The sequence below is a fragment of the Acinetobacter sp. NIPH 2100 genome, assembly GCF_000369805.1.
Taxonomy (GTDB): Bacteria; Pseudomonadota; Gammaproteobacteria; order Pseudomonadales; family Moraxellaceae; genus Acinetobacter.
This window is the reverse complement of sequence record NZ_KB850224.1, coordinates 667,924-725,594: the sequence shown is the minus strand read 5'-3', so window position 1 is coordinate 725,594 and position 57,671 is coordinate 667,924. Positions and strand designations below refer to the sequence as shown.

Below are 57,671 nucleotides of genomic sequence, written 5' to 3'. Positions count from 1 at the left end.
CGATAAACGCGTGAACGAGCACCATAGTAACCTTTAGCGCGAGCAAGAATTTTTTTGTGACGACGATGAGCCACTACACCACGTTTTACACGAGCCATTTATAATCTCCTTAGATGTATGGGCACATACGACGAACTGATGCAACGTCACTTACGTGAACCATTACACAGCCGCGCAATTGACGGATACGCTTAGCAGATTTTTTGGTCAAAATGTGGCGCTTGAACGCTTGTTTGCGCTTAAAACCGTTTGCAGTCGCTTTGAAGCGTTTAGCTGCACCACGGCGAGTTTTCATCTTAGGCATAACAACCTCTTTTGAACACCTGTTCGGAACGTTTGCACCATTGCAAAAACGACCTGCAGGTAAGGGAGCCAGTATTCTAAAGCATAGCAAGCTAAAACAAAAGTAAAATGCTCATTTTTTGACAGTAAATCATCTATTTTATATAAACGTTATTTTCTATAACCAATTCTCAAATTACGAGAAACATCCATAAAATTAACACCTATAATAAGTACAAGCTCTTAAATTCAAAAGAATATGACTATACAACATGATGCATTTGCTGCATTGCGGTATCGGGATTTCTCTATCGTTACAATCAATCAATTCTGCTTAACACTGGCAATTTTGATTCAGGAAATTATCGTTGCCTATTCACTCTATCAAATCACCCGCGACCCCCTCACCTTAGGTTTCATTGGCTTGGCAGAAGCCATCCCATTTATCACACTTTCGTTATGGGGCGGTTATTTCGCAGATAAACTGAATAAGCAGACCATCATGAAAATCTGCTTATTCTTTTCGATTCCTTTACCGTTAATTCTGTGGGCGCTGTTTCATTTACATGGCTTAGAAAAAATTGGAATTAGCACCCTTTCTTGGGGCATCTATGCCGTCATTTTTGCTTTAGGTACCATCCGAGGCTTCTATAATCCATCTGCAACCTCACTCAAACCCTTTCTGATTCCACGTGAACTTTATGCTAACGGTGCAACATGGACCACAATTGGCTGGCAAAGTGGTGTGATCATTGGCCCAATGCTCGGTGGTTTTATGTTGGCTTTTCTGGGACGTGAAACCAGCTTATTTGCGGTTACGGCTTTATTGGCCACCTGCTTTCTATTAATTACACGTTTGCAGAAACGTACTTTCCCGAAAATGGAAACGGAGAATGCACTACAAAGCCTGACCGATGGTTTCCGCTTTATCTGGAAAACTAAAATCGTTTTATGGGCGATTTCGCTCGATCTGGTCTCGGTACTCTTTGGTGGTGTGATTGCGTTATTGCCAATTTTTGCCGAAGAAATTTTAAAAGTCGGTCCTGAAGGCCTTGGCTATTTACGTGCTGCGCCATCCATTGGTGCCCTCATTACCATGATTGCGCTCACCAAATTCCCACCGATGCAACATGCTTGGCGGAATATGTTATTGGCCGTTGCTGGCTTTGGTCTCTTCACTATCCTCTTTGCTTTCTCAAACCATATGTGGCTATCTCTATTCGCACTCGCGATGACTGGTGCCTGCGATAGTATTTCCGTGGTCGTTCGCCAAACCGTATTACAGATTTTCCCGCCAGAAAATATGCGAGGTCGTGTTGCAGCGGTCAACGGTATGTTCGTTTCGTCGAGCAATGAACTCGGCGCTTTTGAGTCAGGTCTCGCTGCCAAATACCTCGGCACAATCACTGCAACTATTCTTGGCGGTTGTATGACACTTGCCGTAGTGAGTTATTGCTGGTTTAAAACCAATGACTTATTCAAAGTTGATATTACCAAGGGTTCAGATCACTAAATAAAAGGGAAAGAAAAGCATCTTTCCCTTTCTCATTAAAAGAGACCAAGATATAAAGCATACAACGTTAAATAGCGACCAGCTTTGGCGATGGTGACAATCAATAAGAATCGCCAAAAGTTCTCCTTCATCAACCCTGCAATCAATGTGATCGGATCACCAATCACGGGGGTCCAACTGAGCAACAACGAATAGAAACCATATTTATGATAAATCTGTTGTGCCTGTTCTAACCGCTGAGCTGAAACAGGAAACCACTTTTTATTTTTAAAGTGTTCAATTTTTAATCCTAGCCACCAATTCACACAGGAGCCCAATACATTACCTACCGTCGCAACAATGATCAGGTAAAAAGGATTGGAAAGCCCTTGTATCAACAGCGTCATTAATACCGCTTCAGACTGTAACGGTAATAAGGTCGCAGCACCAAAGGCCGAGAGAAATAATAAAAAATAAGACATTAATTCAAGGATTCACTCAAAACGGGACAATATACCATCCAGAGCAGACAATATCGTGTGAACCTTATGGATTCAAGGCCAATTTTGCCCAAACCGCTTTAAGCTTTTGTTGCGAAATATCAATCCGAAAAACAGCTTTAATCGTATGTTCAAAATCATCAAAGCTAGATAAAACCTGTTTATCAGATCGCCCCTTGCCGTGCGTTCGGAGTACTCGATCTTTTAAGGTAATTCGCATTTCTGCATTGGCAGTAGATAACATTAAATACTGGGTAAATAATGATTCGGGCGATGTTGAAATATACCAATTGGCAATCAAGGCATCAGCCGTTGCAATCTGCTGTTCGGGGTTAATCGCATAGATATTTACCCATTCATCATGAATACAAGCTTGCAGCATATATTTCATTTCTGTCAGCGCCGCGCTATCTAAATCACACTGTGCCACATCAACGAATCTAAAATCTTCCAATGGAGTCGACTGTGTCTCACCAATATTATTCAGAGACACAATCGTGGTTGGAGTCATGCCTCCAAAGCCAGGATCGTATAAAAATAATTGCTGCTCAATACGGACCAAGGTCACTAAGTGCGTACGAACTGGAGATGTTGTCGGTGTGCTTTGATAGTACACCCGACCAAGTACGTTATACGCCTCATACCCCAGTTCTGTTAGGACAATTCTGGTGAAGGTACTGTGTTCTAAACAGTAAGCTTCACGATTTTCAATCAATAATTTTTGGACAAGTTGATCTTGCTCTAATGAAACCTCATCCCCTAAAAAAGAGGAAAAATTACCAAAAGGAATGGTTTGCACATGAAGGCTTAACAAGCTTTTTAAATTAGCCAAGGTTGGAGAGAAATCGCCTTCAAAACCAAGCTTGGTTAAATAGCGTGTAGAAGTTTTGGATTGCATGATGCTTTATCTTTGATGAACTTAAATCATCCTATCTTGATCGCAGCAAGACAAGATGAAAAATTACACAATTATAAAATAGTCATGCTTACACGGCTAAAAGAATGGTTTTAGCACAGATTATTTCTTCGTTTTCGCGACCTTGGATCGAATAGAAAAATACATAACTGAAAAAATGAATGGAAAAACAAACGCTATCCAAAATGTAAGGTCTGACGTTACAACTCTTTGATACAAACTAAGTTGGATGTTTACATCTGTAACGGTGGCTAAGTCAATCGACACCCTATGATCAAGATAGCTACATAACACCAATGATAAACTTAAAAAGCCAGTAAAAAACCAGCTACTACAATATGAATTTTTGGTTTCCACCTGCAGCCAAGCAAAGAGTGTAGAAAATAAAATCCCTAAAATAGTAATAAAAGCAAAAACCAAGATCGCTAAATGACTCTCTGAATAGAGCTTTTGCAGCTGAGCGCAAAGGCTTGCTGTAAGCAACAACAAACCCATCGCAATTGCCCAATGCTTTAAATAGCTGTACCTTCCAATGTCCTGATTCATCCAACTTTTATGGACAAGGCTTTTTGTATCGCAGGACGAGCGGTTAAGCGTTCGATGTAATCTTTCACATAAGGATAGTCTTCAAGCTGAATGCCCTGCCATTCATAACGCAATGCCCAAGGTAAGATCGCCATATCCGCAATTGAATATTCACCTGCGACAAACTTCTGACCAATCAACTGTTTATTTAAAACACCATACAAACGCTTGGTTTCATTCACATAACGATCAATCGCATAGGGAATACGTTCAGCGGCAAACTTATTAAAATGGTGATTTTGTCCAAGCATTGGACCAAAACCACCCATTTGCCACATCAACCATTGTTCAACCTCAACTCTTTCTTGCTCATCGCTTGGATAGAACAAACCTGTTTTTCGGCCTAAGTATTGTAAGATCGCACCTGACTCAAATACTGAAATCGGTTCACCACGTGGGCCATTTTGATCAACAATCGCTGGAATTTTATTATTTGGAGAGATTTTTAAAAAATCGGGTTGGAACTGATCATTTTCCAAAATATTGATGGGGAAAATCTGATACTCAAGCCCCATTTCTTCTAAGGCGATTGTTATTTTATGGCCATTGGGTGTGCCCCAATAATATAAGTCAATCATTTATATTATCCTATTCATCGTTATCTTGACTGTTGTTGCGTTATAGCACATTTCCTACTTATTGATCAGTAGACAAGCACGAAAAGAAACAATAAAGCGGTGTTTTCAAAGACAATGTTGCAAAGATTTAAGCTTGATTATCCAAGAACTCCTTAGCTTTCTCTCCAACAAATTTACGCCCCGCATTACTGCCATTGATCCACTCTCCCACAGAGAACAAATCAAACATACCCACTTTAAATAAGGTTGGCACAGCGAGGATCAATTCCTCTTCAACCGTACCCCGAACGCCTGCGTTATATAAATTAATATTATGCAGCATGGTCACGACAGTACCCGTTTGTACGCGGCTGCCATCTTTCAGTTTAACTTGTGGAAGCACTTCACCTTCTTGTACAACTTTTTGATTGATTTCAGAGAGTTCTTGAGTACCTATTACTGTAGACATGTATTTTTCCTATTTTGAAATAGTGTCATTATCTATCTACCCTATCAGATCTGGTTTTCATCTGTTGTGACGGCGCTTAGAAATTTTTAACCCACTTAACTCTGATTTGATTATAAGTATTTAAACATAAAAAAAGCACCGCTGAGTGCGGTGCTTTTTTTATAAGAAAAATTACTTTTTCTTTTTCGGACCAATTAACATGCCCATTTGACGACCTTCCATCTTAGGCGCTTGTTCAATCACGCCAAATTCAGCAACGTCTGCTTCAATTTTTTGCAATTGAGCCAACCCAAGCTGTTGATGCGCCATCTCACGACCACGGAATCGTAAAGTGATTTTCACCTTGTTTCCTTCTTCAAGGAAACGCAAAATTGCACGCAATTTAATTTGGTAATCACCTACATCCGTTGCAGGACGTAATTTGATTTCTTTCACTTGCACTTGATGCTGTTTTTTCTTCGCATCTTTTTGCTTTTGCTTTAAGTCAAATAAGTGCTTGTTGTAGTCCATGATTTTACAAACAGGTGGTTCTGCATTCGCAACGATCTCAACCAAGTCAAGATGAGCTTCTTCAGCAGCACGCAACGCTTCAGTTAATGAAACGACACCTTTTTGTTCTCCATCTGCAGCGACGAGGCGTACTTCTTTCGCACGGATCTCTTCGTTAATTGCAGGACGGTTACTTTTAGCACCTTGTTGTTGGTTACGGTCAGGCTGTTTAATCTTTATTACTCCACGATATACCGGCCACGTTCGGCAACGGCAGATTTCACTAAGTCAATAAATGCATCTACTGACATAGTACCTAAATTTTTTCCTGAGCGAGTACGCACATTGACTGTACCTTCTTCAACTTCTCGATCACCGAGAACAAGAAGGTAAGGAATACGCTCTAGGGTACGCTCACGAATCTTAAATCCGATCTTTTCATTTCTCAAGTCAGAAATAGCACGAAGACCATTTTCTTTGAGTTTTGCGACCACTTGCTCACTTGCTTCCGCTTGTGAATCAGTAATATTCATGACACAAGCTTGGATTGGTGTAAGCCATGGTGGCATGAAGCCCGCATAGTGTTCAATTAGTATACCAATAAAACGCTCGAAACTGCCAAGAATTGCACGATGAAGCATGACTGGCTGATCACGATCATTGTCTTCAGTGACATAAGATGCATCTAAACGAATTGGTAAGTTGAAGTCACACTGGATTGTACCGCATTGCCATACACGGCCTAAGCAGTCTTTCAATGAGAATTCAATTTTCGGACCATAGAATGCGCCTTCACCTGGTTGCAGGTCCCAAGCCAAGCCAGCATCATCTAAAGCATCTGCTAAAGATTTTTCAGCCAAGTCCCAAAGTGCATCGTCACCCACACGTTTTTCTGGGCGTGTAGACAATTTCATTTGCACTTCTTCAAAGCCAAAATCTTTATACACATCTAAAGTCAGTTTAATAAAGTCGGCAACTTCTTTACCAATTTGTTCTTTGGTACAGAAGATATGTGCATCATCTTGAGTAAAGCCACGAACACGCATAATCCCGTGTAAAGAACCTGATGGTTCATTACGATGACAAGAACCAAACTCAGCGAGGCGAATTGGTAAATCACGGTAAGATTTTAAACCTTGGTTAAAGACCTGTACGTGACATGGGCAGTTCATTGGCTTGACTGCATAGTTACGACTTTCAGAATGGGTCGTAAACATGTTCTCAGCGTAGTTGGCCGCATGCCCAGACTTTTCCCAAAGCGTAAAGTCTACGATTTGTGGTGTCTTGATTTCTTGGTAACCATTGTCTTGCTGAACTTTACGCATGTACTGTTCAAGCACTTGGTAAATAGTCCAACCATTCGGATGCCAGAACACCATACCTGGTGCTTCTTCTTGCATATGGAACAAGTCTAATGCTTTACCAATTTTACGATGGTCACGCTTTTCAGCTTCTTCGATACGCTTAATATAAGCAGCTAACTGTTTTTTATCAGCCCAAGCTGTACCATAAATACGTTGTAGCTGTTCATTCTTCGCATCACCACGCCAGTAAGCACCAGAGATTTTAGTGAGTTTGAATGATTTTAAGAATTTAGTGTTGGGTACGTGCGGACCACGACACATATCCAAATAGTCTTGATGGTAGTACAAGCCCATTTGAGTTTCATTCGGCATGTCTGCAATCAAGCGTAACTTGTATTCTTCACCGCGTGCTGTGAATTCAGCGATCACATCTTCACGTGGAGTCATCTTTTTAATGACGTCATAGTCTTGGTCGATGAGCTTTTTCATGCGCTCTTCAACCGCAGCCATATCATCCAAAGTAAATGGACGTGGCATCCAGATGTCATAGTAGAAACCTTCTTCGATCACAGGACCGATCACCATTTTCGCTTCTGGGAACAATTGCTTAACGGCATGTCCTACCAAGTGCGCACATGAGTGACGAATGATTTCTAAACCTTCTTCATCTTTAGGGGTAATAATCTGAACTGTTGCATCTTCTGTGATTAAATCACAAGCATCCACCAAGCGATCATTGATACGGCCCGCAACAGTATTTTTTGCAAGACCTGGACCAATGCTCTGAGCAAGTTCCATCACAGAAATCGGATGATCAAACTGTTTCTGATCACCATTTGGTAAAGTAATGATTGGCATAATAAAATCCTTAAGGAGTGATGCCCTCTACGAAGGAGCATATCACCGCGAGATTATGTATTGAGGCAAGCCTCAAAAAATAAAAAACGGCGGATAAAAAAGTATCGAAGATTTTACACGGGTTTAGCTGTGGATGAAACCTCTGAACCAGAAAAACCCAAGATCAGTTGAGATTCATCTCCGACTAAAGCCTAAATGATTTAGACTCAATGTCGGATTAGCTTAGTAATAAATGAAAATAACAGGAAAGGAGCAAGACACATGGTAAGTGCATATGATGAGTTACCCAGAAATCCAGCAAATTTTGTTGCCTTATCGCCGTTACGCTACTTGGAACGGGCTGCTTATATTTATCCCCATCAAGCCGCAATTATTCATGGCGAACGTCACATCACATGGCAACAAACCTATCAGCGCTGCCGTCAGTTCGCTCATCAATTAACAAATTTGGGTATCCAAAAAAATGATACCGTTTCAGTATTGCTACCCAACATCCCTGCCATGATTGAAGCGCATTTTGCAGTCCCGATGGCTGGCGCAGTACTGAATACATTGAATACTCGTCTCGATGCCAAGACTATTGCCTTTATGCTGGAACATGCCGAAGCCAAAGTCTTGTTAGTCGATCCTGAGTTCCGACAAGTTGCAGAGGAAGCGCTCAAGCTTGTTCCACAAGACATTATTGTGATTGACGTCTTTGATTCTGAGTTTGACGGTGAACAAATTGCACTTGGCCAATATGAATATGAAGCATGGATCGCCCAAGGCAGTCCTGAGTTTGAATGGCGGCTTCCTCAAGATGAATGGGATGCGATTAGCCTCAGCTATACCTCAGGCACCACAGGAAATCCTAAAGGTGTGGTTTACCATCACCGTGGTGCCTACTTGAATGCAGCCAGCAATATTTTGGCTTGCGGCATGAAACCCCGCGCGGTATACCTTTGGACACTCCCCCTATTTCATTGCAATGGTTGGTGCTTTGCTTGGTCAATTGCAGCCAGTGGTGGCACCAACATTTGTTTGCGTCGTGTCGATCCTGTACTGATTTTCAAATATATCGCAGCATATAAAGTTGATTATTTCTGTGGCGCACCGATTGTGCTCTCCATGCTGATCAATACTCCAGCAGAGCAAAAATCTGCATACGAACACCACGTCGAAGTCATGGTCGCCGGTGCTGCACCACCTGTGGCAATCATCGAAGGAATGCGCAATATCGGTATTAACGTCAACCATGTCTATGGTTTGACTGAAACCTACGGCCCTTCTGCACTCTGTGCTTCTCAAGCAGGCTGGAGCGATTTATCTATCCAAGAACAAGCTCAACTCCACTCACGCCAAGGCGTGCCTTATCCATTACAAGACAGCATGCGTGTGCTCGATCCAGAAACCATGCAACCTGTACCCAATGATGGACAAACCATGGGCGAAATCATGTTCCGTGGCAATATCGTGATGAAAGGTTACTTGAAAAATGCTCAGGCCACAGAAGAGGCGTTTAAAGGCGGCTGGTTTCATACAGGTGATTTAGCCGTGAGTCATCCTGATGGTTATGCCAAGATTACCGATCGCTCCAAAGATATTATTATTTCAGGCGGGGAAAACATTTCCTCGCTTGAAGTTGAAGATGTACTTTATCGCCATCCGGCTGTACTCACCGCTGCGGTTGTGGCAAAACCTGATCAACGTTGGCAAGAAGTGCCCTGTGCTTTTATTGAACTTAAACAAGGCGCATCCGCATCGGCAGAGGAAATCATTGCACATTGCCAAAAAGAACTCGCACGCTTTAAAGTCCCCAAAGATGTGGTGATTACCGAGATTCCAAAAACCTCGACAGGGAAATTACAGAAATTTATTTTAAGAGAATGGGCAAAACAACGGGTGACGGATAGTTGAATAAATTCATAATCAAAAAAAGAAGTTTCCTTGGAAACTTCTTTTTCATTTTTAACCTTGTTCAGATAACAAAGCGACTTGTTGTACGTAATTCACAAATTTCAACTTAGATGCAGCAAGCTCTTCTTCACTGACTTGCTGCTTGATATCACGGTGAATCCGTAATACATGTTGACGCAAAGTATGGCGTTCAGATGCATTAAACACCTTACTAAACTCATTGATCACTGGATCGCCTTGGTCAATCATACGATCAACCCAACGCATTAATTGCATCTGTTTTTTAGCACCTTGTTGCGGTGTTAAATAAGATAAAATGATGGTTTCATCTTCATTTCGCAATAATTTACCGATACGTAAAAATTGACGACGGCGTGCTTCGTGCGCACTAATATTTTGTATTTCAAGCAAAGCATCAATAAGACGCTCATCAACCGGAAGTTTTTGAATCTGTTTTTTATTCAGTTGAGCCAATTGCTCACCCAAAGCCGCCATTCGTTGCACAGCTTTTTTTTGCTCAGTTCTACTCGCACGTCCATCTAATGACTCAAAATCTTCATCGGTATAACGTTGGGTACCACGTGCCACTATTACTCTGCCTCGTAAAATTTTGCTGCGAACAGCGTTTGAATTTCTTCTAGTGCCTTGTCTTCATCAGCACCATCAATCACCAATCTTAATGTGGTGCCTTTACCTGCACCCAACATCAACAATGACATAATATTTTTTGCATCGACCAACTTATCGCCCTTACCAATTTGGATAGAAGAACGGAATTTCGTCGTCACTTCAATAAGTTTACCAGATGCACGAGCGTGTAAGCCGAGTTTATTAATTACATCAATTGTTGTGTCTATCATGACCAGTGCTTCATTTCTCTATGTAAGATTTGGACAGCCCATTTTGCCTCAAGGGCTTGTTTGAGTCTATCTACGATATAAACCGACCGATGTTGCCCACCAGTACACCCCACAGAAATGGTCATGTAATGGCGATGCCCTTCTGCAAATGCAGGCAACCACTTATCCAAGAAAGTATAAATATCTTCAAACATGTCATTGGTTTGTTGACTACCTTCCAAAAAGCGGCGTACAGGTTCATCTAAACCTGAAAAACGACGTAATTCTAAATCCCAATGCGGGTTTGGTAAATGTCGTACGTCAAATACATAATCAGCATCCAGCGGAATGCCGTGTTTATAACCAAAGGACTGTAGAATCACAATTAAGTTATCTGACTGCCCGAGTTTAGACAATAGAATATGTTTTAAATCATGAACACTTTTATCGGTCGTATCAATATGTACAGTTGAACGGAATTGTATCGGGATGAGCAATTGCTTCTCTTCTTGGATACATTGCAACAGACTATTGAAACGACTGGCCAAAGGATGCGGTCGACGTGATGCACTAAAACGCGCAATCAAGTCTTGATCCTGAGTAGTCAGGTAGATCACATCGACCGAACCATGTCTTTTTAATTGCTCAAACACATGATCAAACTCTTGCATATCTGCACGGGTACTTCGAATATCGACCCCAAGTGCAAGTTGCTCCAGATTATTTTCATGATCCAGTTTTGCCACAATTTCAGGCAACAACGCCAAAGGTAAGTTATCTATACAATAATAGCCCAAGTCTTCAAGCACTTGTAATGCAGAGGATTTTCCTGAACCGGATTGACCTGTAACGATAAGAATACGCTTCATGGCGTTTTGCCCTTCATTTTTATGTTTTAAAGTCGATTTGTAAGTTATCAATCAAACGTGTTGAACCCAGCTTCGCTGCAATAAATAGCACCAAGTTTTGGTCAAATTGCTGAATCGGTTGCAGGTTGGTTTGACGAGCCTCCACATAATCCACAACAAAACCTGCTTGTGTCAATTGAGCAGAGATATTTTCTAACACTTGTGTCAGTGCCTGCCCTTCATGCAATTGAAGTTCAGCATGTTTGAGCAATTGGTAAATTGTCGGTGCAATCGCCCGTTGCTGTTCAGTCAAATAACCATTACGTGAGCTTAAAGCCAAACCATCTTCAGCACGAATAATTGGTACACCAATCACTTCAAGTGGCATATTCAAGTCTTGCACCAACTGACGAATCACAGCCAGTTGTTGATAGTCTTTTTGGCCAAAGAAAGCATAATCAGGCTGTACAATGTTGAATAACTTTGTCACCACCACCGCAACACCATCAAAGTGACCCGGACGTGATTTACCACAAAGATCATCAGTAATTTGACTGACACTGATATTGGTCAGACGCGGTTGATTGCCATACATTTGCTCAACAGAAGGCGCAAAAATAATATCGCAACCTGCATCTGCCAACAAACGGCTATCTTGCTCTAAAGTACGTGGATAGCTATCAAAGTCCTCGCCCGCACCAAATTGAATTGGGTTGACGAAAATACTGACCACCACTACATCACAGAGTTTTTTTGCCTCACGCACCAAAGTCAAATGACCTTCGTGTAGATTGCCCATGGTTGGCACAAAACCAATCAACTTTTTTGAACTGCGCGTAGGTGCAAGTGAAGCAATCAAGCCTTGTATCGTTGTTTCAGTTTTCATGAATTAAAGCTCAACCTGGAACGTATGTTCTTTCGCTGGGAAGGACTGATCTTGAACTGCAGCATGGTAAGATTTAAACGCATCTACAATCGCAGTTTCACCCGCTTGCTCTTTCATGAAGTTACGAACAAAACGCGCAACACGACCAAAAGTTAGACCTAACATGTCTTGCACAACGAGGACTTGACCATCGGTTTCATTGCCCGCACCAATCCCAATCACTGGGGTATTCGGAAATAATTCAGCAATTTCTTTACCAAGCTGAGCAGGCACACATTCAAGCAGTAAAACTGCTGCACCCGCATCAACCACGGCTTGGCAATCTGCGATCAACTGATCTGCGGCTTCACGTGTTCTGGCTTGCAGTTTATAGCCACCAAAGACATGTACCGACTGGGGGGTTAAACCTAAATGTACACACACGGGAATACCATTACGGGTCAATACCGTAACCAATTCACTTAACCATGCACCACCTTCGATCTTGACCATTTGAGCACCAACCTGCATTACGGTCTTGGCATTTTTCAAGCCATCTTCAAGCGTTGCATAGCTCATAAATGGCAGGTCAGTCATGATTAAGGCATGTGAATTACCACGGCGTACAGCAGCGGTATGGTAAGCCATATCTTCGACAGTGACAGGAAGTGTAGAGTCTCTGCCTTGAATCGCCATTCCTAGAGAGTCACCGATTAAAATCGTATCAATTTCAGCCAATTCCATCGCTTTAGCCATACTTGCATCGTAGCAAGTAAGACATGAGAACTTACGTCCTTCGGCTTTAAACTTTCTTAAGTCACTTAGACTAATCATGATGATGTCCTCTACAGGCGTTTCCAGAACGAAACAGTCTTAGGCGGTTGCCCAAGACTGGTCTGCTATTACAGTCAAGTTTGCTTGCTGTACCAGTTCTAAATCTTTTAAAGAATGACCATTTAATTGTAAATGAGCATCTAAATCTAATAAGGGAAGGATTACAAAATCGCGTTGTAAAACACCGATATGCGGCACGGTTAAACGTTCATTTTGAATCTGCTCTTGACCATAGATCAGTAGATCCAGATCAAGGGTACGCTCTCCCCAACGGCGTAAACGAACGCGACCTGCTTCCTGCTCAAATTGTTGTAATTGATCTAACAAGGCAAGTGGCTCGAGTGTCGTATCCAGTTGAACAACGGCATTTAAAAAATTGGGTTGATCTTGCGGTCCCATCGGCGGGCTTTGATAGAGCCGTGATACTTTTACACGGCCCAATGTCGCGAGCTTCGCAACAGCTTCACTGAGAATCTGTTGCGAATCGCCTAAGTTACTGCCCAGACCAATATAACTGCGAATGGTCATTGCGTCGGTCCAAAAACCACTTGGCTTAAATCACGTTGTACGCGTTTACGTTTGAGAATCGGGTGATCAGCGTTAATCTGATTCGGATTGGTTGTCGCTTTTTCAACAAAGCGTCCAACCGACTCATCCGTTCTCACACGTTCTTTACGACCACGACGATTTCTCGGCTCAGGCACATCCACCAAAGGCTCGATTTCAGTAAGTTTCGTTTCATCTACATCAACCGCTTTACGACGTGTTTTACTACGCTGACGATTGTATTGACGAATTGCAGCTTCTTTTTGATCGAGTGACATTTCTTGGTAGGCTTCCCACCAAATACCCATACCTTCAGTGCTACTATCACCTGATTTCTCACGCAATAACAAAAAGTCGAATCCAGCACGGAAACGTGCATGCCCTGCCAATGCTTCAATCTGCTGCGGTTTTGGATTCAGCAAACGTGTTTGCATCTCCCAAACTTCACGGATAAAGGTTTCAGCAAAACGCGGGATAATGGTGCGTGTTGCCTGACGCTTAAGCACATCAAGTCCTGCTTGCGCACGCGCTTCCGCAGGAACAACACCTTTGTTTAAATAAAAATCACAACGCTCTAAAAATGGCTTCCACAACAACACCGCATAGAAAAATGCAGGGTTAATGGTTTTACCAATTTGAATGCGTTGATCGGTATTTCTTGCCGCACGCTCAATAAATGCAGTGAGATCTGGTGGGATTTCAGCAAATAATTGCTTCCAGACACCAAATTCAATCAACATAGGCAGCACACGGGTAAGATGCCCCATGGTAAATAGTTTTTGTGACTCATCGTATAAACGATGTGGCGAGACATCACGCAACAGTTGCGTCATATCCGCATCAAAAACATCAAGAATGGATTGATCAATTTGGAAATTTAATTTTGCGGCAAAACGCAAAGCACGCAACATACGCACAGGATCTTCTTCAAACCGCTGTGCAGGTTCACCCAGAAAACGTAAGGTACGCGTATTGATATCATCTACTGCATGGCAGAAATCAAGTACGATGCCCTTTCGTGGCTGGTAGTACAAGGTATTGATCGAAAAATCCCGACGAGCAAAATCTTGCTCAATCGTTCCCCAATTATTATCTCGAAGAATCATACCAGAGGCACTGGTAACTGCTTTTTTCGGTGGGGCACGAAAGGTCGCAACTTCAATCAACTCGCGACCAGAATAAACATGTGCCAATTCAAAACGTCGTCCGATAATCCGGCAACGTCGACCAAAAACCTCTTTTACTTGGGCTGGTGTAGCATTAGTAACCGCGTCAAAATCCTTTGGATTAAGACCTAACATCATATCTCGAACACCACCACCTACAATATATGCCTCGTAGCCTGCTTTAGTCAGACTATCAATCACATCTAGAATTGAGGAAGGAAGTTGAGTTGTGGATAAACCACATTTTGACGCACGCAAAGTTTGCAAAAGACACTGTCTCCTACGTCAGGACGTAAATAACAATTTGTCGCTAATCATAGCTCTAACACACACAAAGGGCAATTTATTCTGTTGCAGTTTCAATAGATCTGTATGCGAAATTAACAACCACATCTCACTTTTCCACTTATAACATGAGCCTTGCTCTGTTTTTCTCAAGCAGTTTTGGTCCAATACCTTTGATGTTCATCAACTCGTCTACGCTTTTAAAAGCACCATTTTTTTGGCGATATTCCATAATCGCTTGCGCTTTTTTCTCACCAACGCCACTGAGCGTCTGTAATTGCTGTAAGTTTGCTTGGTTTAAGCTAATTTTACCGCCTTGAATATTTACAGATGATGAAAGATGTTGGGAATTTTGCTGTTGTGTAGGTCGAGATAAATAATAATTATTGTTCGACTGCTTCGCCAATTGCTGATCGCGGGCTTGCTGCTGTGTTTTCCATTGCTGATAAGATTGATCAAACTGCTGTGCATTGAGATGTGAAACACACCCCAAGCACAAAATCATCAATAAAAAAAACCTATGTTTGCTGCTTAACTGCGGCAATGTCATTCTTCCTCTCCTGCGATTTTAATTGTCTTTTCGCTTGCTCCCATAGTTCATCCATTTCTGCCAAACTCATTTCTTGCAAGTCTTTCTGTTGTGCTACCGCCTGTTGCTCAATAAAGGCGAAACGGCTTCTAAATTTATGAATTGTTGCCAGCAATGCGGCCTCACTTGACACACCAAGCTTACGGCCCACATTAATCAAAGAGAACAAACAATCCCCAAATTCTTCTTGAATTTCAGCAGTATTTTGATTTCTTAGCGCTTGCTGTAATTCCCCCAATTCCTCATCTAATTTGCCATAAGCATCTTCAACGGTTTCAAAATCAAAGCCGAGCTGTGCTGCTTTGCTCTGAATTTCATGTGCCTGTACCAGCGCAGGTGCATGTTTAATCTCATCTAGCCGTGACTGTACTTTACCTTGTTTTTCTTGTTGTTTGATTTGTTTCCACAACTCACTCACTTGTTCAGACGTTAGATTTTGATATTTTTCGGCCTCAAAAACATGAGGATGGCGACGAATTAATTTTTCACTAATGGCTTCCACCACATCTTGAAAATTAAATAATCCTTTTTCATCAAACATTTGAGATTGAAAGACCACTTGCAACAATAAGTCGCCCAGTTCATTCCGGATTTCGTCTACCTCTCCTGAGCGAATTGCAGCCTCAACTTCATATGCCTCTTCAATGGCATATCGCGTCAAACTTTCTGGGGTTTGCTGTTGATCCCATGGACATTTTTGTCTTAACTCTTGCATGATTGCCAATAACTTTTCCATGATGATCTCCAAACCCAAACAAGCAAATTGTTGCAGCGCCAAGCTGCTTATGCGTAATATACACGCACGCAAAAATTATCAATATAAAGCAAGGGAAAGCAATGCAATATAGTGTTTTTATTAGTGGGGCTGCTCAGGGGATTGGTGCTGAAATCGCACGCTTGTTTCACCAAAAAGGCTTTAAAGTTGGTATCTATGATATCAATGAAGAACAAGCTCAAGCCTTAGCTGAGCAACTCGGGAGCAATGCCAGAGCAGGTTATCTTGATGTCAGTAATCACCGTCAATGGCAGATCGCACTACAGGAGTTTAAAAGCTGGGCGGGCGAACTGAATATCTTGGTCAATAATGCAGGAATTCTATACTCTGGTGCATTCGAAAACACTCCCATTCAATCCCATCACCGTACCATTGATATTAATGTCAAAGGCGTACTCAATGGCTGTCACGCGGCTTTAGGACATCTACAACAAGCCAGCTTTGCACGTGTCATTAACCTGTCTTCGGCCTCAGCGATTTACGGTCAAGCAGACCTTGCATCTTACTCTGCCAGCAAATTTGCCGTGCGTGGTTTAACCGAAGCATTAGACGTAGAATGGCAAAAATATAATATTCGGGTCTTGGACGTGATGCCGCTCTTTGTGCAAACCAATATGGTTAAAGATATGGATGCAGGCAGCATTCAAAATATTGGTGTGGATTTAACCCCTGCCGATGTGGCGAAACAGGTACTGCATTTGGCGCAACAAAAAGACCATGCTCTGATTCCAACTCATACCCCAGTCGGCATAAAAACCAAATTGATGTATCAACTGTCCAGTATTAGCCCACAGTTTTTAAACCGACTCACCAATATCTTTTTAGCGAAACGTTAGAGATAAAAAAGCTGCATCGAGATGCAGCTTTTTTAGTTTTATGGTCTAGCTTCCTTGAACCAAACGTCTTGCACTGATAATGCCTGGCTGCTGCTCTAAACGAGCCAATAACCGTGACAATTGCGCCAAACCTTTAACTTCAATCAACAACTTCATATTGGCAATACCATCTGCCTCAGAAATCGTATTCACCTGACGAATATTGATTTGGTCAGAGAAAATCACTTGTGTGAGATCTTTCAGTAAACCACGGCGATCATACGCCTCAACCACAATCTGAACACTTTGACCACGCGTTGGCTGCATTTCCCAATCAGCTTCAACTGCACGCTCAGGTTCTTGAGTGGTCATACGCAAATAATCAGGACACGCAATCTTATGAATACTGACACCACGATTCAGCGTGATATAGCCACCAATCGATTCACCATGTACAGGCTGACAACACTGCGCAATATGCAGTTCAACATTGTCCAAACCATCAATCAAAATTCCATGTGCCGATAAAGTATGGCTGGCACGTGGATTTAGCGCAGGTTTTAAAACCAGTTCAGGCTCATCTTGATCCAAGTGCATCTGACGATTCACTTGATTCATCAAAGCATGCAAACTGATATCACCGCTCACCAGAGCAACCAAGATATCATCACCCGATTTCAGGTTGAAATGAGATGAATAATCTTTGAGATCAATACTTTTCGGGTGAATTGCTAAACGTGCCAATTCTTTGGTCAGAAGCTCACGTCCAACTTCAACATTCTTGCTGCGATCTTGCTGTCTAAACCAATGACGCAACTTGTCACGCGCACGCGCCGTTTTGATATAACCCAGCGAGTTCACCAACCAGTCACGGTTTGGTTCACGATCTTTCTTGGTTAAAATCTCAACCTGCTCACCGGTTTTTAACATATAGGTGAGCGGCACATAACGCTGGTTCACACGTGCCGCATAGCACTTGTTTCCTACCTCGGTATGCACATGATACGCAAAGTCCAGAACGGTTGAGCCACGTGGTAACTCTTTGATATCACCATCACGACTAAACACATAAATCTTTTCAAAATTTTCAAAATCTTGAATTTGATCAATGCCATTTGACTCTTCATCTTCACCATGCGGTGTAGTTTCAGTACGCTCTTGATAATGCTCAAGTACCGCACGTAATGAATGCAAACGATCATTAAAAGAATGGTCGGTATTCTTTGCACCTTCTTTATAGTTAAAGTGCGAACACACCCCAAGCTCAGCTTCATTATGCATTTCAAAAGTACGAATTTGTACTTCCAGTGATTTGTTCTCTGCAATCACCGCTGTATGCAATGAACGATAGCCATTGGCTTTTGGATTGGTCACATAGTCGTCAAACTGGTTCGGAATGTGGCGCCATAATTGATGCACAATTCCTAACGCGTGATAACAATCGGGAACACTTTTCACCAAGACGCGCACTGCACGAATATCATAGAGCTGGTCAAAGCTGAGGTTCTTGCTTTTCATTTTTCGATAAATCGAATAAATGTGCTTCACTCGCCCTGTGATTTCAGCTTGAATGTCGTATTCGCCGAGCTCAGTTTTGAGTTTATCAATCACAAACTGAATATATTGCTCACGCTCCAAACGCTTTTCATTCAATAAAGATGCAATTTCTTTATAACGTTCTGGCGCTAAATAACGAAAGGCAAGATCTTCCAATTCCCACTTTAACTGGGCAATGCCTAAACGGTGTGCCAATGGAGAATAAATGGTGAGAATTTCGCGTGCCACACGCTCCTGACGCTCTTTGCTTGCTGTCGCCAACTCACGTAAAGCATAGGTACGCTCTGCCAGTTTGATCAAAACAACACGAACATCTTCCGTCACTGAAATCAGCATTTTATAAATGCCATTTAAGTGTTCGCGCTGATTATTATTAAAATGATCTTCTAGACGTTTATTCTTTTCAATCAACTCAGACAGTTTACCCATCGCCAGTGTGCCTTGGACCAAGGCCAAAACTTGCTCGCCAAACTGTTGTTGAATATCCTCTAAGGTGATTAATCCCTCACGAACACTACGATATAACACCGCCGCTGAAAGCGTGTCTTCATCAACACGTAAATGGGCCAAAATATCCGCCATACCAATCCCTGTACTAAAGGTATTGATACGATGATTCACCGTCGCTTGTAATTCTCTTGCTAAGGTAAGCTCTGCAACTTGTTGAAGTTGTTTCAGCTCAGCCCCATCCAAAATACCACGCACTCGATCTAGCCAAGACACTAGACTACTTTGCGCTTCAGCGGCATGTTCTACAGTCGCTTCCTCAGACAACTCTTGGAGTCGTCCAGGTAACTGCTCACGTACTGTGACCATACCTTTCTCCTCTGGATATGTAACTCATTTTTTAATCGTTTATCTCTTCGATTTTTTCACGACGCTCAATTTTTTCAAACAGGGCAATCGATTCAACATGTTCAGTATGCGTAAACATGTCCATTACCGCAGCTTTCTTCAATTGATAGCCATATTGTGCCAGTACACCTGCATCCCTTGCCAGTGTTGATGGGTTACATGAAACATAAACGATTCTTTTTGCTCCAAACTTTGGTACATATTGCATGACTTCATATGCACCTGATCGTGGAGGATCAATTAATAATGCATCAAATCCTTGTTTCGCCCAAGAATGATGCGAAAAGTCTTTTGTTAAATCTTGTGAAAAGAATGCTGCCTGTGACAACTGATTGGCTTTCGCATTTTCAGTTGCTCGTTGCACCATCTCATCACTCGCCTCAACGCCGACCACCTGACCTGTCTCACCCACACAACGTGCAATGGGTAAAGAAAAATTACCTAACCCACAGAATAGGTCAAGTACTCTTTCCCCTTCCTGTAACTGAAGCAATTCACATGCCAACTGAATCATTTGTGCATTTACACCACTATTCACTTGGGTAAAGTCTAAAGGTGAAAACGCAAATTTGACTGCAAAATCATCCAAACTGTAATGCAAACGCATTGGAGCTTGTGAATCATCTACGCGATGTAAACTCTCTCCCCCTTTAGGTTGCAAATACAACTGCCATCCTTTGAGTAACGTAAATTGACGTAATTGGTTGACATCCGACACATTTAATTCATCTAAATGACGAACCAGCAGTGCAACCTCGCTGTCGCCCATCGCCAATTCTATATGACCAATATGCGCCTTGCCTGTTAGACTTTCGAGTAGTTTTTTCAATTCTGGTAAAGTTTCGGATAAACTTTGATCCAATACGTTACACTGCTGAATGGCAGTCAAATGATTGCTGTGATGCTCACGAAATCCCATCACCAAACGATCCTGTTTCGCCATATAACGTACCCCGATTCGGGCACGGCGGCGGTAATCCGTTTTGACAGAACGGATTGGGTCCAACCATTGCTCAGGTTGCAGACCCGCAAAATGCTGTAAATGGGATTTTAAAACATTCTGTTTAAGTAAAATCTGTTGGTCAGGATGAATATGTTGCAAGCTACAACCGCCACACACACCAAAATGCGGACAAATCGGATCAACACGTTCCTGCGCCGCATCACTTGCAAGCGTGATCATATCCGCTTCTTCTAGACGTGTGGTCTGATTGGTGATCTTGGCTTGTACCGTCTCACCCACCAAGGCATAACGAATAAAAACTTTCTTGCCCTGCTTTTCTTTAGGATGATCTGGATGCGTTCCATAATGCGCAATACCACGCCCCTCATGTGAAAAAGCTTCAATCTGGAAGGTATAGGTTGGATATTGAGCGGGACGTTGTTTGGCTTTGTGTTTCAAAAGATGAACCTAATTTTTTGGCGCAAAAGTATCTGCGGTGAATACAGTATATTGCGATGACTGCTGCCATACCTGTAAGAATTCTGTTTGTTGCGTTTGCGTTTGTAAATAATCAATCGTTGATTGAACCAAATGCTGATGATCAGATTGATTGAGCTGCCCTTTGAGCAACAGCCAGCGTAAATACACCAGCCAAGTATTCAGCACATCACCTTCGCAATAGCTGGTCAATTTCAACCACTGCTCCGTACGAACATATTCGGGTACATGATAGCCAGACTCGCCTCGTTTCCCGGGGAAACCGAGCAAACAGGCAATATCATCCAATTTCTGAAAATTGCGACCATTAAACATCGCCATCACATCCATCAGATCAACATGACGATGGTGATAACGGTTTTGATAGTTGTTAAAACGCTTTTGCTGATCAATTTCGCCTTGATCGAATAAACTTGACGCGGAAAGCCCATGATACATGGTACGAAATAGGATCACAGGCAAATCAAATTGCGAACCATTCCAACTGACCAAGGTCGGTTGTTTCTTATCAAAAATAGACAGAAACTTGGTCAACATTTCAGCTTCAGTGTTTTGTTGCTGACTAAATGAAAACAGGCGAAAACCTTTTTCATCGATCCACAGCCCAGAAATACAAACGATTTCATGCAATGGTAGTCGCTGAAAATCCATGCCTGACTCTTGACGACGAATTTTGGTCAACGCTTGTTCTACATCGCTTTCAGGTAAGTCAAGATGATAAAGATGTGCACCAGCTTTTATATCAGTCAGTGTTTCAATATCAAAAATTAAAATCGGAAAACGCAAATTCATATTCAAACGACCTGCCGAAGCTGCAACACAGCTCCCTTTAACCCAAGGTGAGCTGTAATTATAACAGTGTAAGACAGGGTTTTAGTCTTCATCTTGAACTGAAAATAAGCCCGTCGATAAGTAACGATCCCCACGATCACAGATAATGCAGACAATCACCGCATCAGGATTTTCTTCAGCAATTTTAATCGATGCCCATACTGCACCGCCTGAAGAGGTGCCTGCACTAATGCCTTCGGTACGTGCCAGTTTACGCATGGTTTTTTCTGCTTCAATCTGTGGAATATCGATAATACGATCCACACGACTGCGATCAAAAATCGTTGGCAAATATTCTTCAGGCCAACGGCGAATCCCAGCAATGCTGGAACCATCAGAAGGTTGCAGGCCGACAATCTGAATGTCTGGATTTTGTTCTTTTAAATATTTAGAGACGCCCATAATCGTCCCTGTCGTGCCCATTGAGCTGACAAAGTGAGTAATTTTCCCACCTGTTTGCTTCCAGATCTCAGGACCTGTCGTCAGGTAATGTGCTTCTACATTATCTGGGTTACCAAACTGATTGAGGACGAAACCTTGACCTTCTGCCTGCATTTGCAAAGCAAGATCGCGAGCACCTTCCATCCCTTGTTGCTGCGTGACTTCAATCAGTTCTGCACCATAAGCCAACATTGCATCTTTACGTTCTTGGCTCATGTTGTTCGGCATGATCAGCTTCATTTTATAACCGCGCATCGCTGCAACCATTGCCAAAGCAATACCGGTGTTCCCACTGGTCGCTTCGATCAGGGTATCACCCGGTTGAATTTGTCCACGCTTTTCTGCTTGCACAATCATGTTGTAAGCCGGGCGGTCTTTCACCGAACCCGCAGGGTTATTCCCTTCTAATTTTGCTAATACCGTGGCTTGGGTATGACACGCTAAACGCTGCAAACGCACCAAAGGGGTTTTACCGACATAGTAATCCAGTAAAAAATCATCTGCTAAAAAATCAGTTTGCGTATTCGTCATGATCGACACCGATATCAAGGTGGCGACTATTGTATGAAAAAAATAGAGATACTGCACCTTTTCACTATGCTTTTTATTGGCAAGCAGATGTCCTTGATTTTCACAAAGCGTGCTAAGATGTTGCGCAGAATGATAAATCTGACCGTACTATGTCAAATTTCAATAAGACCATATCGAAACGCTTACGCCTGAATCATGCTTATGGGCAATTGATTGCACTTATTTTAGTGCCGATTGCAATTTTGACAGGTGTTGGAATTCTTTGGGTTTTATCCGAAACCACAAGCTCCGCAAAATCACAACAACGTTCGGATGCTTCGGCCATTTTGGCACGCTACCATCAAACCGCAAATGATTTATTACGCTTGGTGCAAGAGCAACCTGATCAATATGATCGTGCCCAAAACATCATGCAAAAAATGTTTGATGAAAAAAACTTACAGCGCGCAGTGCTTATTGATACTCGTGGGCAAACCTATTTAAGCGTTGGCTATCAAAACAACCGCTTTTGGCCAAATTTTCCAGAAAATAGTAATTTCTTTGGACCCATTGCCCACAACCACAACAGCATCTATGGTTCAAAGTTGGACAGCGGCAACCCCAACTCGGTTTGGTTAATGATTGAATTAGACAATCAGCCCCTTGAGCTGGCGCGCTATAAAATCCTGCTTTCATTGGTGGTCACTGGACTCATCACCCTATTAATTCTATTGTTCTGTTTAAATGTCTTTTCACGTCGCTGGCTCGCACCGCTGTATGAAATCCGCATGCAGATGCAACGCTTAAATGCCGATACGCTAGATCAACATATTGTGGTGAATAGTACGGGTGAATTACGTTTGTTACAGCGTGATATCGCCAATGTTGTGAAACGTCTGCATTTTAGTTTCCTTGAATTAAAAGAACATACCGAACAAACTGAAGAAGATTTACGTCGCACACTCGACACCCTAGAAGTTCAGAACATTACCTATCGTCAGGCACGTGACCAAGCGATTTCATCCAATCAATCCAAGTCGGTGTTTTTGGCCAACATCAGCCATGAACTTAGAACCCCACTGAACAGTATTGATGGCTTTATTCACTTGTTGCTACGTCAGCAAAATCTGAGCAATGAACAGAATCTTTACCTGCAAACTATTCGAAAATCATCTGCACATTTATTGGCACTGATCAATGATGTACTGGATTTCTCTAAAATTGATGCAGGTAAACTCGAACTTGAGACTGCACCCTTTGACCTTGAAGAAGCCATTTTCGATGTCATGGATATGCTCTCGCCTCTGGCCGCACAAAAGCATATCAACATGGCCTTCTATTATGCAGAGAATATTCCAAAGCATGTGGTAGGAGATGCATTACGCTTTAAACAAATCCTGACCAATCTAATTTCCAATGCGATCAAATTCACACCTGATGGTGAGATCATTGTGCGTGTACGTATGGAAGATGATGAAATTGGACAATGTTTACTGCACTTTAGTGTCCAAGACAGCGGAATCGGCCTCAGCGGCACTGATCGTAAAAAGCTGTTTGAATCATTCTCGCAAGGCGATGCATCGGTTACCCGTCAATTTGGCGGTACTGGATTAGGTTTAGCGATTTCCAAACAGCTGGTGCATTTGATGCATGGCCAAATCGGTTTTGAAGACAACCAAGAGCGTGCACCGACAGAGAAAGGCTCGACCTTCTGGTTTACCGCCTCATTTAAAGTTGAAGAACAAGATGAGTTTGTTGAACATCCTCATTTCGATCATCTGCAAGTGGTGTCATATCTTGCCCACCCTGCAACGGCCAGCGTACTGCGTTCATATTTAGAGAATTACCATGTCTCCCACATCGAAACCCAATCGATTCTGGACCTCTTCAGCCGTTTAAATCATCTCAATCAACAAGAGAATACTTGGCTGATCGTCGATCATAGTGGTGATACAGAGGCCTTACTTAAAGAGATTCGTCAACGCTACCATGGCAACTTAGCTGTTTATGGTTATCAGATGAGCCTTGAACCCAACATGCTCAATGAATACCGCGCGCGCCCACTGTATCAACCGCTAAGTCGTCGTGAGTTGGTACAACTGCTCGGCAATGAGCCTGTTTTTGAACAAGAACCTGAAGACTTTAATGGTCAAGGTTTACACATCTTGGCAGTGGATGATCATCTGCCTAATTTGATTGTACTTGAAGCCTTACTCGGCGAACTCAATGTCACCACCACCAAAGCGTTAAGCGGCCAGAAAGCCATCGACATTATTCAAGAGCGAATCGAACAAAAATCGCCGCCGTTTGATTTGGTCTTTATGGATATTCAAATGCCTGTCATGTCAGGGATTGATACCACTCGTGCAATTCGCTCATTGGAGTCAACGCTTGATAATGGCATGCAGCTGCCAATTATTGCCCTTACAGCACATGCACTGGCTGATGAAAAGCAGAAGCTGCTCAAAGTCGGTATGAATGATTATGTGACCAAACCGATTCAGATGGAGCAAATCATTCAAATCCTGACCCATTGGACCAAAAATAATTTCAGTACTCAGCCTGCGAATATTGAACCTAAACGTCCAATTGAATCGATCGACCCTCAAATCCTGAACTGGCAACAAAGCGTTCAACTTGCTGCCAACAAAGAAGATCTGGCACAAGATCTATTGAATATGCTGGTGGATAGTTTTGATACAGAACTGGCGGAAATGCAGCAATTGATTGAGATGGAAGATTTTCCACAACTCGAGCATGTCCTACATCGCCTTTATGGTGCAACACGTTATGTCGGTACACCAAACTTACAACAAGTGTCGGGTGAGTTTGAACAATTTGTCTCGACTTTACGCAAAGAACGCCGCAAAGCAGATGATGTGTTTATCCGTGAAACCACACATCGTTTCAATGAGCTCAGTACTGCGATTGAACAGGTAAGGCAAGCAGCCAACTTGATTCTACATGCTCACGACTCATAACACAGCGAGTTGAGATATATAACACGAACAATGATGAAAATAAGAGCAGTCCTTTTTGTGACTGCCCTGTCATGTTTCCAGCTAAAGACTCATGCTATGCTGCCTCATCAAACACAATAAGAGTAAGACAGATGGCACTTTTACGCGTTGAAAAGAACAATGGAATCGCAACAGTCTCCCTAAATCGACCTGACAAACGCAATGCAATGAGTTTTGCATTACTGAAAGAATTGGTGGCGACTGCAAAAAAAATTGAAAAAGATCGTTCAATCCGTTGTGTCATCCTGACTGGTGAAGCCCATGTTTTCAGTGCAGGCATCGACCTCTCTGATTTAAACAATCCTAAAAATACAGCTTTTGCTGCATGGGAACTGATTAAACCAGGCCAAAGCTTGTTCCAAAAAGCCTTCCTGATTTGGCAGAACTTACCCATCCCAGTCATTGCAGCAATCGAAGGCTATTGCTTTGGTGCAGGCATGCAGTTAGCACTCGCAGCAGATATCCGTATTGCAACGCCAAGTACTCAAATGTCAATCATGGAAAGTCGCTGGGGCTTAGTCCCAGATATGGGACTCACTCGCTCGTTAAAAGGGTTGATTGGTGTTGATTTGGCCAAAGAGCTGACGTTGACCGCACGTATCTTTGATGCTGAATATGCAAAACAAATTGGTCTGGTGACCCATTTAGACAATGATCCATTAGCGAAAGCGAACATCATTGCTGAGGAAATTTTACAACGTTCACCAGATGCCATCATGGCAGCCAAACGTGTCTTAGATGCGATGGAACACCAACCAGAAAAAGCATTGCGCTTAGAAAAACTTTGGCAACTTAAGCTGCTATTAGGTAAAAACAGTAGTCTTGCGCGTAAAAAGGATAAGAATCCAGAGGTTCAATTCCTACCACGCCAATATAAATAATCACAACTTGGGTATATTCACATGCATGTTAATCAACAAACACCAATCGCATTTCTAGGTATGGGTTTAATGGGCACACGTATGACCAGCCGATTATTACAAGCAGGTTATTCCGTCGCGGTATGGAACCGCAGCCCACATGCATGTGAACCACTCCAGCAACAAGGTGCAAGCTTATTAGCATTGCATGAAATCGCAAACTATCCCGTTATTCTCACTTGTTTAGCTGATGATCAAGCCGTAGAAAGTGTTTTTGCCCAAATTCAACCTTATTTAAAGGCTGAACAGGTCATCGTGGATTTCTCCAGCTTATCAGTAGCAGCAACACAACAATTGGCCTTATCCGCTCAACAGCAACAGGTCACTTGGATTGACTCTCCCGTATCAGGCGGAACCATGGGCGCGGAACAAGGGACCTTGGTCATTTTTGCCGGTGGGGATGCGAAAACAATCGAACAACTTAGCCCAATTTACAATGTACTCTCACAACGTGTCACCCGTATGGGAGAAACTGGCACGGGGCAAGCCACCAAGATTTGTAATCAATTGATTGTCGCCGCCAACAGCACTTTAATTGCTGAAGCCGTGGCACTTGCAGATCAGGCTGGCGTCGATACATCCCTTCTCGCACCTGCGTTGGCAGGTGGTTTTGCTGACTCAAAACCTTTTCAAATCCTCGCACAACGTATGGCGACACAGACCTTTGAGCCTGTGCAATGGAAGGTGCAAACACTATCTAAAGATTTAAACAATGCGTTACAGCTCGCACAAAGTTTTAACTTAAAGATACCTGTTGCACAAAAAGCTCTACTACAGTTACAAGCTCACCAAGAAAATGGCTTTGCTGATAAGGATTTAGCGACTATCATCAAAATTATAGAACAATAAATAGGATCTATTGATTCAGGGAGTCCGAACATGAGCCATCTTGCAGTCAATTTATCAATGATTTTCACTGAAGTCCCTTTAATTGAGCGTTTTGCTTTGGCGCATACTCATGGTTTTCAGCATGTGGAAATTCAATTTCCTTATGAATTAGACATTATTGATATTCGAACCCAACTTGAACAATACAATCTTTCTCTGTGTCTAATTAACGTTCCAGCAGGTGATCTCATGCAGGGCGGCAATGGTCTTGCCGGTATACCTGGTCGCGAAGTCGAGTTTCATCAAGCGCTAGAACTGGCGATTCGCTATGCCAATGCACTGAATGTTCCACGCGTGAATATTCTCGCAGGTAAGCAACCCCATGATGCCGATTTACTCCCTTGCCTCAATACCCTCTCGAACAATCTAAAACTGGCTTGTCACATGTTAACTGAACAAGGCATTGAACCCGTTTTGGAAATGATTAATGGCACCGATATGCCACGCTTTCTAGTTCAAAACATTGCTCAAGCGCAAGAAATGCTGGAAGCGGTCAACCATCCTGCACTGAAAATGCAGTATGACTGTTATCATATGGCGATGATGGGTGAAGATGTTTTGGCAGGCTTACAAGAAAACTTGCATCAAATTGGGCATATTCAATTTGCAGACTGTCCAAGCCGCCATGAACCCGATACAGGAAATATCCCATATAAACAAATCTTTGACTGGTTACTACAAAGTGACTATCGAGGTCTTATTGCTGCTGAATACCGACCAAAAACCCAGTCAGATCAATCTTTTGCATGGAAAAAGAAGTATTTTTCCAATGATGTGAATACATAAACTGTTACTGCTAAAATTTGAACTTTTTAGAGAAAAACGGTATATTTGATGATGAGTAATTGTCAGGAAAATATACCCTCTATGAATTTAGAACCATCGCCCAGCGCTTCTAATTCTCACGACCTAAAAATCAAAACAGCGAACAAAGATGTACAAGCTTGCCTAAAAGTTGTACATGAAGCTCTCACTGATGTAAAAGCCAAAGATATTCTTGAACTTGACGTAAGTACGATTAGCAATGTTGCCGATGCAATTGTGATTGCAAGCGGCACTTCAACTCGTCATGTTAAAGCACTTGCAGACAATGTTGCTGATGAAGCACGTAAAGCAGGTTTCCGCCCAATCGGTGTCGAAGGTGAACGCGATGCTGAATGGATCTTAATCGACCTCGGTTTCGTTGTTGTACATGTGATGTTACCAACCGCGCGTAAGTTCTACGACTTAGAAAGCTTATGGCGTGCACCCGAATCTGTAGCGTAAAGCTCTCAAAAAAAGCGACCGAATAGGTCGCTTTTTTTATATATGACATACATCAATCAAAAGAGATCTCTAAACGCAAGCAAGCATAAGCCGACTTAATACTTGCCCCTTGCTGCTCGTTGTAAAATTTAATAGCAATGCTAGTATTAAACCCTCTGCTTAATCACTGCTAAAATAAGATGAAAGATTCAACAGAATGGATTGAAACACTCAATAAGATTACAGGATTGGCGCAATCAGGTTTGCACTACAGCAAAGATGTGTACGATAAAGAGCGTTATGAGCAACTACTTGATCATGTCCGCATCTTAATTGAATTAAAAGAAATTGATACAAACAACTTTATTCCGAATATTCTTCAAGACGTTGGTTATGCGACACCGAAAATAGATGTACGTGCAGTCGTATTTAAAGGCAATAAATTGCTATTAGTCAAAGAAACACAGGATGGTTTATGGTCGATTCCTGGTGGTTGGGCCGATGTTGGCTATTCAGCAGCCGAGAATGCTGAAAAAGAAGTCTTAGAAGAAACTGGTTTAGCGGTAAAAGCCACCAAATTACTGGCGCTCACAGATCGAAGAAAACACCCTCATCCAGCGATGTTCCTGCATGTTTATAAGGCATTCTTTTGGTGTGAGATTATAGCTGGAGACCTAAGACCGAGCATTGAAACCTCTGAGGTAGGTTTCTTTAGTAAGGATGAATTACCACCGATTTCAACAGCTCGTGTAACTCAAGAGCAAATCGATCAATTCTTCGATTTACTACAACAATTACCCGAAGATACTTACTTCGATTGATTTTAAAAGAAAACTAGTAATACATTTCATGGCCACGAAGGTTGCTAGACGCTGTTAGATATATCCCACCCATTAAGATACCAATCATCACTCACCTTTAAATTTGACATGACAAATTGTCAAAACTACAGCACTATACAGATTCTTGAAATCCCACTAAGAAATAGCATAACTGGAGTACAGGAAGTGAAAATACTGATTACAGGTGCCAATACAGGTATTGGCTTTGCCACAGCAGAACAATTGGTCAAACAAGGGCAACATGTCATTCTAGCGTGCCGAAATCCACAAAAAGCACAACAAGCACAAGACAAATTACGCGCACTGGATCAAGGGCAAGTTGATCTAGTTTCTCTTGATCTAAATAGTCTTGAACTTACCCGAAAGGCAGCAGATGAAATCGCAGATCGTTATGGCAATCTGGATGTATTGATCAACAATGCAGGCTTATTTGCCAAGACCAAACAACTGACAGCCGATGGCTTCGAGCAACAATTTGGTGTCAATTATCTTGGCCATTTTTTATTGACTCAAAAATTACTCCCTGTTTTACAACAATCTCCTCAAGCTCGTATTGTTCATTTGGCTTCGATTGCACACTGGGCAGGCTCAATTAAACCCAATAAATTCCGTGCAGAAGGTTTTTATAATCCCCTGTTTTATTATGGGCAATCCAAGCTTGCCAATTTATTACTAAGTAATGCTCTCGCAGAACAACTGGCAGATAGCTCAATCACCAACAATGCCTTACACCCTGGTGGAGTCGCTTCTGATATTTATCGCGACCTGCCTAAACCTGTTTATGCAGCAATGAAACTCGGCTTAGTTCCAACCTCTGTTCCTGCAAATCTGATCAGCCAAATGGCAATTGGAGATGAATGGGCAAAGCGTAATGGAGAATATGTGAGTGCACATATGCCCGACTGGAAGTCCTCACATGCAAAAAATCAGCAATTGGCACGTGATCTGTATCAGCAATCAATAAACCTTGTAGAAAAGTTTATTTAAAACAAATCATCCCAAATAAAAAAGCCACCCAAGGGTGGCTTTTACAATCTTAAGTAGGGTCAGATTAGTGACCACCACCATTGATTGCTTTGGTCATATCTTCCACAACTTTCTTGGCATCACCAAAGATCATCATGGTTTTTTCATTGTAGAACAAGTCATTGTCTAGGCCAGCATAACCTGTCGCCATAGAACGCTTGATCACCATGATAGTACGTGCTTTGTGTGCTTCAAGGATCGGCATACCGTAAATCGGTGATGTCGGATCGTCTTTCGCTGCAGGGTTCACAACGTCGTTTGCACCAATAACAAGTACCACGTCTGTTGCAGGGAAATCTGAGTTGATCTCATCCATTTCCAAGATGTCTTCATAAGCAACATCCGCTTCTGCTAACAATACGTTCATGTGACCAGGCATACGACCTGCAACTGGGTGAATCGCGAAGCGAACTTTTACACCCTGCTCTTTCAAGATTTCACACAATTCTTTCACCGCATTCTGTGCACGACCTTGCGCCATACCATAACCCGGTACAATCACAACGCTGTCTGCATTTGACATCAGGAAGCCTGCGTCATCTGCTGAACCAGAACGGTGGTTACGTTGAACTTGCTCACCTTTATCTGCTGATGCAACTGCTGCACCGCCCATTGCACCACCAAACAATACGTTGATGATTGAACGGTTCATCGCCTTACACATGATGTAAGAAAGAATCGCACCAGAAGAACCAACCAATGAACCTGCAACGATCAACATATTGTTTTCAAGTGTGAAACCAATACCTGCTGCTGCCCAACCAGAGAAGGAGTTCAAAAGCGATACCACAACTGGCATATCACCACCGCCCACTGGCGCAATCCAAACCCAACCAAATGCAAGAGCAAGTGCTGTCATCGCCCAGAATGCAGTCATATTATTCGTTAAGAAGAACATGATGCCTGCTGCAAGCATTGCAATAAAGATAAGTGCTTGAACAGGTTTAACCCATGCACCAGAAATGGTTTTTGCCCATTTCTTCGCAGCTAATTTACCGTAAGCAAATACTGACGCAGTAAAAGTAATTGCACCAACAAAGCAGCCAACAAACAATTCAAATAAATGAACCTTACTCATATGAGCATGTTGTACGCCAGCAGCAGTTAAAGCAGCTTCATTTTCAGCAAATAATGCCGTCAATTGGTTGTTATGCAAAATTGCAGCAATTGCAATTAATACCGCAGCCAAACCGACCAATGAGTGCATCAATGCAACTGTTTCAGGCATTTGCGTCATTGGAACTGTTCTCGCACGAGCGATACCAACAATACCACCTAATACCATTGCACCAACGATCATCCAAACGACAGGATGTTCTGCAACAAAGAACGTTGTTGCTACAGCAATCGCCATAGCGATCATGCCGTAACGGTTACCTGCAATCGCAGTCTTAGGACCTGACAAACCACGTAAGGTTAAGATAAAAAGGACGGCACCGATCAGGTAGAACCATTCCGCATAGTCTCGAATAAATTCCATCGATTAGCCCTCTTTTTTCTTTTGCTTTGGCTTGAACATTTCAAGCATACGCGCAGTTACAGCAAAGCCACCAAAGATATTGATACTTGCCAAGAACACAGCAATTGCACCAAGGACACTGACTACGTTTACGCTTTGAAATGCAACATTTGCATCTAATCCAATCACTGGCATACCCACAGTTTGGATCATTGCTCCAACAACAATAATTGAAGACAACGCATTGGTTACAGCCATAAGTGGTGTATGTAACGCAGGTGTTACACCCCAAACCACGTAATAACCCACGAAGATGGCAAGTACGAAAATTGTAATCGTTTCAACCATGAGAACTCTCCCTTAACCGCGCTTGAGCAGTACTTGACCGCCATGTGTCACAAGTAACGCTTTTTGGATTTCTTCTTCTTGATTGATCGCAAAAGCTTTATCTTTGTCGAATAATGTCTCAAGGAAGTTAAAAACGTTACGTGCATACAATGCAGATGCTTCAGTTGCAACTGTGCCTGGAATGTTTGGAATACCCAAAATTTTCACGCCATTTTCAGTTGTTACTGTTTCGCCTTCTTTAGAACCTTCAACGTTACCGCCCGTTTCAACTGCCATATCTAAAATGACAGAACCCGGTTTCATTTTGGCAACGGTTTCAGCTTTAATTAAACGCGGAGCATTACGACCTGGAATCAATGCAGTGGTGATTACGATGTCAGCATTTGATACAGCTTTATCTACAATCGCAGCTTGATCTTTGATGTATTGCTCACCCGGCTGCCAACCATAACCACTTTTCGCAGCTTCAGCAGCACGTTGTTTTTCTTCATCAGACATTGGCACATCGAGCCATTTACCGCCTAAAGATTCAACCTGCTCTTTTGCTGTTGGACGTAAGTCAGTTGCTTCAACCACTGCACCCAAACGTTTTGCAGTCGCAATCGCTTGAAGACCCGCAACACCAACACCCATAATCACAACACGCGCAGGTTTTACAGTACCTGCAGCCGTCATTAACATTGGGAACATACGTTGATATTCAGCCGCAGCTAACAATACAGACTTATAACCCGCCAAGTTTGCTTGAGAAGAAAGTACATCCATATTTTGTGCACGTGAAAGTGTACGTGGAAGTAATTCTAGAGCAAAAGCAGACACTTGCTGATTAGCAAACTGCTCGAGTTCTGGATTGCGGTAAGGGTCAAACATTGCTATTACAGTAGTATTCGCCGCAAGTTTTTGAATTTCATCGCCTTTAGGGGCACGTACCTTCAAAATAATTTGGCTGCCTGTATAAGCATCGTCCGTAATGGTTGCGCCAACTTGTTCATAAGCACTGTCAATGTACGCAGCTTTAACACCAGCACCACGTTGAATGACAATACTATGACCTGCGTTAATCAACTTCTTAACTGTCTCTGGTGTTGCCGCTACGCGACTTTCACCATGGATAGTTTCGGTTGGGATTCCGATCTGCATGAGCGTTCCTCAAGCTAGTTTTTCTTAAGTAAACATCGCAAATAGCAATGTTTCCCCCAGGAGTATTCTTTGTAGAAATTTGGATTCTAATGGAACTGTTTTAAAATTCCACCCAATATTTATTTAATAAATACCTATATTTTGAACTGATGATTCACATTCACATTTTTAGCTTGTATGATCCGCAGGTTTGCCTTTTGATCAGTCAAACCTTGTTTTTCATACTTTATGAATGTAAAAACTCGACCACTCTCGCTATCAATCCATCTATTTTTTATGCATTTCCCTTTCTAACACGAAAGATAAAAGCGGCATTCATTGAATAAATCGACTTATCATCCTGATCATCGTCACAATTAGACCAAATCCGTTTCACCAGATTGGATCGTTTCTTTTAGCTTGTAACAATAGATGGCTGAATCGGCATCATAATCATGCAGTTGCTGCGAAGGATTGGCTTCTCTGAACTTTTATTGGTCGTTTCGGCTACTTTTTAGCAGTGAATTGATAGGAAGCAATTAAATTAAGGCAATCCACTGTGATTTCGCCTTATCAATAAATCTGAATTGTATGCAGTGAATCATTCAGAAAAATCAAAAAGAGTTAAAAAAACTTGAATCGGCATTTTTTCAAGTGATATTTGTATGGTTTTGTCTAGCAAAAGCTTTTTTATTGCACAATATTGGTGCAAAAATCAAACACTCTGAGCAATCCAAGTAACTTTTGATCTCCGTAAAAATTAAAATTCTAAAAAATAGTCTTTTTATTGCCATCGATCGTTGATTTAGATTCGAAATTCACTTGACCTAAAGCTAACTTGAGCTTTGATACTCAATAGTCTCTATCTCCAGCATGATGTTTTAGTGATGAATCTGATCAACACAACTCTATTTGAAATAATAAATCCAGCTGAGCTTTATGACCCTCGTCCCAATGGTTATAGTCATATTGCCGTTGTACCACCAAATCTGCGAACCATTCATATTGCAGGCCAAGGTGGTGAAAATAAAAATGGTGAACTGTCAGAATATTTTGACCAACAGGTACAACAAGTCTTCTATAATATTCAACACGCTCTAACTTCAGTCCATGCGCAAATTACGGATATCGCGGTTTTACGCATTCTTATTGTGAATCACAGTGCTGAAAAACATCAGGCTTTGATTCAAATCATGCAAGATTTATGGAAAAACCATGCTTTCCCAGCATGCACCCTGATTCCTGTGTCTCGTTTGGCATTGGAAGGCATGCAAATCGAAGTTGAAGCAACTACCTATACCGCATAAATCAGTGATCGAGAAAATTATGTCTGCCCCCCAAGATATTAGTCAGAATAGAACCTTACTATGGTTTATGGCTGCAGCATGTGGTTTATGTGCGGGTGCCAACTATTATAGTCAACCGCTGATTCATTCCATTCAGCAGTATTTTGCTGTGACCGAAGGTCAAGCCGCACTTACGGTGACCTTTGCTCAAGTATCTTATGCATTGGGCTTATTGTTTATTGTGCCGATGGGCGACGTGGTGAATAAAACCAAGTTCATTCCTTTGCTGATGGGGTTATGTGCTGTAGGTTTATTTATCAGTGCGTTCTCAGTCAATTTGCCCATGCTCTGGCTTGGAACCGTGATGGCTGGACTATTCTCAGTCGCAGCACAAGTTCTAATTCCACTTGCAACCATGACGGTAAAACCAGAAAAGACTGGCGAAGTGGTTGGCTTTTTAATGAGTGGGCTGCTGGTTGGTATTTTACTTTCAACCAGTCTGGCGGGACTGTTTTCGAATTTATTCCACTGGAAAGTCATTTATGTGATCAGTGGTGTATTGATGCTGATCTTGGCCTATGCCTTAAAAAGTCGTTTGCCTTATGCCATGCGTATGAAAATGAATTATGGGCAAGTGTTCGCTTCAATGGCGCAACTGTTAAAACAAGAGAAGCGTTTGGTGTTACGCGCACTCGCGGGTGGCTTTGCTTTTGCTGCCGTGAGTATTTTGTATTCAACCATCGCTCTACTGCTTACATTAGCCCACCACCTGCCAGACCTCTTTATTGGTATGGTCACTTTGGTGGGTATCTTTGGTGCCCTCTCAACGCAATATGTCGGTAAATATGCTGACCAAGGTTATACCAACCACCTGACATGGATTGGCTGTGGCTTATTCATCTTAAGCTGGATATTTTTCTATTTCGGACAACGTTTCTTGTTCAGTTATATCCTTGGCTTTGCACTGATCCAACTGGCTTTGGCCTTAGTTCATACCAGCAATCAAAGTGTTATTTTCCGTTTACGTCCTGATGCAAAATCACGTATCAATGCCATTTATATGACGGCGTATTTCACTGGCGGTGCGTGTGGTTCGGCTCTAGGAATTTTTGCCTGGAATCACGGTGGCTGGAGCATGACCTGTTTAGCAGGAATTAGCCTCGTTTTTGCATGTATGCTGTTTAGCCTACTTGATTACCTGCTGAATAAGAAAAATAGCATCCTAAGCACATGAATACTGATTCTCATCTCTAAAGACTCAGACTTTAGAGATGAGCGCTGTTTGTAAAATAGATCTAGAGAGAATATCTATTTAGTTCAATGATATTATAAGTAGAAGTCCTCAGACTTAGATCAGATACTCAGCTCCAATCTCAAGATTCAAATTATTTTAATGTCTGACATAAAATCAGAAAGCAGTTCTACAACCACATGGAGCCACTCTAAGAGAATTTAAGGCCATGACGTGTAACTTATAATGAATAGCAAAGATAAATTGGAAATATTTTTATTTAAAAAATCAAATCAACATTCGCAAGTACCAAACATATTATAAATAAAATGCATTGGAGCACATTCAGGATAGACATCAACATTCAGCACTTTTGATACTTTTCCACTTGCTAATACTGTAATGAGATTGCCACGCTTACTTAAAACGACACCTCTAATGATATTGGTTTCAATATGTTCAAAAAATCGATTGATATGATTTTTATTTTTATAAAAATAAACCCGCTGCCCAGCTTTAATCTTTTTATGGTTAGCTCTTTGATATAAACCACATTCTTTACAAACCCACTTTTCCATTATTGCATCTCGAAATTTTAGCTATGAATTTCTGAACGGCACTAATGTGCGACCCGAAGTAATAGATGAGGTTTGTAGATCACGCTTCCCCTATTGCTTAGAGCAAGATTATGAATAGGTTAAATAAGGGGGAATATCATCCAATGATATAAATCACGTAGTGCAATAACGATTTCACTGTAGGGGGTCGACTACAAAGCTGAAATATTCCTCAGCGATTAGAATGATCATTTTTTTAATTTTAATTTGTCATTCATTCCCTACAAACATTTACGGCTTAGATTCAAAATAAAGACTTAAACCTGACAAATTAATTATCCACTTCCGATAAAGAAAACACCCTATTTCTACTACCATTCACTCCAAAATTGAAAACCATAACCAATTGAGTTATTGACTCATTGGGTTGTTTATTTGGAAGTTTTATCATGCCCAGAATAGTACTCGCCCTTAGCTTAATATTATATTTTTTAATGACTTCATTTATCTTTGCAAGCTCTACAGGGGAGATTTATTTTCATGGTGCAGTTATCGAGGAATCTGATTGTCAGGTTTCGCAAATAAATCACAAAATACAGTTAGATTGTTCAAGAACAGACAATACCTTATCTGAGTCTAAGGTTTTATCTGACTCACAACTAAAATAGCTAGATGAAGATAACAATTTAGCGGTTATGTTCCTCACCTATCATTGAATGCGATCTCCATAAACGCATCGCCTAAATCGATTCAGTCACCGAACTAAAGCAATATTTAAATCAGCTGTTAATCTGCTTTTTCATTGGCAATAAAATCTTCTATTGCATTATTGAGCTGCATAACAAGCTCTAACACTTGACTAGATCTTTGACAAAGCAATTCAAAATCTGCCGTATTTTCAGCATAATTTTCAAGTTCACGACAATGTCTTTCAACACCTGATGCACCTAAAATCTGTGCCGCTCCAGCCATACGGTGAAAACAGTGAGCTAAACCAGCATTATCTTGCTTCTCAATCAGTAAACGCGCCTGTTGTATATCTTTCATATTTTCATTGTGAGTTGTTAGCAATAACTGATGCAACAGCTCAGTATTATCATTGACTAAATGACGTAAAGCACCTAAATCAACCAGACTCGCCAATTGCTTCTGTACTGGTTTATTTTGAACAACATGCCGAAATACGGTATTTAAAAGCGTTTTTAATTGTGCGAGTTGTAATGGTTTAAACAGACAATCGTCCATCCCCTCAGCCAAATAACGTGCACGCTCTTCAGCTTGGGCATTTGCGGTGAGCCCAAAGATCGTCACGGGCCTAGTTGTTTCCTGACGCAACAAGCGTGTCAAGGTCATTCCATCCATAATTGGCATATTACAATCAGTAACCACCAAATCAAAATCATGTTTACGCCATAGCTGTAAGGCTTGTTCCCCATTCTCAGCCTCCATCACAAAATGTCCCAAACGTGTGAGTTGAGATTTGAGCAATAATCGATTAGCGGGATGATCATCTACAGCAAGAATACTCAAGGGTTGCATACGATCTGCGGCCATCGTGACACTCTCAACGGATACAGGTTGAAATTGGCGGTGTTCAACTGGAAGATGCACTGTAATATGCGTTCCTTTTCCTTGCTCGCTGCGTAGCGTAATTACGCCGCCCATCATTTTGACCAATTGCATACATATTGCCAGCCCCAACCCTGTACCCACTTGCATTTTCCCAGCATCAGATTGTTTGTATGGGGTAAATATTTGCCCTTGATCTTCTTCTGCAATCCCTACACCAGTATCGGAGACAACCAGCTCCAAAACCATATGTTGATCTTTCTTACGTAAGCATTTCATCCCGATCTCAATCGAGCCTTGCTCTGTAAATTTGATCGCATTGCTAATTAAATTAGAAAGCACTTGATGCAAACGCATCGGATCAATAAATATTTCATCTGGATGCCGGGCATCAATATGGCTAGATAAGGTCAGATTCTTTTGCCGTGCCAATCCTTCAAATACACGGACGATAGGTTGTACCAATTCATCAAAATCAGTCCATTTAGGCGCTAGTTCAAGTTCTCCAGACTCAATTTTAGCCATATCCAAAATTTCACCGATTAAATCCATAAGCGATTTGGCTGACTCATAGGCAACTTGTACGGCTTCCATATCGGTTTGAGTAAACGTTTTATTGGTCACTGTGAGTTCAAGTAAACCAATAATGGCACTGATTGGCGTACGGATCTCATGGCTCATGGTCGCCAAGAATGTACTTTTAGTCCGACTTGCCTGTTCTGCCCTTTCTCGCGCAGACGACAGTTCGAGTAACAGTGCTTCATGCTCGGTAATATCTTGCCAACTACAAATAAACCCAACAACTTCTCCATTTATCCCCATGTATGGAACTGCTTGATGGATGATTACACACATCTCATCACCATTCTTAATGGTATAACGATGTCTTAATAGCAGTGGTCCGTACGGATCATTAAGCATCTCTTGTAGAGTTGAATAAACAATCGCGAGCGGGTGCAAAGATGAGGTCAGTGCCAATTTGTCTAAATGCTTTTTGTCTAGCTTAAAAAAATCCTCCCAAGCCTGGTTACGGCTTAGAATATTTCCTTCTCGGTCAACCACATAAACTGGAACCAGCATACTATTGAATAATGTTTCTCTAAATTCGACCTGTTCCTTTAACTTCAATTGTGCTTTTTTTCGGGTACTCATTTTTTGTCGTAAGTAGTAATTCCAGCTCAACGAAATCAGAACCAAAGCCACAAAAATCCCTGCCAGCCAATAAAACTCCCGACGATATACGGTCCATGTATTCAATTTAACTGCAGGCGTTCCTTGCCACTTATATGCGATCATCGAAATATCTCGTGGGGAGATATCCGCTAAAGCCTTGTTGAGAATACTATACAGTTCAGGTTCATCCCGTTGTACAGCAAAGGATATATGTGAAAGGTTATCCCCTATTCGTGTGGCAATCTTGAGTTCATGACGGAAATAACTATCAATCATATAATTGGCACCAATCAGATTATGTACGGCGCCATCTACTTTTTTTTCTTTAACCCACTGCATTGCCAAGCTGGCATTCTCAGCTTTTACCAATTTGATCTGCGGATATTCTGTTTTTATCCATTCCCACAAAGAATTACCCGGCGTGATTGCTAAAGTCTTAACCTCCGATAATCCCTTCGGTGCGGTTGTACTATTTTTGACAATCAAGACAAAAGGAGGCTGAATATAAGGGCGAGTAAAGATGAGATGTTTATCTCGCTCATCACTGTAACTCATTGCAGCAATCAGATCGCCTTCATTTTGGCTCACTTTCTGGAACATCTCTGCAACGTTATCGGCTTCAACTGCCTTAAAATGTAAGCCTGTGCGTAAGTGAATCAACCGCAGCACATCCGCACTAATCCCATAAAACTGTCCGTTTGAATCCAGCATGGTAAATGGTGCATAGAGCGGATTAATAACGACGCGTACTTCTCGATTCTGATCTAACCAGCGCTGTTCCCGTTCGGTTAATGCCAAGCGTGACTGGAACTGCCATAAATCAGAGCCTGAACTCCATTGATGTGAAATCGCTTTTCGCTGTGCTGGCGGAATAGCTGCCAATACCGTATTGACCGTATGTGGTAAAACCTTCTCATCGGTTCTAAATAAAAAATGTGGTCCTGTTTCTTCCGTTGACAAGATTTTAGCGACCGATAGCAAATTATCGTAATTGCGTTCAACCAAATAACTCACTGTCGCAAAGCTACCAATAAAATAATCATTATTTCCAAACGCCACAGAAGATAATGCTGTTGCAGGTGAGGTGTAGCGGACTGTCTTTGCCTGAGGATAATATTTCGCGACCCATTCATCAGACAGAAAATCATCCAACAAAGCAATCCGTATATTCTGAGGTTTTTTTAGATCCTGTGTTAAAACTTCTTCTCGACCAACCAATGCAATCGCGTCAGGTGTGAAAGGAATACTTGCCTTAAACTCTGTTTCATCTGTAATATCATTGGCATAGTCAATCAACATATCGACCTGTCCCTGATTCAACCCATCAATTGCTGCATCTCGATCTGGATAACGTAGAACCTTGACGCGAACCCCTAAAGAATGGGCAATCAGCAAAGTATAATCAGCGGCAATTCCTTCAAAAATATCGGGTTCTAATAACAGAGCAAATGGGGGATTTTTCGGATCATAGACGGCTACTTTTATTTCTTGTTTTTTCCCGAGCCAACGCCAGTCTTTATCATTTAATTCAAATTCAAGCTGGATCGGTGCTTCCCGACTGAAAACTTTCATCAGTTGTGGAGACTCTGCCCGTACAGCATTGCAAAACAGGCAGAACACGACACAACCCAGTATCCACAGTTTTGGCATATGATTCCTTAGACCAAATGATTACGCTGGGCAAAGTCATACAACTCCATCATATTTTTTAGCTCAAGCTTTTGCATCATGCGACTTTTATAAGTACTTACCGTTTTATCACTGATATGCATAAGCCCCCCGATATCAATCACTTTTTCGCCTTTGGCTAAATAAAGGAGTACCTGTAACTCTTTGGATGAAAGTTCAGCAATTTTATTCTTTTCAATATCAGTATCAGTTAAGGTCGCATCAGCAACGTGAAGACGTGCAAGGGCGCGCGGAAAATAGCCATAACCTCCGCGTAGCGCACGAATCGCATCATGAAGTTCAACCAGTTGATTTTTCTTACTAATAAATCCATCGGCACCTGCACTCGCACAGCGTTTAATATAATGATCATCATCCTTGCCGCTGAGCATCAGCATACCGCCTTGATAACCATTTTTACGTAAGCGCTGAACAACCTCAATACCATTCAAAGACGGCATATCAATATCAATCACAACTAAATCAGGCCCAAGCTGCTTAATTAAAGAAACCGCATCCAAACCATCCCCCGTTTCTGCAAGTACGGTCATACCTTCTTTTTCCAAAAGCATTCGAACAGCCAACCGTGCAACGGGATGATCATCTACAATCAATGCGTTGTGCATATCTTTCCTTTAATATTTATAGAGTAGATCTTGTAAAAGTATAAATTTATGTAAAAAAAACCAATGAATTACGCTGCTAATTTTACTACAGCGTTGGATACATAATTGTATTTCTTTTACAACATCTAGATCAGCTAAAAGCGATATCCCACCGATCTTTGCTTAATCACCAGAAATGCTTTCCCAAATAAAAAAGCATGATTAAAATGGATATAAATCAAATGTTTTTATAATTTTAAGGTTTAATTTTTTTGAAATTCGAAATGTACAAATAGCATCACTTTTGAATATAAAACATTGAGTCATCGCTATTACACTGCTTAGAATTTACTCTATACCATTTAATTTTTTTATTTGAATATAATAATTTTAGACCAAGAACAATCAACCTGCTGAGCACTTATATGCACCAGAAGCAAGTTAGCTTAATAATCAAAAAGCCAGTTTCAGAAATTCCACTTTAACTGCTGCACCATGAACATAGGAAATATGATAAACATAATCAACAGCAAGGCACCAGAATAACTGATCACACCTAATACGGCAAAAATAGTTGATATCACCGTTATTATAGTCGATAGAATCAAGCCTAAACTTAATGTGCTCATTCGGGAGTCCTCACACAGAAATAGAATATATACAAAGTCAGCATGACTCTGCTTTATCTTTTTGAGTGATGATCCGTCTAGAGCAATCAGACATAAGAAGTATGGTCCAATACTGCTTAGGCTGATGCCAAGGATGTTCGGTTTTTCTGTAAGGATGAAATTCTAATGCTGTAATCAAAGCCCTACAGAGGATAATTGGTGAATTGATCACAAAACTCGTATAATGCTGCCCTTTCTTTGCTTGTCCACATCCGAGAACTGTTTATGCAACCACTTGAATCATTAAAGCCACGCATTTCCGTCGCGCCAATGATGGATTGGACAACAAAAGATTATCGTTATTTTGCGCGCCTGTTTAATCCAAATGTCGTGCTCTATACCGAGATGGTCACAACAGGTGCGATTATCTATGGTGGTGCAAATCGTCATTTAGACTTCAATCAACAAGAACATCCCATTGTTTTACAGCTTGGTGGCTCCAATCCGCAAGAGTTGGCAACCTGTACCAAAATGGCGGAAGATTGGGGCTATAACGAAGTCAATTTAAATGTCGGCTGCCCAAGTGACCGTGTACAAAATAATAAAATTGGCGCCTGTCTCATGGCTGAGCCAAATCTGGTTGCCGAATGTATTCATAGCATGCAAAAAGCAGTGTCAATCCCTGTGACCGTGAAACATCGTATCGGGATTGATGATATGCAGTCTTATGAAGAAATGCTGCATTTTGTGGATACGGTTGCTGCAACTGGTTGTACTCATTTTATCGTGCATGCACGTATTGCTATTTTGCAAGGCTTATCACCTAAAGAAAACCGTGATGTTCCACCTTTACGTTATGACGATGTCTATCGTTTGAAGCAAGAACGCCCACATCTCACCATCGAAATTAACGGCGGCATCAAAACTTTCGAAGAAACACAGCAACATTTACAGCATGTAGATGGTGTCATGATTGGTCGTGAGGCTTATCACAATCCATATCTTTTGGCCGAAATGGGACAACTCTGGAATCTGGAAGCACCTGATCGTTTCGAAATCATGCAACAGATGATGCCGTATATTCATCAGCGGGTTGCTGAAGGTGCACCCTTGTCGATTATCACCCGACATATTTTGGGTCTATTCCAAAACCTGCCTGGTGCAAGAAAATGGCGTCAAGCGCTTAGCGGTGGCAATGCCAAAACGATTGCTGATATTGAACATGCAATTCAAAATATTCAAACAGCAATACAAAGAACCGAAGATTATCTGAAAGAGCATCAATCTTAATTGATGCTTTAAAATTGCCAACTTCATCACGGTGTGAAATATCATTTTACAAATATGAAAGATTTCTTTAAAGAGAACTTAAACCTTTTATAATTAAGATGATCTTCAAAAAATATTCATTCAAAATTCATTATAATTCGATCATTTTGTTATATTATTACATTACATTTTAGGTTTTTGAAGATTTATCGCTTACCATGTGCTTCGTTAGAGATTCTGGCACACGTTCAGTTGTTTTGAAAATGCGGTAGAGATTCACAATGATTTATGATGTACCTTCAGTAGACCACAGTATGATTCACCCACCCTCGCAACAGGTGGTTATTCCTTATCGAGAGATGCCAAAACTGCCATCGACTTCTGGAATTGATGTGAGTAAATTCTCTCAGAAGCTGACCAAACGTGCGTCGTATCGTAGCTCATCTCAATGTGCTAAATTCGTCAGGATCGCTTTACAATCTGCTGGTGCCAATATCGTTCAACATCCTGTTGCCGCATCAGACTGGGGTCGCACCTTACAACAGATTGGTTATCAGAAAATCACCCCTGAATTTAACAACCCGCAGCCAGGCGATATCTATATTATCCACCGCACCAAGAAGCACCGTTACGGACATATTGCCGGCTTTACAGGCTCACAATGGGTTTCTGACTATAAACAAACTAGCTATGACGTCTATAAAGATCCAAATGTCACTTATAGCTATTACCGTTTAGCACCGCAATATCCTCAGGCTTAATCCATCCAACGTTTATTTAAGCTCTGATTTTATCTAGTTTCTTTAAGACTTCAGCCACCGCGACCATTGCAAAGCTTGAAGTCACTACCACCGCCGAACCATATCCCCCACAACGTAGGCCAGCGCTTGGGCAAACCTCTGCGCTTGAAAATGGATTATCAATCGAATACACGCAAGTGATGCCGAATTTCTCTTTTGGTTTTTTACAAATCCCTTTCGAACGTAGTTGAGTGCGCAGTTTTGCCAACATCGGATCTTGTTCTGTTTTGGATAAGTCTGCCACTCGAATCTTAAGCGGATCCAGCTTTCCACCAGCGCCACCGGACACAATCAACGGGATTTTGTTAAAGCGACAATGCAACATCAAAGCAAACTTGGCTTTGACGTCATCAATGCAGTCTAAAATGATCGTTGGAACAGGATTTAAAATCTCTTTGACATTTTCAGGCGTAAGGTAGTCATCAATCACATTCACTTTCATACGTGGATTAATTTGTCGGCAACGCTCGGCCATAATCTCAATTTTTTCTTGTCCCAATGTCGAGCTCATTGCAGGCAGTTGACGGTTAACATTCGATGCCGCCACCACATCCATATCCACCAGAGTGAGTTCACCAATACCCGTACGAGCTAATGCTTCAACAGCCCAACTCCCCACACCGCCAATACCAATCACCATGACATGGCTTTGCTCATAATGTGCAAATGCATTTTCTCCATAAATTTTGGCAACACCAGCAAAACGGCGCTCATATTCATCATTTACAGGAACATCAGTCATAACAGGGCGATCTATAGCTTTCAATTAAAGCCGTATTTTAACGTGTTTAAACCCGTTTAGGTTAGCTTGATGAAACTTTGCTTGATGCTTGACCTTGGCGATTTAAAATCAGCAATAGAATAAAAACCATGAAGCTCATAAATAAAGCTAAAAGGTTGGCATTGATCCAGCCAAGACCACTCAAAATAGGGGCTGGTAAAAATGCGCCTAAGGTTGCAAATAAGGCAATTCCAGTCTCATTAATTCCTTGTACACGATGTTTTTGCTGCTCATTTAAACCAGCCAATAACGTCGATGCACCTGAATAAGCAAAATTCCAGCCCACACCGAGAACGATCAAGGCAGTATTAATATAGATTCCGACTTGTCCGAACATTGGAATTAAAGACGATAACATCAGTAAAGCAAAGCCCACATAAATTGTGGTGTACGTTCCCCATCGTTGAATCAGTTTAGAAACAAAGAATGACGGAATAAACATTGCCAACACATGCAACTGAATGGAGATCGAAGCATAGTGAAATGAATGATGTTCCTTTAAATGCAACGAAGACATAATCATCATCACATTCATAATATAGTAGGCAAAAGCACCACTGATCATGGCAGCAATAATCAAAGTGATTGGCAGCTTGCTGCGCTGAGTGGGTTCAATCACCATCTGCTGTGTCTGTTGGCGTTGGAATTTTGTGTTCCATACATACAAGATTGGAGATAACAACAAGGCCAAGACACTAAAAATGAAATAAATCGCGGTGAAATCGGGTAGACCTGCTACCTGCTGAAATTGAATCGCCAATAGGGGTGCAATAATTGCTGCAATCACTCCGCCCGAGATCACCATGGCAGTTGCCTTTGGAATCAAATCGGCAGCCAAACGATCAGAAGCAGCAAAGCGATAGAAATTCGCAGTCGAGATAAATAAACCCAGTGAAAAATGGCTGAGGCATAATAGATAAAACTGTTGCTGCTGTAATGCCAGATAGCCTAGAACACCAGCCAAAAACAGGCAGATACAACCAAACTGGAAAACCAGATGACGTCCAAGCTTTTTCATTAAAAAAGAAAAAATAAAAGTCGTCAGTAGCATCGCTAAAAACTGCAAACCATACGGCACTGTAGCTAAGGCCTGAGTTGGCGCTAGCTTTAAACCCACAATTGCAGCCACAGTAACTGACAAAACAGCGGCAATTAAATTAAATGCCTGCGCAGCCAAGAGATAATAAACATAGCGAGGTAATTGATTCAAAGCCTTTATCCAATTTGATCGGGCTTGACTACCTTAACGCTGAATACCTGAAATTCAAACAAAAAAAGATGAAAGACTCGCTTTCATCTTTGATTTATGAAATATCTTATCGCTTAAGCAGCAATCAGATTGCGTAATACATAATGCAAAATACCACCTGCTTTAAAGTATTCCACTTCATTCAAGGTATCGATTCTGCACAATACTTTAAACTGAGTTTGTGACCCGTCCTCCCGCTGTACTTGGATATCCAAAGTCTGATGCGGTTGGATATCATCGGATAATCCATGAATCGAAAGCACTTCTCGACCTGTCAGATTTAAAGATTGACGTGTTTGCCCATCTACAAACTGTAATGGTAATACGCCCATCCCCACCAGATTAGAACGATGAATACGCTCAAAGCTTTCAGCAATGACCGCTTTTACACCCAACAAGTTGGTACCTTTTGCGGCCCAATCTCGTGATGAACCAGTTCCATATTCCTTGCCAGCAATAATCACCAACGGCGTTTGTTGCTGTTGATAAAGCATGGAAGCATCATAAATGGCAAGTTTTTCACCTGTTGGAATGAAAATGGTATTACCCCCTTCTTCACCACCAAGCATTTCATTCTTAATCCGAATATTGGCAAAAGTCCCGCGCATCATCACTTCATGATTGCCACGTCGAGAACCATAAGAGTTGAAATCTTTCGGTTCAACCCCCTGTTGCTGTAAATAACGTCCTGCTGGACTATCTTTCTTGATATTCCCTGCTGGAGATATGTGGTCAGTGGTAACGGAATCTCCCAACACGGCCAAAATACGTGCCTGCTCAATATTGGTAATGGCTTTCGGAGGCTGATTGATTTCCTCAAAAAATGGCGGATGTCGAATATAGGTCGAGTTATCTTGCCAAGCATAGGTCTGGCTTTGTGGAATCTGGATCGCTTGCCAAGTAGCATCACCATCAAACACAGCGGCATATTCCTTATGGAACATGTCGGTATTCACTTTTTGCAGCACTTGATCGATTTCAAATTGGCTCGGCCAAATGTCTTTGAGATAAACGTCCTGCCCATCTTTGCCTTGGCCAATCGGCTGCGTAGTTAAATCTGTACGAATATTTCCTGCCAAACCATAGGCAACCACCAATGGAGGGGAAGCCAACCAGTTGGTTTTTACCAATGGATGAACTCGTCCTTCAAAGTTACGGTTTCCTGAAAGTACCGAAGCAACATTTAAGTCATGGCATTGAATCGCCTCTTCGATCGGTTCTGGTAAAGGTCCAGAGTTACCAATACAGGTGGTACAGCCATAACCAACCAAGTTATAGCCTAACTCATCCAAATATGGTGTTACGCCAGCCGCCGCTAAATAATCAGTGACCACTTTAGAACCAGGTGCCAATGAGCTTTTCACCCATGGTTTTCGTTGTAGCCCTTTCTCAATTGCTTTTTTCGCCAACAATCCTGCAGCCAGCATCACGCTTGGATTGGAAGTATTGGTACAGGAGGTAATGGCTGAAATCACCACATCACCATCAGTTAAGGGATATGATTTTCCATCAATGGTGCATGCGGGTTCTTCGTGCGCTAAATTTGCTTTCTTGGCTTCAACAGCAGTCCCTCCGCCGCCTTCATTTTCCAAACGTTCTTTGGCTTCTTTGGCGGGTTTGAGATTCAACTCCATCAATGCATTAAAGGTTTTCGGAACATCTGACAACAAAACACGATCTTGTGGACGTTTGGGTCCTGCCAAACTTGCCTGAACGGTACTCATATCCAAGCTCAGTGTATCAGTAAAGATCGGCTCATCACCCGTATGACGCCACAAGCCTTGTGCTTTACTATAGGCTTCAACTAAATCAATCCGCTCTTGCTTGCGACCTGTCAGGGATAAATATCCCAATGTCACCTCATCAACAGGGAAGAAACCACAGGTTGCACCATATTCTGGTGCCATATTGGCAATGGTGGCGCGATCCGCCAAGGGTAAATCAGCCAAACCATCGCCATAGAATTCAACAAATTTGCCCACCACCCCTTTTTGACGCAGCATCTGTGTAATAGTGAGTACTAAATCAGTCGCAGTAATTCCTTCATTCAACTTGCCTGTCAGTTTGAATCCGATTACTTCTGGAATCAACATGGATACAGGCTGTCCTAGCATCGCGGCTTCTGCTTCAATCCCACCCACACCCCAACCTAAAACCCCCAGTCCATTGATCATGGTGGTGTGCGAATCCGTTCCAACGAGCGTATCTGGAAAAGCAAAAACTTGACCTTCATCATCGCCTAACCATACTGCCTGTGCCAAATACTCTAAATTGACTTGGTGGCAAATCCCTGTCCCAGGCGGTACTACACTAAAATTATCAAACGCAGATTGTCCCCAACGCAGGAATTGATAACGCTCACCATTACGTTGCATCTCAATTTCGACATTCTCGGCAAAGGCATTTTCATCGGCAAAATGGTCGACCATAACAGAATGGTCAATGACCAAATCTACAGGTGATAAGGGATTGATGAGATTAGGATCACCACCGGCTTGAGACATTGCAGCGCGCATTGCAGCAAGATCGACTACCGCAGGAACCCCAGTAAAATCCTGCATCAGCACTCGTGCAGGGCGATACTGAATTTCTTGATCAGAACTTTTGCTTTTCTGCCAATCCACCAGTGCTTGAATATGCTCCACTTTTACACTTTTTTGATCTTCAAAACGCAGTAAATTTTCTAGCAAAACCTTTAAAGACTTTGGCAATTGATCAATATTGCCAAGTGTTTCAGCTGCTCGCGCTAAACTATAGATTTGATAGGATGTCGAACCGACGGTGAGTGTTTGTAATGCATTGAAACTATTGATTTTGCTATATCTGGCCATAAGGTTACCCTCCCAGTATTGGCTGATGTGTTTATTATGAATTTCTTACTTTAATGTACCCCTGTTTAAAGACAGATGTGTTCCCTTTTAGTATCTTATTTTTAACAAGATTATTTGCTTATTCTCTTAAAATTGTAGCTGCAAGGCCGTCAAAGAATTTTGCCATAGCTGAGTTGCAAGCTGAGCCTTAGACTGCTCAAGGCTTTGTGCCAAACTCTCCAATACATAAGGTAGGTTAACTGGTGTATTACGGGTGCGATGCTCTGTTGAGGTTTGACAACACAACGGCGTCATATCGGGACAATCCGTTTCAATGACCAAGTTTTCACTGCCAATCGCCTGTACCACTTGATGCAATTTTTTAGCATTTAGATTGGTGATTTGTCCCGTCACCCCAATTTTAAAACCCAATTTAACCAAAGCTTTGGCCTCTTCCACCCCACCACTAAAAGCATGGGCAATACCACCTAATTTGAATTTTTGTGTTTTTAAAATTGCAATGGTTTCAGCATGGGCTTTGCGAATATGTAGCAACACAGGTTTTTGATAGTGGGTTGCAAGTCCAAGCTGTTCAATAAAATAATGCTGTTGCTGAGCAAATATGCTTGGCTGTTTGTGTTGCTTTAAAAAAGTATCTAATCCAATCTCCCCCACAGCAACACAATCATGTTGCTGTAAGACCTGCTCTAAGCGGTGTAAATGTTCGGGTTGATGTTGTTCGATATAAAATGGATGCAAACCTGGGGCAAGATAAGATCGCGGTACATTTTCCCAATGTTGTAATTGCTGATGGGTTTGAATCAGCTCATTGAATCGTAGCTCAAGAAAACCGATCAACACCAATGCCTCAACGCCTACCTGTTTTGCCTGTACAGCCAGATGTTGCCGATCATGATCAAAATCGGCAACATCAAAATGGGTATGAGTATCAAACAATTGCATTAGCTTTGACTTGGAGTACTTGCAACAGGCGCAGAGGCTGCAGGTGTATCAATTTTAGGTAAATATTCAGGTTTCAATACACCTTGCAATTCACTAAATGGGATCACTAGACGTGGTAAGCCAACCACATAAGGTCCAATTTCATATTCACCATATTGCAGAATTAAACCTTGCTCACCCAACAAGAAGTTATCTGTCACTTGAAATGGCCAAGCCTGTTCATACTCCTTCGGATCAGTTGCAAGTTTGGAATCAACAATCCATGTCTTAAAGGCTTCATGCGCCAATTTATCTAAAGCTGCTTTCTGCTTCGGCAATAACAGATCATGCAATTGAATCTGTTTTTGACTCGCTAAATCAAAGTTATAGTAGCGTTGTGAAGTTGAACCATGCGCCCCACCCAAATAACTACTACTATTCAACACCACGGTTGCCAGTTTGCCTTTAGGCTGTAAAATTTTAGGCTTAATCATCAAACTAATCTGATGGCTACTGCTCAATGCTTTCAGTTCTTCATCAATTTTGACAAATGAATCTGCATATAATTGTGTTTGGCTGTCTAAACTTGATTTTGACTCCGCTGTCTTTGGCGTAGATGTAGCAGCCTCCGCATCAACCACCTCTAGCATTTTGCTGAGTTGGTCTAAAATCTGCTGATCCAGTAATTGATCAATAAATGGGAAATTACTTTGTAATCGTTCAACGGTAAAATCAGGACAGGTATTGCCCTTACATTCGGGTAATTTTACCTGAATCTTAACGGTTTCCCCTTGTAAAACGGGTTCAGCCTGTTGTTGTACAGCAGGTGGATCCGTCGGTTTATCCTGTGATTCTTTCGGCTCTGATTTCGGCTGACACGCTGCAAGTAAAATTGCACATGCAAGAACGCTAAATTTATAAAATGTTTTCATTTAAAACCTATCAGCATTGTTATTACACAGGATTTTTAAATGCTATCGAAGTTCATGCAAAACCGCTAGCAGCACATGCAATTTCTATACGAAACTCAAGCAACTAGATTAAAACATTTGCTGATAAATTTCAGGTTGCAGCATCTGTTTGCTTTGTTCCGTGGTTAAATAAATATCCAACTGCGGTGCATCCTTACTGATTTCATTGGCACGATAATGTAGTCCAATACCTTCACCATCAAAGAACCAATCTGCTTGTCCCCAATACAGTTTCTTTGGAACTTGCTTTTTCACTTCTGAAGACTGCTTCTCAATCCATTGTTGGTAATGCACTTGAATAATCTCGTTCAATGCATTTTGCTGATTCTTCTGAATTACATCCAAAATACTGACACTTTTTTGCAGCTTGCGATCGGCGACAAAGAAATAGAAACGATCTTTCACCGCAATATCTTCTTGTTGTGCATTTACTCCGACTTGCAACAACACATATTGATTACGCTGCGAAGCGATCCGTGTATTTAAATGCAATTCATACGCTTTATTTTTAGAATATTTATCCTGCCATTCATCTGACTTTTTCACATACGCATTAATGGCTTGTTGCAGGGTCAGATTTTTATTCAGCTCAATCTGCTGTTGAATCACATTGGCCTGATTTTTCGCAATCCATGCATTCAACCAATCATCCTGTGTCTTGATGGTTTGAATATCGACATCAATACAGTTTTTCTTTTCGCAGAAAGGCAAAGCATAATCAGCCTTTGCCTCTTTCATATTTAAATAAGGTAGAACTTCAGCTTTTTCAGTAGTCGCTGCGGCTTGCTCTTTGTTTTTGGCTGCATCGGTCTCGTTTTTGTTAGGATGATCACATGCCGTTAAAGCCATCATTCCAATCAATACACTGACAGCAAAAAGTGGTTTTAAAGTGTTCATCGCATCATCCTTTTTTTTTCGATTATTCAATTAAAAACAGCCTCTAATTAGAAGCTGTTTTTGTCTACTTTAGTGTTCTCGTGTGTTACGGAACTGAATATCTGGCCAGCGTTCTTGCATCAATTGCAAGTTTACACGGCTTGGTGCGAGATAGGTTAAGTGGCCACCACCATCAACCGAAAGTTGATCATGTGCCTTCTTCTTAAACTCATTCAGAATCTTTTCATCATCACAATGCACCCAACGAACTGTATGAACACTGACTGGCTCATAAATACAATCCACTTTGTATTCTTCTTTTAAGCGGTAAGCGACCACGTCAAACTGTAACACACCGACAGCACCCACAATCAAATCGTTACTGATTTGTGGCATGAACACCTGAGTTGCACCCTCTTCGGATAATTCTTTCAGACCTTTCTGTAGCTGTTTCGATTTCAAAGGATCCTTGAGGCGAACGCGACGGAACATTTCAGGCGCGAAGTGTGGAATCCCTGTGAAATGCAGATTTTCACCGCTGGTAAACGTATCACCAATCTGAATGGTACCGTGGTTATGTAAACCAATGATATCACCAGGCCAAGCTTCTTCAAGGTGCTCACGCTCACCCGCAAGGAAAGTCAATGCATCACTGATACGTACATCTTTACCAATACGTACATGATTCATTTTCAAACCTTTTTCATATTTACCCGAACAAATACGCATAAAGGCAATACGGTCACGGTGTTTCGGATCCATGTTGGCTTGGATTTTAAAGACAAAGCCAGTAAAACCTTCTTCATTGGCATCCACAATACGTTCTTGGGTTGGGTGTGCTTTTGGTTCTGGTGCCCAATTGATAAAGGTATCCAGTACATGATCAACAGCAAAGTTACCTAAAGCCGTACCAAACAGAACAGGCGTTTGTTTACCTTGTAAAAATAGCTCACGGTCTAATGGTTCATTTGCCATTTGGACCAATTCAAGCGATTCTTCAAAAGATGCCCACGCCAACTCACCTACTTTTTCACGAATATCCGGATAGTCATAGCCATCACGAACATCGATATCAGTAATGGTCGAACCAAAACCTGCTTTATAGACATACAGTTTGTTTTCAAGCAGATTGTAAACACCAGCAAAGTCACGCCCCATACCCAAAGGCCATGTGATTGGAACACAGCGAATATTCAGGACATTTTCAATTTCATCCAGCAACTCTAAAGGCTCGCGAATTTCACGGTCCATTTTGTTAACGAATGAAATGATTGGCGTGTCGCGCATACGACACACTTCCATCAATTTAATGGTACGTTCTTCGACACCTTTGGCACCATCAATCACCATGAGAGCAGAATCGACGGCCGTTAAAGTACGATAGGTATCTTCCGAGAAGTCTTCATGTCCCGGGGTATCGAGTAAGTTGATGGTGTGCTTTTTATAAGGGAACTGCATCACCGACGTGGTAATCGAAATACCACGTTCTTTTTCCATTTCCATCCAGTCAGATGTCGCAGAACGGTCAGACTTACGACTTTTGACCATCCCCGCAACCTGAATCGCCTTACCCCATAACAGCAGTTTTTCTGTCATGGTGGTTTTACCCGCATCGGGGTGGGAAATAATCGCAAAGGTGCGACGCTGGGCAACCTGTGCCGCTAATTCATCTTTAAACATGCTAAAAATCTACAATTTGTGCACCCATGTGTATCTGCAAAAAATGGCAAGAACAGATGGCGTACGAAAGAATTTAAAATTGGCGCAATTGTAGCAGATTTATCTGCTGTTGATATGTCTTCATTTATCCACAATTTAGACGCTCCCTGAGCTCAAAAATGTATAAACAGAATCTTCTCGGAATAACGTCGATCATTAAAAAGAGAGAACATTACAGTCAGTCTCTATGACTTTAGCTCATAGACTAATTGGGTTAGGATGAACTTATGTCGATGAACAAACTCAATCTTTTTCACAGCTAGAAGAGTAAAAATATGTCACAACAAGATTATGAAAATGGTTTAAAAGTTCGTACTGAAGTCATGGGGGAATCTTTTGTAAAACGTGCTCAAGACAATACCGTACCTTTTACTCAACCCTTACAGGACTGGATCAATGAACATGCTTGGGGGTCAACATGGCAACGTGAAGGTATCTTGCCTCGTAAATATCGTTCACTGATTACCATCGCATTTTTAACTGCACAGAAAAGTCCAACCGAACTCAAAGGACATATCCGCGGCGCATTAAATAATGGGGCGAGTGTTGAAGAAATCCAAGAAGTTCTACTTCATAGCCTTCCTTATTGTGGCGCACCAGCAACTCAGGAAGCCTTTCGTGCTGCACTTGAAGTCATTACTGAATACCAGAAAGATCTCTAAATCGCATCATTTGTAAAACACTACTAAGATTGTAACAAGACAGAACCAAGCCGATAAAACGCCCTAACTAAAAGAAGGATTTTATCGGTTTGATGCAAATCACCTTCCTTGCACGAACAAATCAACGGCAACAGAATTTGGCACTATTTAATGACTAAAATAGTGATTTTTCACCACTTCGATAAAAGCATTGGTTTCATCCATGCCAACATGCTGTGCTTTGACAATTCCGACCTGTAAAGAGAGTGAGAAATCTTTTAACTCGACAATCTCCAAGCCTTTTTTATTCAAGGTAGACTGATCAAAGAACGATTTCGGATAAAGACCGAGGCCATCTCCATCTAAAATACTTTGTAATTGAAGCTCTACGCCAAAAAGTTCTTTATTAATATAAAAACCCAGCTTTCTTTCATACAAGGTTTTAGCCAAGCCTTCTCTAAAACAGCAGCCATCTGGATGCAACACCCACCCTCTTTTACTGCACATTTCCAGACTATGGTATTTACAGGCATCACCTTTCTTGGCAATGATGACCAAAGGAAGCGTACCGACTTCGAAAAATGAAATATTGGTTGTCAAGCCAAGGTTTGATGGAATCATGAGTGCCGCTAAATCAATTTCTCCCTCGTAGACTTGTTGAACTAGACTACACCCCCAGCCACTGTAAATATCAATTTCATAATATGGGTTAAGCTTTTTAGACTGATGAATGACATAATCCAAAATATCATCGATAAAAGTTTGGGCGATTCCAACTTTAATATTTTTTTTGACTATCTCCCCATTTTCAGTATGGAAGTTTGTCAGTGATTCTAATTGCTTCAATATAAAACAACTTTTTAAATAAACTTTCTTGCCTAAGCTTGTTAATTGCAAGGGTCTCGTCTTTCGATTAAATAATACACCCTTAACAGCCCCTTCCATATGACCAATACGTTTTGTGACGGTAGATTGATTCACACCCAGTTTTTTGGAAGCAATTGTAATGGACTGATGATCAACTACGTATATAAAAGTTTTTAAATCCCTGATATCCAAAACTTTACACCTCCATTGAATTATTTTAAATGTTTCCTAAACTGACATGGGGAACATCCTGCCCAACTCTTAAATGCACGTGTAAATGCACTATGCTCTGTATAGCCCAATGTATATGCGATATCAGACAACCTGACATTTTCTTTTTTTAATAAAGCTAATGCTTTCTCGTGTCTGTTTTGCTTGACCAGCGACTTAAATTCTTCACCCTCATTTTTTATTTTTTTAGATAACACTCTTGGTGTGAGTCGCATTTTTTTGGCGACCTTCGTAAGATAAGGCTCTCCTTCAGATAAAATACTATTAATTTGATTATTCACTTTTTCAATAAAATCGACACCTCCTTTGGTCCAATATGCATAAGATGCCAAAAAGGCGTCTAAACAAAGCTCATCAAATTTCTTATAAAATGTTATAGAATTAAATAAACCACTTGAATATAAAGGGTCTTTATAAATTTCATCTATTGCTGAATCAAGTATGCATTGTGTATTTTCGACATCAAGATAATCAATCAAATATTTCATACCATTCAAAAAATCATGTAATAAAAAATCCTGACCGATTACCTCACACTTATAAATAAGGATAATTCTAAAATCATATGAGGATAAATTATCTATGAGAGAGAAAAATTTATCGACATCTAAAAGAAAAAAAATAACCGCATGTTTTATATCTTTATTTCCGACTTCAATAATATGCAGCTTTATATTTTTTTCACAATGTGAAAAAGTATGAAACATATTATTCATCTCATCTGTCAGCTTTTTAAAGCTTAGCAAAATTCAGTGTTGTTTTTTTAACACTTTATATCTTTTAAATAATCATTTTAGGAAAATTAAACATAAAAACTAAACTATAGCCTTATATGTTTAATTAACCCTAAAATTTACACAAACTCTGAACGCATAATTCCTGATGGATGATGTCTTGATTAGAGTCTAAACAGCGATTTCTTGACAGCTCTCATCTTTCCAGACAAGACGTTCTGCGATGTATTTTTGGTTAAAATCAATACGTAGCTGACAGCGTTTATACTCCTGCGTATTCGGTATCTGGATATCCAAGACATAATTCCATGTTTTGACTCCCATCACACCTTCCTTAAAATGTGGGTTGCCCAAAATATGACGTATCTGGTCTTTATTCAGCCCAGTATCTAAACGAGCAACATTGTTGTATTCATAACGTTTTACCAATTTCAAATAGCTTTTATTGAGTTCTGGAAACTCGATTTCCTGAGAATGTTGTACTTCCGCATTCACTTGGTTTTGCAAAAAACTACTAATAACAAAAGCCATCATTAAAGGCATGATCTTATTCATGTATTTATTCTCACTTCATTATTATTGAGGGAAAAGGGGGGAGCCTTTCGACTCTCCCTAAAAGCTTAGCCAATTAATCAATTACACCACTTAGGCCAAGACGGAAGCTTGGATCACCTTGTGAAGCAGCTGCAACACCACCAGTCAATGACCAACGTCCGTTATCTGCTGTCTTACGTAGCGTCGCACCAAATGCATTTTCTCCACCGTGATAAGCAGCGCCAACCGCATAGGTATATTTACCAGCGACAAAAGGCGCTGCCTCTAATGCAATTGCAGCAGCTACACCCGCATTGGCTTTTTTCTCGACATCATCAATTCTACGATTGGTGTCATAAAAAGCCTGTTGCATCTGATCACCTAAATTAGTGATACGGTTATCGAGGGCCTGATTGGCATTGTTAAGTGCTCCCAAAGCATCACCGACATTGTTGTGACTACCTCCCGCAACATTGTACGTCGGTCCTTTCCAACCCTTCTCAGGGTCGTAGCCAGCTCCACCACCTAATGCCGCACCGACATCTTCATAAGAACGATGTAGTTGTCCACCATTGATGCCATCCTGTGAACCCTTCTCAATCCTTCCATCTGCTACGCCCGTCACTTTCTTACCACCGGCATTAATGCCGTCAGTCGTCATGCTTGGCCCTGCTTCTCCTTTCGGTCCACTGATGCTGATGCCTCCACCTGTAATGGTCGTGGTACCTTTGTCACCCGCAACATTCACTTGATTGGCATTCACATCTTTCGCAGTCACACTATCCACACTGATGTCCTTGGCTAAACCAACTTCGTAGTCTTTGCTTCCATCTGCTTTGGTCGTTTCATTAACCTTAATGTTGCCATCTTTATTGCTTACAGAGGTTTTCGCAGCTTTGGCATCCTGTTTCACTGAGGCAATCGCATCATTGATATTGTTATGTCCTGTTCCTCCAACATCCTCAGTCTTAATGCTTCCATCTGGATTGACTGTTGTCTTACCTCCAATCGCTCCTGCAACACTGTCTGATACACCTTTGAGCTGACCGCCATTCACTGCATCTTTCGAGTCTTTGGCAACCGTACCATCCGCTACACCTGTAACTTTCTTGTCTCCTGCATCAATCCCTTCTTTGGT

At 41.5% G+C, this 57,671-nt stretch carries 54 protein-coding genes (1 of these 54 running past the window's edge); 15 read left to right on the top strand and 39 right to left on the bottom strand.

Going from position 1 to position 57,671, the window contains the following annotated elements; translation table 11 throughout:
- Positions 1–98, bottom strand: partial view of a 50S ribosomal protein L20 gene (gene rplT, locus F887_RS14565; protein WP_004664213.1) — the 5' end (the start) only. It extends 262 nt beyond the left edge of the window; the window shows 98 of its 360 coding nt (coding positions 1–98); the start codon lies at positions 96–98; its stop codon lies off the left edge, out of view.
- 11 nt (positions 99–109) lie between these two features.
- On the bottom strand, positions 110–304 hold the full coding sequence (gene rpmI / locus F887_RS14570) for a 50S ribosomal protein L35 (protein WP_004278281.1): 195 nt from the start codon (positions 302–304) through the stop codon (positions 110–112).
- Positions 305–541: 237 nt separating this feature from the next.
- Between rpmI and F887_RS14575 the strand changes: the two genes are divergently transcribed.
- On the top strand, positions 542–1,795 hold the full coding sequence (locus tag F887_RS14575) for an MFS transporter (protein WP_005291836.1): 1,254 nt from the start codon (positions 542–544) through the stop codon (positions 1,793–1,795).
- Positions 1,796–1,830: 35 nt separating this feature from the next.
- Here F887_RS14575 and F887_RS14580 read toward each other — a convergent pair whose 3' ends face one another.
- The 7 genes from F887_RS14580 to thrS form a co-directional block, all read right to left on the bottom strand.
- Positions 1,831–2,256, bottom strand: coding sequence for a YqaA family protein (locus tag F887_RS14580; RefSeq protein WP_005291833.1), 426 nt, complete (start codon positions 2,254–2,256; stop codon positions 1,831–1,833).
- Between the two features lie 64 nt (positions 2,257–2,320).
- Positions 2,321–3,172, bottom strand: coding sequence for an arylamine N-acetyltransferase family protein (locus F887_RS14585; RefSeq protein ID WP_005291831.1), 852 nt, complete (start codon positions 3,170–3,172; stop codon positions 2,321–2,323).
- A gap of 120 nt (positions 3,173–3,292) precedes the next feature.
- A complete protein-coding gene (locus F887_RS18730; protein ID WP_005291829.1) occupies positions 3,293–3,736 on the bottom strand; it encodes a hypothetical protein in 444 nt (147 codons plus the stop codon).
- The gene (locus tag F887_RS14595) at positions 3,733–4,353 is read right to left on the bottom strand and encodes a glutathione S-transferase N-terminal domain-containing protein (RefSeq protein WP_005291828.1); all 621 of its coding nucleotides are present in this window, start codon (positions 4,351–4,353) and stop codon (positions 3,733–3,735) included. The genes F887_RS18730 and F887_RS14595 overlap by 4 nt, the downstream gene beginning before the upstream one ends.
- A 127-nt stretch (positions 4,354–4,480) precedes the next feature.
- Positions 4,481–4,801, bottom strand: coding sequence for a DUF7709 family protein (locus tag F887_RS14600; RefSeq protein ID WP_005291825.1), 321 nt, complete (start codon positions 4,799–4,801; stop codon positions 4,481–4,483).
- A gap of 171 nt (positions 4,802–4,972) precedes the next feature.
- Entirely contained in the window at positions 4,973–5,524 is a 552-nt protein-coding gene (infC, locus tag F887_RS14605) for a translation initiation factor IF-3 (RefSeq protein ID WP_081401483.1), read from the bottom strand.
- Positions 5,525–5,529: 5 nt separating this feature from the next.
- A complete protein-coding gene (gene thrS / locus F887_RS14610) occupies positions 5,530–7,452 on the bottom strand; it encodes a threonine--tRNA ligase (protein WP_005210576.1) in 1,923 nt (640 codons plus the stop codon).
- Between the two features lie 261 nt (positions 7,453–7,713).
- Here thrS and F887_RS14615 point away from each other — a divergent pair, with 261 nt between their 5' ends.
- Positions 7,714–9,348, top strand: a complete 1,635-nt coding sequence (locus tag F887_RS14615; RefSeq protein WP_005291823.1) for an acyl-CoA synthetase — start codon at positions 7,714–7,716, stop codon at positions 9,346–9,348.
- Positions 9,349–9,399: 51 nt separating this feature from the next.
- On the opposite strand, the gene yjgA is transcribed toward F887_RS14615, so the two are convergent.
- The 9 genes from yjgA to mazG all read right to left on the bottom strand — a co-directional run bounded on the left by yjgA (position 9,400) and on the right by mazG (position 16,056).
- Positions 9,400–9,936, bottom strand: a complete 537-nt coding sequence (gene yjgA, locus F887_RS14620) for a ribosome biogenesis factor YjgA (RefSeq protein WP_005146572.1) — start codon at positions 9,934–9,936, stop codon at positions 9,400–9,402.
- A 2-nt stretch (positions 9,937–9,938) separates the two neighbouring features.
- On the bottom strand, positions 9,939–10,208 hold the full coding sequence (locus F887_RS14625; RefSeq protein WP_004637957.1) for an HPr family phosphocarrier protein: 270 nt from the start codon (positions 10,206–10,208) through the stop codon (positions 9,939–9,941).
- The gene (rapZ, locus tag F887_RS14630) at positions 10,205–11,056 is read right to left on the bottom strand and encodes an RNase adapter RapZ (protein WP_005291820.1); all 852 of its coding nucleotides are present in this window, start codon (positions 11,054–11,056) and stop codon (positions 10,205–10,207) included. The genes F887_RS14625 and rapZ overlap by 4 nt, the downstream gene beginning before the upstream one ends.
- Positions 11,057–11,075: 19 nt before the next feature.
- A complete protein-coding gene (panC, locus tag F887_RS14635; protein WP_005291818.1) occupies positions 11,076–11,921 on the bottom strand; it encodes a pantoate--beta-alanine ligase in 846 nt (281 codons plus the stop codon).
- A gap of 3 nt (positions 11,922–11,924) precedes the next feature.
- Positions 11,925–12,734: a 3-methyl-2-oxobutanoate hydroxymethyltransferase gene (panB, locus tag F887_RS14640; RefSeq protein ID WP_005184787.1), complete on the bottom strand. Its 810-nt coding sequence runs from the start codon at positions 12,732–12,734 to the stop codon at positions 11,925–11,927.
- A gap of 39 nt (positions 12,735–12,773) precedes the next feature.
- Positions 12,774–13,262: a 2-amino-4-hydroxy-6-hydroxymethyldihydropteridine diphosphokinase gene (folK, locus tag F887_RS14645; protein WP_005291815.1), complete on the bottom strand. Its 489-nt coding sequence runs from the start codon at positions 13,260–13,262 to the stop codon at positions 12,774–12,776.
- On the bottom strand, positions 13,259–14,713 hold the full coding sequence (gene pcnB / locus F887_RS14650; RefSeq protein ID WP_005291813.1) for a polynucleotide adenylyltransferase PcnB: 1,455 nt from the start codon (positions 14,711–14,713) through the stop codon (positions 13,259–13,261). The genes folK and pcnB overlap by 4 nt, the downstream gene beginning before the upstream one ends.
- A 139-nt stretch (positions 14,714–14,852) precedes the next feature.
- Positions 14,853–15,281, bottom strand: a complete 429-nt coding sequence (locus tag F887_RS14655; RefSeq protein ID WP_005291811.1) for a ComEA family DNA-binding protein — start codon at positions 15,279–15,281, stop codon at positions 14,853–14,855.
- Entirely contained in the window at positions 15,250–16,056 is an 807-nt protein-coding gene (mazG, locus tag F887_RS14660) for a nucleoside triphosphate pyrophosphohydrolase (RefSeq protein ID WP_005291809.1), read from the bottom strand. Before mazG ends, F887_RS14655 begins: the two co-directional genes overlap by 32 nt.
- Before the next feature lie 101 nt (positions 16,057–16,157).
- Here mazG and F887_RS14665 point away from each other — a divergent pair, with 101 nt between their 5' ends.
- Entirely contained in the window at positions 16,158–16,931 is a 774-nt protein-coding gene (locus tag F887_RS14665; protein ID WP_005291807.1) for an SDR family oxidoreductase, read from the top strand.
- Positions 16,932–16,976: 45 nt separating this feature from the next.
- Here the strand turns inward: F887_RS14665 and F887_RS14670 are convergent, their stop codons facing one another.
- The 4 genes from F887_RS14670 to cysM all read right to left on the bottom strand — a co-directional run bounded on the left by F887_RS14670 (position 16,977) and on the right by cysM (position 22,566).
- Positions 16,977–19,283 (bottom strand): RelA/SpoT family protein, encoded by a 2,307-nt coding sequence (locus F887_RS14670; RefSeq protein WP_005291805.1) that lies wholly within the window; start codon positions 19,281–19,283, stop codon positions 16,977–16,979.
- A 31-nt stretch (positions 19,284–19,314) separates the two neighbouring features.
- Positions 19,315–20,724, bottom strand: a complete 1,410-nt coding sequence (rlmD, locus tag F887_RS14675; RefSeq protein WP_005291803.1) for a 23S rRNA (uracil(1939)-C(5))-methyltransferase RlmD — start codon at positions 20,722–20,724, stop codon at positions 19,315–19,317.
- 9 nt (positions 20,725–20,733) lie between these two features.
- Entirely contained in the window at positions 20,734–21,549 is an 816-nt protein-coding gene (locus F887_RS14680) for a 3'-5' exonuclease (RefSeq protein WP_171067426.1), read from the bottom strand.
- Between the two features lie 87 nt (positions 21,550–21,636).
- Positions 21,637–22,566 (bottom strand): cysteine synthase CysM, encoded by a 930-nt coding sequence (gene cysM, locus F887_RS14685; RefSeq protein ID WP_005291797.1) that lies wholly within the window; start codon positions 22,564–22,566, stop codon positions 21,637–21,639.
- Positions 22,567–22,715: 149 nt separating this feature from the next.
- On the opposite strand from cysM, the gene F887_RS14690 reads away from it, so the two are divergent.
- The 7 genes from F887_RS14690 (at position 22,716) to F887_RS14720 (ending at position 30,447) form a co-directional block, all read left to right on the top strand.
- Positions 22,716–25,526 carry a GacS-like sensor histidine kinase gene (locus F887_RS14690; protein WP_005291794.1) on the top strand — a complete coding sequence of 937 codons (2,811 nt, stop codon included), beginning with the start codon at positions 22,716–22,718 and terminating at the stop codon, positions 25,524–25,526.
- A gap of 131 nt (positions 25,527–25,657) precedes the next feature.
- Positions 25,658–26,446: a crotonase/enoyl-CoA hydratase family protein gene (locus F887_RS14695; protein ID WP_005291792.1), complete on the top strand. Its 789-nt coding sequence runs from the start codon at positions 25,658–25,660 to the stop codon at positions 26,444–26,446.
- 21 nt (positions 26,447–26,467) lie between these two features.
- Positions 26,468–27,334 (top strand): NAD(P)-dependent oxidoreductase, encoded by an 867-nt coding sequence (locus F887_RS14700; RefSeq protein ID WP_005291790.1) that lies wholly within the window; start codon positions 26,468–26,470, stop codon positions 27,332–27,334.
- Between the two features lie 30 nt (positions 27,335–27,364).
- Positions 27,365–28,159, top strand: coding sequence for a hydroxypyruvate isomerase family protein (locus F887_RS14705; protein ID WP_005291788.1), 795 nt, complete (start codon positions 27,365–27,367; stop codon positions 28,157–28,159).
- Positions 28,160–28,240: 81 nt separating this feature from the next.
- Positions 28,241–28,639: a ribosome silencing factor gene (gene rsfS, locus F887_RS14710; RefSeq protein ID WP_004774663.1), complete on the top strand. Its 399-nt coding sequence runs from the start codon at positions 28,241–28,243 to the stop codon at positions 28,637–28,639.
- Positions 28,640–28,818: 179 nt separating this feature from the next.
- Positions 28,819–29,439 carry an NUDIX hydrolase gene (locus F887_RS14715; protein ID WP_005291787.1) on the top strand — a complete coding sequence of 207 codons (621 nt, stop codon included), beginning with the start codon at positions 28,819–28,821 and terminating at the stop codon, positions 29,437–29,439.
- Between the two features lie 186 nt (positions 29,440–29,625).
- On the top strand, positions 29,626–30,447 hold the full coding sequence (locus F887_RS14720) for an SDR family NAD(P)-dependent oxidoreductase (RefSeq protein WP_005291785.1): 822 nt from the start codon (positions 29,626–29,628) through the stop codon (positions 30,445–30,447).
- 64 nt (positions 30,448–30,511) lie between these two features.
- Here the strand turns inward: F887_RS14720 and F887_RS14725 are convergent, their stop codons facing one another.
- The 3 genes from F887_RS14725 to F887_RS14735 are packed head-to-tail and all read right to left on the bottom strand — an operon-like array spanning position 30,512 to position 33,433.
- Positions 30,512–31,966: an NAD(P)(+) transhydrogenase (Re/Si-specific) subunit beta gene (locus tag F887_RS14725; RefSeq protein WP_005291783.1), complete on the bottom strand. Its 1,455-nt coding sequence runs from the start codon at positions 31,964–31,966 to the stop codon at positions 30,512–30,514.
- A gap of 3 nt (positions 31,967–31,969) precedes the next feature.
- Positions 31,970–32,293, bottom strand: coding sequence for a proton-translocating transhydrogenase family protein (locus F887_RS14730; protein WP_005051598.1), 324 nt, complete (start codon positions 32,291–32,293; stop codon positions 31,970–31,972).
- A 12-nt stretch (positions 32,294–32,305) separates the two neighbouring features.
- Positions 32,306–33,433 (bottom strand): Re/Si-specific NAD(P)(+) transhydrogenase subunit alpha, encoded by a 1,128-nt coding sequence (locus F887_RS14735; protein ID WP_005291780.1) that lies wholly within the window; start codon positions 33,431–33,433, stop codon positions 32,306–32,308.
- A gap of 866 nt (positions 33,434–34,299) precedes the next feature.
- Between F887_RS14735 and F887_RS14740 the strand changes: the two genes are divergently transcribed.
- Positions 34,300–34,719 (top strand): RidA family protein, encoded by a 420-nt coding sequence (locus F887_RS14740; RefSeq protein WP_005291778.1) that lies wholly within the window; start codon positions 34,300–34,302, stop codon positions 34,717–34,719.
- Between the two features lie 19 nt (positions 34,720–34,738).
- Positions 34,739–35,932 carry an MFS transporter gene (locus tag F887_RS14745; protein WP_005291776.1) on the top strand — a complete coding sequence of 398 codons (1,194 nt, stop codon included), beginning with the start codon at positions 34,739–34,741 and terminating at the stop codon, positions 35,930–35,932.
- Positions 35,933–36,222: 290 nt separating this feature from the next.
- Here F887_RS14745 and F887_RS14750 read toward each other — a convergent pair whose 3' ends face one another.
- The 3 genes from F887_RS14750 to F887_RS14760 all read right to left on the bottom strand — a co-directional run bounded on the left by F887_RS14750 (position 36,223) and on the right by F887_RS14760 (position 41,522).
- Entirely contained in the window at positions 36,223–36,507 is a 285-nt protein-coding gene (locus F887_RS14750; protein ID WP_005146625.1) for a hypothetical protein, read from the bottom strand.
- A 765-nt stretch (positions 36,508–37,272) separates the two neighbouring features.
- Entirely contained in the window at positions 37,273–40,878 is a 3,606-nt protein-coding gene (locus tag F887_RS14755) for a transporter substrate-binding domain-containing protein (protein ID WP_005291773.1), read from the bottom strand.
- An 8-nt stretch (positions 40,879–40,886) separates the two neighbouring features.
- Positions 40,887–41,522, bottom strand: a complete 636-nt coding sequence (locus tag F887_RS14760) for a response regulator (RefSeq protein ID WP_005291771.1) — start codon at positions 41,520–41,522, stop codon at positions 40,887–40,889.
- An 872-nt stretch (positions 41,523–42,394) separates the two neighbouring features.
- Between F887_RS14760 and dusA the strand changes: the two genes are divergently transcribed.
- Both dusA and F887_RS14770 read left to right on the top strand, forming a co-directional pair.
- Positions 42,395–43,399 (top strand): tRNA dihydrouridine(20/20a) synthase DusA, encoded by a 1,005-nt coding sequence (gene dusA, locus F887_RS14765; RefSeq protein ID WP_005291766.1) that lies wholly within the window; start codon positions 42,395–42,397, stop codon positions 43,397–43,399.
- Positions 43,400–43,659: 260 nt separating this feature from the next.
- Positions 43,660–44,139 (top strand): CHAP domain-containing protein, encoded by a 480-nt coding sequence (locus tag F887_RS14770; RefSeq protein ID WP_005291764.1) that lies wholly within the window; start codon positions 43,660–43,662, stop codon positions 44,137–44,139.
- Between the two features lie 16 nt (positions 44,140–44,155).
- Here F887_RS14770 and F887_RS14775 read toward each other — a convergent pair whose 3' ends face one another.
- The 7 genes from F887_RS14775 to F887_RS14805 form a co-directional block, all read right to left on the bottom strand.
- A complete protein-coding gene (locus tag F887_RS14775) occupies positions 44,156–44,920 on the bottom strand; it encodes a tRNA threonylcarbamoyladenosine dehydratase (protein ID WP_005291762.1) in 765 nt (254 codons plus the stop codon).
- Positions 44,921–44,981: 61 nt separating this feature from the next.
- Positions 44,982–46,169 carry an MFS transporter gene (locus F887_RS14780; protein WP_005291759.1) on the bottom strand — a complete coding sequence of 396 codons (1,188 nt, stop codon included), beginning with the start codon at positions 46,167–46,169 and terminating at the stop codon, positions 44,982–44,984.
- Between the two features lie 113 nt (positions 46,170–46,282).
- Positions 46,283–49,039, bottom strand: a complete 2,757-nt coding sequence (gene acnA / locus F887_RS14785; RefSeq protein WP_005291758.1) for an aconitate hydratase AcnA — start codon at positions 49,037–49,039, stop codon at positions 46,283–46,285.
- A gap of 126 nt (positions 49,040–49,165) precedes the next feature.
- Positions 49,166–49,981: a TatD family hydrolase gene (locus F887_RS14790; protein ID WP_005291756.1), complete on the bottom strand. Its 816-nt coding sequence runs from the start codon at positions 49,979–49,981 to the stop codon at positions 49,166–49,168.
- On the bottom strand, positions 49,981–50,892 hold the full coding sequence (locus F887_RS14795) for an RsiV family protein (RefSeq protein WP_005291752.1): 912 nt from the start codon (positions 50,890–50,892) through the stop codon (positions 49,981–49,983). Before F887_RS14795 ends, F887_RS14790 begins: the two co-directional genes overlap by 1 nt.
- 108 nt (positions 50,893–51,000) lie before the next feature.
- Positions 51,001–51,828: a hypothetical protein gene (locus F887_RS14800; protein WP_032862750.1), complete on the bottom strand. Its 828-nt coding sequence runs from the start codon at positions 51,826–51,828 to the stop codon at positions 51,001–51,003.
- A gap of 69 nt (positions 51,829–51,897) precedes the next feature.
- Positions 51,898–53,487: a peptide chain release factor 3 gene (locus tag F887_RS14805; protein ID WP_005291749.1), complete on the bottom strand. Its 1,590-nt coding sequence runs from the start codon at positions 53,485–53,487 to the stop codon at positions 51,898–51,900.
- Between the two features lie 314 nt (positions 53,488–53,801).
- On the opposite strand from F887_RS14805, the gene F887_RS14810 reads away from it, so the two are divergent.
- Positions 53,802–54,188, top strand: coding sequence for a carboxymuconolactone decarboxylase family protein (locus tag F887_RS14810; protein WP_005291747.1), 387 nt, complete (start codon positions 53,802–53,804; stop codon positions 54,186–54,188).
- Positions 54,189–54,335: 147 nt separating this feature from the next.
- Here F887_RS14810 and F887_RS14815 read toward each other — a convergent pair whose 3' ends face one another.
- The 4 genes from F887_RS14815 to F887_RS14830 form a co-directional block, all read right to left on the bottom strand.
- Entirely contained in the window at positions 54,336–55,226 is an 891-nt protein-coding gene (locus tag F887_RS14815) for a LysR family transcriptional regulator (RefSeq protein ID WP_005291744.1), read from the bottom strand.
- Between the two features lie 20 nt (positions 55,227–55,246).
- The gene (locus F887_RS14820) at positions 55,247–55,972 is read right to left on the bottom strand and encodes a helix-turn-helix domain-containing protein (protein ID WP_005291743.1); all 726 of its coding nucleotides are present in this window, start codon (positions 55,970–55,972) and stop codon (positions 55,247–55,249) included.
- A 198-nt stretch (positions 55,973–56,170) separates the two neighbouring features.
- The gene (bamE, locus tag F887_RS14825; protein WP_005291741.1) at positions 56,171–56,554 is read right to left on the bottom strand and encodes an outer membrane protein assembly factor BamE domain-containing protein; all 384 of its coding nucleotides are present in this window, start codon (positions 56,552–56,554) and stop codon (positions 56,171–56,173) included.
- Positions 56,555–56,627: 73 nt separating this feature from the next.
- Positions 56,628–57,671, bottom strand: a 1,044-nt coding sequence (locus F887_RS14830; protein ID WP_005291739.1) for a YadA-like family protein, incomplete at its 5' end; no start/stop codon positions are given.

What these genes read in the sequence shown, in the direction of transcription:
- rpmI (WP_004278281.1), bottom strand. Translation starts at nt 304, where the DNA reads ATGCCTAAGATGAAAACTCGCCGTGGTGCAGCTAAACGCTTCAAAGCG.
- F887_RS14575 (WP_005291836.1), top strand. Translation starts at nt 542, where the DNA reads ATGACTATACAACATGATGCATTTGCTGCATTGCGGTATCGGGATTTC.
- F887_RS14580 (WP_005291833.1), bottom strand. Translation starts at nt 2,256, where the DNA reads ATGTCTTATTTTTTATTATTTCTCTCGGCCTTTGGTGCTGCGACCTTA.
- F887_RS14585 (WP_005291831.1), bottom strand. Translation starts at nt 3,172, where the DNA reads ATGCAATCCAAAACTTCTACACGCTATTTAACCAAGCTTGGTTTTGAA.
- F887_RS18730 (WP_005291829.1), bottom strand. Translation starts at nt 3,736, where the DNA reads ATGAATCAGGACATTGGAAGGTACAGCTATTTAAAGCATTGGGCAATT.
- F887_RS14595 (WP_005291828.1), bottom strand. Translation starts at nt 4,353, where the DNA reads ATGATTGACTTATATTATTGGGGCACACCCAATGGCCATAAAATAACA.
- F887_RS14600 (WP_005291825.1), bottom strand. Translation starts at nt 4,801, where the DNA reads ATGTCTACAGTAATAGGTACTCAAGAACTCTCTGAAATCAATCAAAAA.
- thrS (WP_005210576.1), bottom strand. Translation starts at nt 7,452, where the DNA reads ATGCCAATCATTACTTTACCAAATGGTGATCAGAAACAGTTTGATCAT.
- F887_RS14615 (WP_005291823.1), top strand. Translation starts at nt 7,714, where the DNA reads ATGGTAAGTGCATATGATGAGTTACCCAGAAATCCAGCAAATTTTGTT.
- F887_RS14625 (WP_004637957.1), bottom strand. Translation starts at nt 10,208, where the DNA reads ATGATAGACACAACAATTGATGTAATTAATAAACTCGGCTTACACGCT.
- rapZ (WP_005291820.1), bottom strand. Translation starts at nt 11,056, where the DNA reads ATGAAGCGTATTCTTATCGTTACAGGTCAATCCGGTTCAGGAAAATCC.
- panC (WP_005291818.1), bottom strand. Translation starts at nt 11,921, where the DNA reads ATGAAAACTGAAACAACGATACAAGGCTTGATTGCTTCACTTGCACCT.
- panB (WP_005184787.1), bottom strand. Translation starts at nt 12,734, where the DNA reads ATGATTAGTCTAAGTGACTTAAGAAAGTTTAAAGCCGAAGGACGTAAG.
- folK (WP_005291815.1), bottom strand. Translation starts at nt 13,262, where the DNA reads ATGACCATTCGCAGTTATATTGGTCTGGGCAGTAACTTAGGCGATTCG.
- F887_RS14655 (WP_005291811.1), bottom strand. Translation starts at nt 15,281, where the DNA reads ATGACATTGCCGCAGTTAAGCAGCAAACATAGGTTTTTTTTATTGATG.
- mazG (WP_005291809.1), bottom strand. Translation starts at nt 16,056, where the DNA reads ATGGAAAAGTTATTGGCAATCATGCAAGAGTTAAGACAAAAATGTCCA.
- F887_RS14665 (WP_005291807.1), top strand. Translation starts at nt 16,158, where the DNA reads ATGCAATATAGTGTTTTTATTAGTGGGGCTGCTCAGGGGATTGGTGCT.
- F887_RS14670 (WP_005291805.1), bottom strand. Translation starts at nt 19,283, where the DNA reads ATGGTCACAGTACGTGAGCAGTTACCTGGACGACTCCAAGAGTTGTCT.
- cysM (WP_005291797.1), bottom strand. Translation starts at nt 22,566, where the DNA reads ATGACGAATACGCAAACTGATTTTTTAGCAGATGATTTTTTACTGGAT.
- F887_RS14690 (WP_005291794.1), top strand. Translation starts at nt 22,716, where the DNA reads ATGTCAAATTTCAATAAGACCATATCGAAACGCTTACGCCTGAATCAT.
- F887_RS14695 (WP_005291792.1), top strand. Translation starts at nt 25,658, where the DNA reads ATGGCACTTTTACGCGTTGAAAAGAACAATGGAATCGCAACAGTCTCC.
- F887_RS14700 (WP_005291790.1), top strand. Translation starts at nt 26,468, where the DNA reads ATGCATGTTAATCAACAAACACCAATCGCATTTCTAGGTATGGGTTTA.
- F887_RS14705 (WP_005291788.1), top strand. Translation starts at nt 27,365, where the DNA reads ATGAGCCATCTTGCAGTCAATTTATCAATGATTTTCACTGAAGTCCCT.
- rsfS (WP_004774663.1), top strand. Translation starts at nt 28,241, where the DNA reads ATGAATTTAGAACCATCGCCCAGCGCTTCTAATTCTCACGACCTAAAA.
- F887_RS14715 (WP_005291787.1), top strand. Translation starts at nt 28,819, where the DNA reads ATGAAAGATTCAACAGAATGGATTGAAACACTCAATAAGATTACAGGA.
- F887_RS14725 (WP_005291783.1), bottom strand. Translation starts at nt 31,966, where the DNA reads ATGGAATTTATTCGAGACTATGCGGAATGGTTCTACCTGATCGGTGCC.
- F887_RS14730 (WP_005051598.1), bottom strand. Translation starts at nt 32,293, where the DNA reads ATGGTTGAAACGATTACAATTTTCGTACTTGCCATCTTCGTGGGTTAT.
- F887_RS14735 (WP_005291780.1), bottom strand. Translation starts at nt 33,433, where the DNA reads ATGCAGATCGGAATCCCAACCGAAACTATCCATGGTGAAAGTCGCGTA.
- F887_RS14740 (WP_005291778.1), top strand. Translation starts at nt 34,300, where the DNA reads ATGAATCTGATCAACACAACTCTATTTGAAATAATAAATCCAGCTGAG.
- F887_RS14745 (WP_005291776.1), top strand. Translation starts at nt 34,739, where the DNA reads ATGTCTGCCCCCCAAGATATTAGTCAGAATAGAACCTTACTATGGTTT.
- F887_RS14750 (WP_005146625.1), bottom strand. Translation starts at nt 36,507, where the DNA reads ATGGAAAAGTGGGTTTGTAAAGAATGTGGTTTATATCAAAGAGCTAAC.
- F887_RS14755 (WP_005291773.1), bottom strand. Translation starts at nt 40,878, where the DNA reads ATGCCAAAACTGTGGATACTGGGTTGTGTCGTGTTCTGCCTGTTTTGC.
- F887_RS14760 (WP_005291771.1), bottom strand. Translation starts at nt 41,522, where the DNA reads ATGCACAACGCATTGATTGTAGATGATCATCCCGTTGCACGGTTGGCT.
- dusA (WP_005291766.1), top strand. Translation starts at nt 42,395, where the DNA reads ATGCAACCACTTGAATCATTAAAGCCACGCATTTCCGTCGCGCCAATG.
- F887_RS14770 (WP_005291764.1), top strand. Translation starts at nt 43,660, where the DNA reads ATGATTTATGATGTACCTTCAGTAGACCACAGTATGATTCACCCACCC.
- F887_RS14775 (WP_005291762.1), bottom strand. Translation starts at nt 44,920, where the DNA reads ATGACTGATGTTCCTGTAAATGATGAATATGAGCGCCGTTTTGCTGGT.
- acnA (WP_005291758.1), bottom strand. Translation starts at nt 49,039, where the DNA reads ATGGCCAGATATAGCAAAATCAATAGTTTCAATGCATTACAAACACTC.
- F887_RS14790 (WP_005291756.1), bottom strand. Translation starts at nt 49,981, where the DNA reads ATGCAATTGTTTGATACTCATACCCATTTTGATGTTGCCGATTTTGAT.
- F887_RS14795 (WP_005291752.1), bottom strand. Translation starts at nt 50,892, where the DNA reads ATGAAAACATTTTATAAATTTAGCGTTCTTGCATGTGCAATTTTACTT.
- F887_RS14800 (WP_032862750.1), bottom strand. Translation starts at nt 51,828, where the DNA reads ATGAACACTTTAAAACCACTTTTTGCTGTCAGTGTATTGATTGGAATG.
- F887_RS14805 (WP_005291749.1), bottom strand. Translation starts at nt 53,487, where the DNA reads ATGTTTAAAGATGAATTAGCGGCACAGGTTGCCCAGCGTCGCACCTTT.
- F887_RS14810 (WP_005291747.1), top strand. Translation starts at nt 53,802, where the DNA reads ATGTCACAACAAGATTATGAAAATGGTTTAAAAGTTCGTACTGAAGTC.
- F887_RS14820 (WP_005291743.1), bottom strand. Translation starts at nt 55,972, where the DNA reads ATGTTTCATACTTTTTCACATTGTGAAAAAAATATAAAGCTGCATATT.
- bamE (WP_005291741.1), bottom strand. Translation starts at nt 56,554, where the DNA reads ATGAATAAGATCATGCCTTTAATGATGGCTTTTGTTATTAGTAGTTTT.